The sequence below is a fragment of the Kribbella sp. NPDC058245 genome, assembly GCF_042882005.1.
Lineage (GTDB): Bacteria > Actinomycetota > Actinomycetes > Propionibacteriales > Kribbellaceae > Kribbella.
Map to the genome: position 1 here is coordinate 288,356 of NZ_JBHVWY010000008.1, position 56,474 is coordinate 344,829.

Sequence of the window (56,474 nt, forward strand, 5' to 3'; positions counted from 1 at the left end):
CTGTACTCCGGGTCAGTCAGCTGGTTGCCCGGTCGATGATCGAGACCGGCGGGGGAGCGATCGTCAACGTGTCGTCCGTCGCCGCCCTGATCGCGACCTTTCCTGAACCGACCACCGGGTATGCCGCGGCGAAGGCCGGCGTGGTCCAGCTGGCCCGCAACCTCGCGGCCGAATGGGCGCAGTACGGAATCCGGGTGAATGCGATCTCGCCCGGGCGGGTCGCCACCCAGTTGCTGTTCGACAACACCGATGAGCAGCAGCGTGAGCTGATGGTGTCGCAAGCCCCGATCCGCCGTTTCATCGCGCCGGGAGAGGTTGCCGAGAGCATTCTCTTTCTCGCCTCCGACGCTGCGTCTGCCGTCACCGGGCACAATCTGGTGGCCGACGGCGGGCTGAGCATTGTCTGACCCGCCCGGGCCGCGGCGCGGGGCGATCCTGCTGATCGTGGCGACGGCCCAGTTGATGGTGGTGCTCGACTCGACGATCGTCAATGTTGCGCTGCCGTCCGCGCAGCGCAGCCTGGGATTCCCAGACACTGCTCGTCAATGGGCGATCACGGCGTACGCGCTGGCGTTCGGCAGTCTGGTGCTGCTGGGTGGGCGGGTCGGGGACCGATTAGGACACAAACGCAGCTTCGTGACCGGGCTGCTCGGCTTCGCCGGTGCGTCGGCGCTCGGTGGCTCGGTCAACGACTTCGGGCTGTTCGTCGGAGCGCGACTGCTGCAAGGGATGTCAGCCGCTCTGCTGGCGCCGGCCGCGTTGTCGATGTTGGCCGGGGCCTTCCACGACTCACGGGCCCGAGGCCGCGCCTTTGCGGTGTACTCGGGCGTGGCCGGCTGTGGTGCCGCGGCCGGGATGCTGCTGGGCGGCGTGCTGACCGAGTACGCCTCCTGGCGGTGGTGCTTCTTCATCAATCTCCTCTTCGCTGCCGTCGCCGTGATCGGCGCGCTGATGTTCCTGCCACCTGATGTCGGCATCGTCCGTCCTCGTCTCGACCTGATCGGTTCCGGCCTGGCCGTGAGCGGTCTCTTCTTGCTGATCTACGGCTTCTCGAGCGCCGAGATCCGAGGCTGGGTGGACGCCGTCACCCTGTCCTGTCTCGGCGTCTCGCTCGGCTTGCTGGCCGTCTTCGCCGTCGTCGAGCGGACCGTCGCCAATCCCTTGCTTCCGCCGTGGATGCTCGCGGATCCGTTGCGGAGAAGTGCCTACACCGCACTCGCCATCGGCACACTGTGCCTGTTCAGCGTCTTCCTCCTGCTCTCCTACTACCTGCAATTCGTACTCGCGTTGAGTCCGGTCGCCACCGGCCTGTCGTTCCTTCCGCTGGTCGCCGCGATCTTCGTCGGGTCGGGAGGCGGCAACATCGTGCTGCTGCCGAGGTTCGGCGTACGGGCGGTGGTCTGCAGTGGGTTGGTGCTCGCGGCGCTGGGCCTTGCCTATCTCAGTTGGACGGTCGCCCACCGGTACGGCCCTGCGATGGTTCCGCGGCCCCTGGTGCTGCTAGGGGTTGGGCTGGGCCTGTGTTTCGGGCCGTCCGTCAACGCCGCAACACAACGGATCCCGGCCGCCGACGCGGGCATCGCGTCCGCCGTCGTCAACACAATGCAGCAGGTTGGCGGATCCATCGGCGCTGCGCTGTCCAGCACGATCGCCGCTGGCGCCGCCGGCTCCTACCGCCGTTCGCATCCTGACGCCTTGCTCAAGGCCGACAGTCAGGGCTATGCGACGGCCTTCCTCGTGGCCGCCGCCTTGCTGCTGGTCGCCGCGATCTCTGTTCTCGCACACCCTGTCCCGACAGAAAGGCTCGAACAATGACTCAGCGCACTGTCGATCTCGATCAGGCCCGCCGCCGGATCGGGCGCATCGGCGTCTGGTCGGCCGCACTCGGCGCGTTGCCGGCCGCCCAGGAAAGAGAGCAGCTCCAGCACATCGAGGAGCTCGGCTACACGACCATCTGGATCACCGAGATGGAGAAGGAGGCGTTCGCCCACTCCGCGCTCGCGCTGGCAGCGACCAAGAACCTCACCGTGGCGACCGGGATCGCGAACATGTGGGCGCGCGAGCCGGAGACGGCCGCTTCTGGTGCCAACGCGCTGGGGGAGGCCTTCGACGGTCGCTTCGTGCTGGGCGTCGGAATCTCTCACGCACGCTTTGTCGAGCGCTACCAGAAGCCGCTGGCCAAAGCTCGCGAGTACCTCGGCCGCATGATCGACACCCAACTCCTCGGCACACTCGCGCCGACGTCGACACCCTGGCTGATCGCCGCGCTCCGCCCCAAGATGCTCGAACTCTCCGCGAGCCACGCCCAAGGCGCCCACCCGTACTTCGTCCCCGTCGAGCACACCGCCTCGGCCCGCAAACTGATCGGCCCGGACGCGTTGCTCGCCCCGGAACTCGCCGTTGTCCTGGATTCCAACCCCGAGACCGCCCGCGCCACTGCCCGGGGGTACATGAGTCTGTACCTCGCCCTGCCCAACTACACCAACAATCTGCTCGAACTCGGCTTCACCGATGACGACTTCGCCTCGGGTGGCAGTGATCGCCTGATCGACGCCGTGATCGCCTGGGGTGATGTCGACGCGATCAAGCGCCGTGTCGACGACCACCTGGCGGCCGGTGCGGACCACGTCTGCATCCAGCCCCTGACCGACACCGACCGCTACCCGGGAGGCAGGTTCCCGACCCGCGAACTCGTCGAACTGGCCCCCGCACTGCTCGGAAGATGAGCCAGCTTGCGGAAGTCCCAGCTGGAGACCTTCTCCGGCCGCATCCGCAGCCAGCCGTGCCGCCCGTCCCGCACCACCACGCCGCCGGTGTACTTGTCGGCAAAGGCCTGATCGATTGCGTTGAGCAATGGATCGGTCGCGCTGACGTGCGGTACGTCGCCGACCATCTCGACCTTGCCGCGCAGTTCGATCCCGCGCAGTTCCTCGTACCCGTCACCGTCGTCGATCAGAACGGCGACGCGCGGGTCGCGCAGAAGGTCGGCCCAGCGCTGGCTACGCGACAACGAGGAGAACCAGAGCGCCTCACCGTCCCAGTGGAACCACAGCGCAGTGACGTGCGGACCGTGCGGCCCGGTCGTGGCGAGCCGGCACGTCCGTTGCCTGGCGAGGTAGTCGTCGCGTTCGGCATCCGTCAGGGCGATCGGCCGGCCCCGGCGCTGCTGGCGTAGTTCGTCCGGCATCGTCACTCTCCTGGGGATCTCAATTTGTTTGACGCCGCAAATTGAACGCCGCGGCACCGTCGAAGGCAAGGAGCAGCAGCATGAGCGACATCCTCGACGGCAAGACCGTCGTCGTCACCGGGGGAGCGAGTGGTCTCGGTCGCGCCACCGCGATCGGGGCGGCGCGACACGGCGCGAAGGCGGTGATCATCGGCGATCTGCTCGACAGTCCGCGCGAAGGGGGGCCGCCCGCACAGGACGAGGTAGCGGCGCTCGGCGCGGTGGCTCGATTCGTGCGCTGCGATGTCACCAAGCGCGCCGACGTCGACGCCTTGATTGCCACCGCGAGCGAGTTCGACGGAGTGGATCTGCTGGTGGCCAATGCAGGGATCACTGCGCCGTCCGACGGCCTGGAAGTGCTTGAGGCGGAGTACAAGCGGGTGCTGGCGGTGAATCTCGATGGCGTGCTGTTCAGTGCGCAAGCGGCGGCACAACAGATGAAGGCATTGGGCAAGCGCGGCAGCATCGTGCTGATCGCCAGCATGGGCGGCATCCTCGGTTCCCGGGTGACAGTGGCGTACTCGACCAGCAAAGGCGGCGTGGTGCTGATGGCCAAGGCGCTGGCCGATGCGCTCGGTCCGGACGGCATCCGGGTGAACTCGGTCAGTCCGGGAACGATCGACACGGAACTGGTCCGGTCGACCCCGGCCATCACGGCTTCGGCCGAAAGCTTCCGGATCCGTACTCCGTTGCGCCGCTATGCCCAGGCGTCGGAGATCGCCGACGCCGTTGCCTGGCTCGGATCCGATCTGTCCAGCTATGTCACCGCGACGACGCTGGTCGTCGATGGCGGACTGACCGGGGTGCTGTAGCGGTAGGAAGAAAAGTGATCTCTTCTGCTTGCGCGCAAGCAAAATGTGAGTATGGTCTGTCTCACATCTCAGCGTCCACTGGGGAAGGCGCGACCATCACGATCGAGGGAGCCAGTCATGACGACTGCCGCGTTGCCCGGAACGTCCGTTGCACCATCGCCGCCCAGCACCCTGGCCGAGAGCAGCGCCGAAGCATCCGGTGCGGTGGTCGGGGACCACCTGCTGCGCTGGCGCTCCTGGGTCACCGAACACCGGGTTGGCTCGTCGGTGCTGGCGGGCCTGGTGGCCGTCCACATCGCGACCATCACCGGATTCTTCATGCCAGGCATCGGCCTGCCGAAGCTCGACTGGAACACCGCCAACGGGCTCATCTACCGGCCGACGAGTTCGGCCAACGTCCAGTTCCTGGCCGGCGGAGTGATGCATTACATGGACGGCGTCGCGTTCGCCGTTCTGTACGCTCTCGGCCTGCATCCGTTGCTGAGCAGGTTCATCCGGTCGACCTCGGTCGGGAACCTGTTGAAGGGTGTGCTGTTCGGGTTGCTGCTGGCCACCATCTCGGCTGCGTTCATGGCGCCCCGGGTCTACTACCCGGACCTGCACATCGGCTTCTTCAGTCACCGCCTCGGCTGGCAGACCGTCTTCGCGATCTATCTGTGGCATGTGGTCTACGGCCTGCATCTGGGGCTGATCTACAACCCACGCGACGATCGTGAACGACTCCACCTGCACAAGTCCTGAACCCTGATGGTCGGCGCGCCTCCCTGAGCGCGCCGACCGTCAGCCTGACGAGAACGGCACCGCATGGATGCAGTGACGGAGACAGAGCTCGGCGACCTGCGCGCTACCGTCAACAAGTTGCTCACGGCCCCCACTGGCGACCTGTGGACCCGGTTGGCGGCGGCCGGATTCGCGACGTTGCTGGTCGAAGCCGGTGACTCTGGTCTGCGCGTGGTCGCTGCCGTCGCCGAACAACTCGGCCGAGCCTTGGCCGACGTCCCCTTCGTCACCACGTCCGGTGGAGTCGCCGCCATCGTCCGGACCCAACCGCAGTTGGCGGCAAGGCTCGACCGAGGAGCCGCACTGGCCATCCCGAGCTCGGTGGGCATCGGCTCGCACAACCAGACCCACCCCGTACTACGGAACGGAACCGTCACCGGGGTCGTCCACAACGCCCTGGCGGACCCGCGATCCGCCTTCTTCATCGTGCCCGCCACCGACGACGGCGAACTCTGCCTGCTCGTGGTGGAAAGCAGCGACGCACAGCTGATCGAGGTTGCGAGTGTGGACAGTACCCGGCCGCTGACAACCCTTCGTCTCGAGAACTGCCCGGCCCAGCTCTTGATCCGTGGAGCCACAGCCCGAGAGGCACTCGCCGACGCGATCCGGATCGAGACCGTCGTGCTGTCCGCAGAGATGATCGGCGCTGCCGAAGCTGCCTTGGAGGAGATACAGGCCTTCGTCACCCAGCGCGTCGCCTTCGGTCGCCTGCTCGCCACGCACCAGGCGATCCGGCATCGTTGCGTGGACCGTTTCGTCGAGATCGCGGCTGCCCGCGCATTGCTGGCTGACGCGAGCGATCCGCTCTCCGTCGCACTGCTCAAGCTCGCCGCCGGACGAGCGCTCACCAAGGTTGCCGAGGACTCGACGCTGCTCCAGGGCGCCATCGGATTCACCTGGGAGGGCAGCAGCCACCGATATCGTCGCCGCGCACTCGTCGATTGTGCGATCCGTGGCGACGAGGCGGATCTGTCTCGGCTCCTGGACGAGCATCTGGCCGAGCCGATCCAACCGCAGATCCCTGATGACACCTTCTCGCGCACCGCAACGGCATGGCTTGACGCCGCTGCACCAGCCTTCGGTCACGAGGTCGACGATCGTGGCTACTTCGGCGTACTCGATGAACAGCAGCTCGCGGATCGTTTGACGCGAGCCCGCGGCTGGGAGCACGCCAAATGCGAGGCCGGATGGGCTGGGCTGGCCGTTCCGACGGAGTACGGCGGGCAAGGGCGGTCGGCGTACGAGGCCGGCGTGTTCGCGTTGCTGGAGAGCGGCTATCGGCTTCCCCACGTGCAGTTCGAGATCACTCGCGCCGTTGTCCTCCCGGCGCTGCTCGCGTGGGGAAGTGAGGCACAGAAGTGCTTCCACCTGCCACGGATCCTCGATGGCACGGATCTGTGGTGTCAGCTGTCGTCGGAGCCGGAGGCCGGGTCGGATCTCGGCATGCTGGCGGTCAAGGCCGCGCGGACGGATCGCGGCTGGCGGATCAGCGGGCAGAAGATCTGGACCTCCGGCGCCCAGTGGGCCGATTTCGGCCTGTTGCTGGCGCGGAGTGATCCTGAGCAGCCGAAGCACCGGGGGATCTCGGCGTTCGTCGTTCCGATGGATGCGCCGGGCATCGAGATCAGGCCGATCCGGCAGGCGACCGGGTACGCGGGATTCTGCGAGGTCTTCTTCGACGACGTGGAGCTGGCAGCCGATTCGATCGTCGGTGTCCCGGGCAACGGCTGGGCGGTGGCGATGGCCACGCTGACGAACGAACGCCAGGCGCTGAGCGGTTCGGGCATCCCCTTCGATCGCATCTTCCGGCTGGCACGAGAAGTGGGTGCCTCCGAGGTAGCGCGCTTCCACCTGCGCGAACTTTTCGTCTCGCTGCGCGGCCTGCAAGCGATGACTCGAGCCTCCTTGGCCGCGCTGCGGATGGGAACCACACCCGGACCAGAGGCATCGATCAGCAAGCTACTCACCGGCCAGGCGGCCCATCACGGCGCTGCCGCCGTCACCGCGATGCTCGGTACGGCGTTGGCCGCCCGGCCGGAGTGGTCCGACTTCGTGCTCGGCAACGTCGGCCTCCGGATCGGCGGCGGCACCGAAGAAGTCCAGAAGAACGTCATCGCCGACCGGATCCTCCACCTCCCGCGCGAACCGCGCGGTGCGGCGGACATCCCCTGGATCCGGCTCGCGCGTACTCATCCGACAACCTCAGGGAAGGTATGAACATGACCATCGCCATCACCGGCGGTAGCGGAAAGCTCGGCAGGTTGGCCGCCGAGTTCGCGCTCGAGACAGCTCGCGCGCGGGAACTCGTCGTCACGACGAGGACACCGCAGAGCTTGGCGGACCTCGCGGACCGCGGCGCTGACGTACGGTACGCCGACTTCGACCGTCCCGAGAGCCTGCGCTCCGCCTTCGCGGGGGTCGACCGACTACTGGTGATCAGCGCGAGCAACGCGACCGGGAAGCGGCATGACGAGCACTCAGCGGCGATTGCCGCGGCGCAGGCGGCCGGAGTACGGCGCATCCTGTTCACCTCCATGCCCAATGTCGACGACCACAGCCATCCCTCGGGCCTGGTGGCCGAGGAGTACCGCGATGCCGAGCAGATGATCGCGGACAGCGGCCTGCCGTACACAATCTTGCGGATCGCGCCTTACGCCGAGCTGAATGCGGTCGAGCGCTTCGTCCTCTTCACCGACGACGGCACGCTGCGGATGAACAGCGGCGACGGACGGATCGCCTTCATCTCGCGCCGCGATGTCGCCGCGAGCGCGGCCGCTGCGCTGGTCGGTGACGATTTCGAGAACCAGATCATCGACATCACCGGCGCCGGCCTGCACACCTTTGCGGAGGTCGCCGCGATGGTCAGCTCAGTGATCGGGCAGAAGGTCGACTTCGAGTCGATCGGCGACGAGGAGTTTCGGGCCGCCCGGCTGGCGGCGGGTGACTCGACTCTGCTGGCCGAGGCGCTCACCGGTACCGGGAAGGCCTTCCGGGAGGGGTACTTCGAGGTACAGACGAGTCACGCCGCCCGCTTGCTCGGACAACAGCCGCAGGAGCTGGCCGGCATCATCGCCGGCAACGCGACCTTGCTGAAGGCCGGGCTCTCGGCCGGCTAGTGCGTCTCGCGCCGCAGGCCTCCGGTCGCGGCGATCAGAGCCGATGCGATCAGCACTGCGCCACCGGTGATGAACACCGCGCGCAGGCTGGTCGAGTCGACCAGCACGCCTCCCAGCGCCGAACCGGCCGCGATCGAGATCTGCATGGTCGAGACGGAGACCGACGCTGCTGCCTCCGGGCTGTCGGGGACTGCCTTCAGCAGCCAGACCTGAGCGGCCAGCGGGATCACGCCCCAGACCAAGCCCCAGCCGACGACGAGCGCTCCCATCACCACGGGAACGGGATGCAGGACGGGCAGTCCGAGGACGATCAGTCCGACGACTCCGGCGGCGCCGGTGAGGCTGCCGACCAGGCTACGGCTGACGATCGGGCTGCCCAGCAAGGTGCCGAGGATTCCGCCGACGCCGTACAGCAAGAACACGATACTTACGTTCCCGCTGGTCAGGTGGGCGAAGTCTTCAAGGAACGGGGTGAGGTAGGTGGAGGCGGCGAACTGACCGATGAAGGAGACTGCGGTCACCGCGACGCCGATCCGCGCTGCCCGGCTGCGGAAGACCCGCCCGAAGTCGCGAGCGTGCGTCTGAACGGCGGGTCGGATGTTCGGCAGGAAGACGAGCTGCGCAATGACGACGGCAACGCTGACGGCGGCGGCGACCGCGAAGGTGGCGCGCCAGCCGACCGCGTTGCCGAGGAACTGGCCGGCCGGCAGACCGACCACCGTGCCGGCCGAGACCCCAGCGATGATGATGGCCGTCGCGCGGGTGCCTAGGCGCTCGCCGACCAGCCTTGGCGCCAGTGCCGGAACGACGGTCCAGAAGCCCGCGATCGCGATCCCGAGCAGGATCCGGGCCAGCAGGATCTCGGTGAGGCTGGAGGCGAAGGGCGGAATGACATTCGAGATCACCACCAGCGCCCCCAACGCGGCGATCAGCCACCGGCGATTGAAGCTGCGGGCGCCAAGGTAGAGCAGCGGCGCCGAGATCGCGGCGGTCAGGGCAGGAACCAGCACCATCAGGCCACCCAGGCCGAGCGACACGTGCAGCGATCCGGTGATGTTCGGCAGCAGGCCCACCGGGATGAACTCGGTCGTGACGATCACGAACGCGGCCAGCGCGAGCGAGATCACCGCTGCCCAGGCCGCGGGGCCGGCTTCGTCCACCGGTCGGGAGCCGATCGGCACGACATTGGTGGGAAGAGTCGAGGGCATCTGAAGCTCCAGGCGTCGATTTATCTGTCGGTACAAGCAACTATAGCCTTGTAGTTGTTGATACAAACAAATACATTGAAAAGGTGATCGATCAGACAGGCAACCGTGCTGTGCCGCCGCTGACCCCCTGTGAGGAGGCGGCCTGGCAAGCGCTGGGCCGGGCGGTGGTGGTCATTCCGCGAGTCCTCGACAGCGACCTGATCGAGTCTGACGGCCTGACCATGACCGAGTACACAGTGCTGATGAACTTGTCCGAGGCGCCCGACGGCTCGCTGCGGATGAGCGGCCTCGCGAACTATGTCTCGATCACGGTCAGCGGTCTGACGAGGGTCGTGGGCCGACTCTCGAGCCACGGACTGGTGGAGCGGGCTCGAGCCCCGACTGACGGCAGGGGCCAGCTCGCGGTGCTTACTCCGGCCGGTCTGACCCGACTCGAACGGGCGTGGCCGTCACACCTCGCGAGTGTGCGGCGGCGGGTGCTGAACCACCTCGGTGGCATCGATCTCGCCGCGTTCGCCGATGCCATCTCACGCGTCGCGGATGCCGACCGGGGTCCACCGGTACGACCGGGGCGCCGACCGTTCTCGTCGGGGCGCTAGGAGCCGGCGGTGCGCCGTACCGGGGGGCCGAGCTCGACCGAAGCCACCGCCGTGAGCGCTTCGGCCAGTTTCTTGAGATCCAGGCCTTCCAGATGGTCCACCACGTTTTGGCGGACGCTGGCGAGGTGCACAGGCCAGGCCTTTTTCAGGCGGACCAAGCCGTCTGCGGTGAGAACGGCTACGTAGCCTCGCCCGTCGGAGGCGGCGCGGACCCGTTCGACCAGACCTTGACGTTCGAGCCGCTCGATCACGCGGGTCAGCCCGCTGACCGTGATGTTCACGTAGTTCGCCAGTTCGGTCATCCGGAGTGAACGCTCGGGAGCCTCGGAGAGATTCATGAGCACGTTGTACTCGGTGACGTTCAGGCCCTCTTTCTGCAACAGGTCGGCGTCGAGGACCCGCGGGATCACCAGTACAGCGCGTGCCAGTGCCCGCCACGCCGCTTCCTCGTCTGCAGAGAGCGGGGTGGGGCCTGGTGATGCTTTCGCTCGTCTGGCCACCGCGCCAGGCTACGTCTTACTTGCTTGCCGTAGCAAAGGAACTCGCTCAGGCGAGGCCGGCGATGTCGCGGAAGGCGGCAGCGGCCGGGCTCAGTGGCGACAACGGCAGCACGAGACTGACATGCAGGATCTCGTCAGTGGCGAGTTCGCGAACCGTGAGGCCTGCTGCGAGTGCCAGCGATCTCCAGGACTCGGCCACGACAGCCACACCTGCCCCGTCGAGCACCAGTGGCAGCAATGCCTCCCGCTGCTCGATCTGTACCGCGATCCGGCAGTCGGTCGCCATCAGGATGGCGTCGGCCACCCGTCGCATCCCGGTGCCCGGCTGCCCGACGACGAGGCGTTTGCCCCGCAGATCCTCGTACTGCAACGGCCTGTCGCCGTCGGGGAGGTCGTCGGGCCGGCGGGCGACAACGATGAAGGACTGGTGTTCGACCGGCTCTATCCGGAACCCGGGTTCACGCAGCGGTCCGTTCGGGAAGGCCACGAGCCCGAGCTCCGCGGTGCCGGCCCGCAGGGCGTCGCACACGTCATCGGGTCGGGTAGCGGTCATGACGCCCACCTCGACGCCGGGATACCGATCGAGGAACCGGCTGATCAGGCTGGACAGTGGACTCACCGACTGCGATGGCATCGAGACGATCAGCAGCCGACCGCCACGCAGGCCGCCGACCGCGCCGACGGTCGCCCGGGCGACGTCGAGGGAGCGCACCAGTTCACGTGCCGGCTCGACCAGCGAATGGCCCGCAGCGTTGAGGACAAGCTTGCGGCCGGCGCGCTGGAACAACTCGCAGCCCAGGTCCCGCTCCAGGCGGCGCAGCGACTGCGACACCGAGGGTTGCGCCACGAACAACTGCGCGGCGGCCCGGTTGACACTGCCGGAGTCGACCACGGCGAGGAAATATTGCAACTGGCGGATATCCATCAGGCCCCTGTCAGACGCGGAACTTTGATAGTCAAAGCCTATAAGACCAGAAGCCAACCGGTCTTGGACATGCCAGTGGCTCCAACAGTCCAATGGGTGCTGCAGGACGCCACCCGTCATCGGCTGTTGCCCGAGGAACTTTCCGGGGTCGTCACCCGACGTGGATCCATCCACCGTCGTTGCAGGTCTTGCCGCCGATCCGACGTTCCTGGTGAGCGTCGTGACAGCAGATGCGAAGGAGCACACAGATGAGGTCTCGTCACCCGGGCCGGTTGCGGCCGAGCAGAACCCGACGCCAGGCAACCCGGATCGGAGCGATCACCGTCAGCGGCGTGCTCCTGTTCGCCAGCGCGTGCAGCCTCAACGACAACGAGGCCGGTGCCGACGCCCAAAGTCACCATGTTCGCCTGGTGGTCAGTCAGACTCCCTCGAGCCTGGATGCGTGCGACTCGCACCAGGCAGCCAACGGCCCGATCCTGATCGGGAACGTGACCGAGGCACTGACGACGATCGACGGCGGTACCAGTAAGGCGTCGCCGGCGTTGGCGACAGAATGGTCCGCCACCGGCCCGGCCACCTGGCGGTTCAAGCTGCGGCAGGGTGTCAAGTTCCAGGATGGGCAGCCATTCGATGCCGCCGCTGTGGTCGCCTGGATGCAGCGCCTCATCGATCCGAAGGTCGGCTGTTACAACCGGGGGAGCGTCCTGAACAACAACGTCGTCTCGGCGACGGCTGTCGACCAGTACACGGTCGACATCGGCCTGGCCGCGCCGGACCAGATCTTCCCGGTCAGGATGGCTTTCATCGACATAGCGGCGCCGAGCAAGAATCCGAAGGCGAAGGCCAAGGAGCCGATCGGGACCGGACCCTTCAAATTCGTCAGCTGGAGCCCGGGGTCGAACCTCGAACTGACGCGCTACGACGGCTACTGGGGCAAGAAGCCCGAGGTCGACCGCGCCACCTACCTGTTCCGGGCCGAGAGTTCCGTCCGGGCCGCCATGGCCACAGCACGTGAAGTCGACATCGCAACCGCGATCGGCCCGCAGGATGCCGACATGCCGGGGGCGTTGAACTACACCGTCACGGAGACGATGTACCTGCGGTCCGACCTGACCGTGCCGCCGCTGAACGACATCCGGGTTCGCCGGGCGCTGAACTACGCGGTCGACCGGCAGAAGTTCATCGACAACATCTACCGCGGTCACGGCAAGCCCGCCAGCGACATCGTCGTACCGACGGTCATCGGGCACAACCCGGACGTCAACTGGACCTACGAGCCGGACAAGGCCAAGCAGTTGATCGCCGAGGCGGCCGCGGCTGGTACGCCGGTCAAGGCGCCGATCCAGATCTTCACCGAACGCGATACCCGGGGCTCCAACGGAACCGAGGCGGCCGACACGCTGTCTGCGATGTTCAAAGCGGTGGGGCTCACCACCCACGTCGTTACCGTCGAGGACACCCAGGCCCCGATGACCGCCCCCGAGAATCCGGCCAAGGAGCCGGGGCTCGTGCTGTACGTGCATGGCAACTCCTACGGCGACTCCTCGATCAGTATGACGAGCAAGCTCGGATGCAAGGGTCCGCAGAGCAGGCTGTGCGACAAGAAGTTCGATGCGATGCTCGCTGACGCGGCGTCCGCGACGGGCGACCAGCGTAAGCAGAAGTTGCAGGCGGCATCGAAGTACATCTACGAGAACGTGGTGCCGTTCGTGCCTATCGCGCACATGGCCGACACGATGGTCATCACCAACGCGAATCTGCACTATCAGCCGAACCCGGGCACGTCCGACAAACTCGTGCTGGCCGAGATGACGTTCGGGACCGGGTCGCGATGACCAGGTTCGTCCTCCAGCGAGCACGGCACGGTGTCCTCAGCATCATCGGCATCGTGGTGCTGGTCTTCGTCCTCTCGCGGCTCACCGGCAGCCCGGCACGCCTGTACCTGCCCGAGGACGCGACCGCCGAGATGGTCGCCCAGTTCAACGCTCAGAACGGTTTCGACAAACCCGTCGTCGTTCAGTTGCTGTCATACCTGAAAGGCACGGTGCAGCTCGACTTCGGTCACTCGCTGCTGTACGGCGAACCGGCCTTGAACGTCGTGCTCGCCCGCTACCCCGCCACCCTGTTGCTCGCGTTCTTCTCGATGCTGATCGCGACGACGCTGGGCGTGGTGTTCGGCTCGCTCGCTGCCGCGCGGAAGAACTCGTTCGCCGACAAGGTCTCCCGGGTGACGTCGCTCGGTGCGCTCAGCGTCCCGGACTTCTGGGTCGGGATCATGGGGATCGCGGTGTTCGCCGTCTACCTGGGGATTCTGCCGACCTCCGGCGCGGCAGGCCCGCAGTACTGGATCCTGCCAGTGCTCACGCTCATCCTGCGGCCGGTGGGGATTCTGGCGCAGGTCGTCCGCACTTCGATGGTCGATGCGCTGGCGGCGGACTACGTTCGCGTCGCCAAGAGCAAAGGAGTGACCGAGCGGGCCATCGTCTTCAAGCACGCGCTGCGCAACGCCGCTATCCCGATCGTCACGGTGGCAGGAGTTCTGATGGCCGGCGTCGTGAACGGCGCGCTCGTGGTCGAGACGGTGTTCGGCTGGCCGGGGATCGGCAACCTGATGGTCACCGCCATCCACGGCCGTGACTTCGCGGTCATCCAGGCGGTCGTGCTGGTGACGGGGACCGCCATCATCGTCCTGAACTTCGGCATCGATCTGGCCTACTCGTGGCTCGATCCGCAGATCAGACTGGGCAGGTGAGCGCCGTGGAAGGCGATCAGGTCCCCGTTTCCGAGACAATGACCATCAAGCGTCGTGACACTTTCACCGTGCGGCTGCGCTACATCCTGCGCCGGGACCGGCTCGGCCAGGCGGCGCTGGTGTTCGTGGTAATTGTCGTGCTGGCCGCTGTGTTCGGCCCTCTCCTGATGGGAGACGCGAGCACGCGGGCGGAGCTTGGCAAGCGTTTCGTCGCCCCGTTCCACCCCGGCCAGGGGGCCGCCTACGTCCTCGGCAGCGATGCATTGGGTCGAAGCTTTCTTGCCCGGCTGCTGGTGGCAGCCCGGACGACTCTCATCATCGCCGTCATCGCGGTGCTTGCGGCCACCATCGTCGGCTCGTTGATCGGTACCGTGGTCGGCTATATCGGCGGCCGCGTCGATGCCTATGTCATGCGCATCGCCGATGTGATGCAGGCATTCCCCTCTCTCCTGCTCGCGTTGATCATCCTGTACACGGTCGGGCCTGGGCTCGTACCGCTGATCTGCGTGCTGGCCGTGGCCAGGCTTGAGGTCTACGTCCGGGTGGCGCGGGCCCAGACGCTCGCCGTGCGGGAGCGGCTCTTCGTCACCGCGGCGCGTGCCCTCGGAGCTGGATCGGTTCGGATCGTGTTGCGACAGATCGTGCCGGTGATCGCTCCCACGCTCGTCGGACTGGCAACGCTGGAGTTCGCGCTGGTGATTCTGTCCGAGTCCGCGCTGAGCTTCCTCGGCCTCGGCGTCCAGCAACCGGATGTCACCTGGGGTGGTCTGATCGCTGAGGGCCGCAACTACTTGCGTGATGCCTGGTGGGTGGCTTTGTTGCCTGGCTTGGCGATCACCTTGACCGCGGTCGCGGTCAACGTGCTCGCCGACGTGGTCCGCCGAACGACGCAGTCCGACTGACAGGAGGTGGCAGAGATGATGGAACAGCTCGAAAAAGATGCCGTAGGCACCAGTTCTCCTCCGCCTGGTCGGCTGTTGCAGGTGAAGGATCTCCAGGTCGAGTTCAGGCTTCGGACCGGAGTGGTGAAGGCGGTCGCGGGGCTCAGCTACTCCCTCGACAAGGGCGAGACGCTGGCGATCGTGGGGGAGAGTGGCTCGGGCAAGAGCGTCGCGGCGCACGCCGTACTGGGTGTTCTCACCACTCCGCCCGCCTTCGTCACCGGCGGATCGGTTCACCTGCAGGGGCGGAACTTGCTGACGATGTCCGAGACCGAACGCCGGCGGCTGCGCGGTGACGAGCTCGCCATGGTCGCTCAGAACGCCTCGCTCAACCCGGTCTTCTCGGTCGGCTGGCAGATCGCCGAACTGTTCAGGGTCCATCGCGGGACACCACGGCGCGAGGCGATGAAGCTGGCCGCCGGCCTGATGGACCGGGTTGGCATCCCGTCGGCCGCGCAGCGGGTCGACGACTACCCACATCAGTTCTCGGGTGGGATGCGGCAGCGGGTAGGCATCGCGATGGCGATGGCCCTGGAGCCGGCGGTCCTGATCGCCGATGAACCGACGACGGCGCTGGACGTGACGGTTCAGGCCCAGATCATGGCCCTGCTCGCCGAGATGCAGGAGCAGACCGGAATGGGGCTGATCCTGATCACCCACGACCTCGGGCTCGTGTCCGAGGCCGCAGACCGGCTGGTCGTCATGTACGCCGGCCGCGAATGCGAGACCGGCTCTGTCGAGGAGGTGTTTCGCAAGCCCGGCCATCCCTATACCCGCGGGTTGATGAAGTCGATTCCCCAGCTGGATCAGAAGAAGGCCCGGCTGGAGCCGATCGCGGGATCGATGGCGGATCTGATGAGTGTCCCGCCAGGCTGCCCGTTCCATCCGCGCTGCCCGTTCGCACAGGCCCGGTGCCGCACTGATGCCCTGGAGCTTCATCAGATCGCTCCCGGCCGCGTGAGCAGCTGTCACCGGATCGACGAGATTTGGGGAGACCTCAATGACTGACGTCACGGAGCCGCTGCTGCGGGTGGACAGGCTGGTAAAGCACTATCCGATCGTGAGCGGCGCAGTACGGAAGAAGCAGGTCGGGGCCATCCGGGCCGTCGACGGGGTGAGCTTCGAGCTTCATCGTGGCGAGACGCTCGGTCTGGTCGGTGAGTCGGGGTGCGGGAAGTCGACGCTGTCGCAGACTCTGTTGCGGCTGGTCGAACCGACCGCGGGACACGCCTTCTACCGCGGCCAGGACATCTTCGCGATGTCGCGCGAGGAGCTGAAGGCCTTTCGCCGCAAGGTACAGATCGTGTTCCAGGACCCGTTCGAGTCGCTCAACCCGCGGATGACGATCGGGCAGATCATCGCGGAACCGTGGGCGATCCATCGCGGTATCGTTCCGCGGTCCGGGCAACGGAACCGCGCCGCCGAACTGCTCGAACTGGTCGGATTGAAGGCCAAGCATCTCGACCGGTACCCCGAGCAGTTCTCCGGCGGCCAGCGCCAGCGCATCGGGGTGGCGCGGGCGATCGCGCTCAACCCCGAGATCATCATCTGCGACGAACCGGTTTCGGCGCTCGACGTCTCGGTGCAGGCCCAGGTGGTGAACCTTCTGCAGGACCTGCAGAAGGAGCTCGGACTCTCGTACATCTTCATCGCCCACGACCTCGGTGTAGTACGCCACATCGCCGATCGGGTCGCGGTGATGTACCTCGGAAAGATCGTTGAATACGGCAACGAGTCCGCTCTCTTCGAGGAGCCGCGTCATCCCTACACCGAGGCGTTGCTCTCGGCCGTGCCGGTGGCGAGGTTCGAGACAGCCCGCCGGGAGCGGATCTTGCTGACCGGTGAGGTGCCAAGTCCGGCGAACCCGCCGTCCGGCTGCCGCTTCCACACCCGTTGCCGGTACGCCGAGGACATCTGCCGGCAGCAGGAGCCGGAGTTGTCGCCCCGGGGGGTTCCTGGCCACGACACCGCCTGCCATCTCGCTGACAAATTCGAAGGGACTGTGCTGCGTTATGAAGATCACCAAAGTTGAGCCGATCTACGTCGACCGGTATCTGCTTGTGCAGGTGCATACGGATGAGGGGCTGGTCGGGATCGGCGAGTCGGGAGCGCTGGGTTTCCACGAGGCGGCGTACGCGGCGGTGAAGAAATTCGGTGACTACCTGGTCGGCGAGGACCCGTTGCGGATCGAGCACCACTGGCAGTTCATGTACCGCGCCTTCCATTTCCGCGGTTCCGCGGTGATGGGTGCGATCAGTGCGATCGACATCGCGCTCTGGGATCTGGCCGGCCAGTACCGCGAGGCGCCAGTGCACGCGCTGCTCGGCGGCAAGGTCCGCGACAAGGCGCGCGTCTACCACCATGTCGTGGGGTCGACCAGGCAGGAGCTGGTCGACAACGTCAAAGGGGCCAAGGAGGAGGGATTCACCGCGGTCGGCCATCTGACCCCGTTCCTCGACGAGGACCGCTCGAAGCCGTACTTCGAGACGCATGTGGCCAAGATCCGCAACGCGATCGACGCGGTCGCAGCGTACCGCGAGGCCATTGGTGACGCGGTCGACCTGTGCATCGAGATCCACCGGCGGCTCAATCCGGCCGAGGCGGTCCAGTTAGGGCTCGGGATCGAGCAGTATCACCCGTTCTTCTACGAGGATCCGGTGACTCCCCACAACTTCGACGAGATGGAGTACGTCGCCGGCAAGGTCAATGTGCCGATCGCAACCGGCGAGCGATTCACCTCGATCTGGGACTTCGCCATGCTGCTGCGCCGGTATTCCGTGCAGTACATCCGGCCCAATGTCGGCCTGGTCGGTGGCATCTCCGGTGCGAAGAAGGTCGCCGCGATGGCCGAGGCGCAGCACGTCGGCGTCGTACCGCACAACCCACTCAGTCCGGTACTGACCGCAGCCTCGCTGCAGGTGTCGGCGGCGATCCCCAACTTCTCCCTGCTCGAGTTCCCCGGGCGTACCTGGCCGTCGCTGCTGGCCCAGCGGGTCGGTGAGGACGAGATCGTCGAGGGTAAGGCGGAGTACGACGGCCATGGCTACCTGGTGGTGAACGACCGGCCCGGAATCGGTGTGAAACTCCGTCCCGACGCCGCACAGCGACTGCCCTACATCCAGCGTGCGATCGTCACCCGGCTGGGCACGGATGGCGCGGTGATCGACCAGTAGACCGCGCATTGCCCGCCCGGGCAGCGCGAGCTACAATTGTTTGTGCAAGCAAGAACTATTGGTCAACAGAACCGGGAGCCTGTGATGGGCAACAGCACCGTCGGGGACGCGGCGATCGCCGTCGTACGCCGTAACACCGAAGAAGTCCAGGGCAAGGGCGACTGGGCCGTGTTCGACGAGCTCTGGTCGGACGAGGCGGTCGACCACACTCCGCAGCCGGGTGCCGGAGACGACAAGGCCGGTGTGAAGGGTTTGTACCAGGCGATCAGGGAGTCGTTCCCCGACTTCACTCCCGAGATCCATTTCCAGATCGCCGCCGATGACATGGTGACCACGTTCAAGACCTACCACGGCACTCATGACGGTGACTTCCTCGGCATCGCGCCGACCGGGAAGAAGGTCAGCTTCATCACGGTGGACGTGATGCGGGTGGTGGACGGCAAAATCACCGACCACTGGGGTGCCGCGACGCTGCTGGACCTGATGCAGCAGTTGGGCGCCGTTCCACGCTTTGGCGGCTGATCAGTGAGACTGCTGACAATTCGGGTCGACGGTGGAACCCGCGCGGTCCGGCAGGACGGAGAAAGTCTCGTCGAGATCGGCTTCGGGGATGTGGGCGAGCTTCTCGCCGATCCCGACTGGGCCCGGATCGCGGCAGCGGCGAGGGGGACGCGTCATCCTCTCGCGGGAACCGACCTCGCTGCTGTCGTCCCGCGACCGGGCAAGATCATCTGCGTCGGGCTGAACTACCGCGGTCATATCCTCGAGATGGGGCGCGAGCTGCCGGAGTACCCAACACTGTTCTCGAAGTACGCCGACGCCTTGATCGGACCGTACGACGATATCGAGCTGCCGCCTGAGGATCCGGCCGTCGACTGGGAGGCCGAGCTTGCCGTCGTCATCGGGAAGCCCGGTCGGCGGATTGCCGAGGCAGACGCTGCCGAGCACATCGCCGGCTTCACGATCTGCAACGACGTGTCGATGCGAACGTGGCAGTTCCGGACGAAGGAATGGCTGCAGGGCAAGAACTGGGAGCATTCGACGCCACTCGGGCCGGCACTCGTCACGCCGGACCAGTTCACACCCGGTGCGACGATCCGATCGGTCCTCGACGGCGAGACCATGCAGGAGTCGTCGACCGCGGACCTGGTGCACGGACCAGAGTTCCTGGTCAGCTACATCTCCACCATGGTCACTCTTCATCCGGGCGATGTGATTGTCACCGGAACGCCGGGAGGAGTCGGCCGGGCGCGCAAGCCACCGCGGTACTTGCAGGATGGGGAGGTACTGGAGACCAGCATCGACGGTCTCGGCGTACTGCGTAACCGCGCGGTCAGCGGTTCTGCACAAGGCTGAGGATCGCCGCCGCGAACTCTGCAGCTGCTTCTTGGGGAAGGTTGTGACCCGCGTGCGGGATGCGGCGGTGCTCTCGCCGCTGGGTGAAGTGCCGCGCGTGGGCCTCGCCGTCACTCGCGGCCACCACCGCGTCGTCGTCGCCGTCGATCGTGATGGTGGGAACGGTGATGGCCGGCAGTTCAGCCAGCCGTGACTGCACCTGGACGAGGGCAGGATCGCCGGCCGCGAGGCCGAAGCGATGCCGGTAGGAATGGGTGACCACAGCAACGAAATCCGGATTGTCGAAAGAGCTTGCCGTTCGATCGTAGGTCTGCTGGGTGAACGACCAAGTGGGCGACCAGAGGCGCCAGAGCAGGTCGCAGAGTTCGCGTCGGTGCAGATCGAGGCCCTTGCGGCCACGCTCCGAATGGAAGTAGTACTGATACCAAAGGCGGTGCTCGATCTCCGGCGCCGCCGGTACGTCGGCGGCGGCGAGATCCTGGATCAGGTAGCCGTTCGCGGAGACCAGGAAGTCCACTCGCTCCGGATGCAGGGCGGCGACGACGCAGGCCGCCCGGCCGCCCCAGTCGAAGCCGGCCAAGCCGGCGCTGTCGATGCCCAAGGCATCCATCAGCGCAAGCAGGTCCATCCCCAGCGCGGTCTGCTCGCCGGATCGCGGGGTGCTCTGGTCGAGAAACGCGGTGGGTCCATAGCCACGCAGGTACGGAACGATGACCCTGGCTCCTTGCGTCGCAAGGATCGCGGCGACCTCATCGAATGCCCTGACGTCGTAGGGGAATCCATGGGCCAGGATGACCGGCCCGCCCCGCGGATCGCCGCTCTCCTCGTAGGCGATGGCAAGCGCGCCCGCGGTGACGATCTTGTGGTTCGTCATGGCTCGGGTCCGGCGCAAGGATGGCTCAGGTCAATTCCGGTCAGATCAGGTCGAGAGTCGCTCGGTCGAGCAGCGGTGCCAGCTGCTCGCGGGCCAGTTCGGGCGTCACTACCTCGGCCGGTTCCAGCTTTCGGTAGCTGTAGCTGGCGGGGTCGTCGTACACCCGTTCGCCGATGAGCTTGGCGTCGGAGGTATAGGTGAAGTTCTGGATGATGGTGTGCTCAACCAGATAGTGAGCGTCCGGGTCGATGGCGAAGTCGACCTCTTCGGCGGCCAGCAGCGCGCCGGGCACCTGGTGGCAGAAGATCATCTCGGTCACCACCCCGAAGTCTGCGACACCGAGGTTGACCGCCCGCGCCGCCATCACGTTGGTACGGCTTTCGGCGACCTGCCGATAGAAGGCCTCGACGTCCGCGTGACCGGTGAGGACGTGGACGGCGCCTCGCTCGGCGATCCGGTACGCCGGTTCGGCGACGGTCAGCTCCGGAACGAGGATCTGGTCCCAGTAGCCGGACAGCTCGAGCAGCGCGTGCCGGAGATAGTTCTTCACGATCGCGCGATGCAGGGGCTTCTCGGTGGTCGCCAGTAGCTCCTCGATCTTCCGGGGCAGGTAGGTGACGTCAAAGGTCGGTGTGAGGTCGAGGGTGGTCAGCGCGTCGGCCGTGGTGAGTGTGGTGGTCATGGTTGCTCCGTCAGATTCGTTGGGGGACTGCTCACAGCCAGGCGGACAAAGAGGGAAGATCCGTGCGGTTTTCGCGGCCGGTCAGCCAGCCTGCCAGCCGGGCCAAGGGAGCCGAGACAAGTGTCGTGGGGCCACTGCCGTCCAGCTGCCAGGTGTCGACCGAGTCGATGGCTCGCAGGTCGAGGGCCGGGTCGGCGCCGCGGCTGCCCCGAAGTCGCAGGACATCGGTGATGAGGGTCCGGGCGAACGCCGGCTCGAGGTCGGCGAAAGTGAGGCCGGCGTCGAGATCGACGGAGTGTACGTTGACCTCCCTCGCTCGGAGCCACACCAGTTGCGAGGCGGCGATCTCGCGGCCCTGAGAGGTCATCACTGTGGCACTGAGGTGACGGGGCGAGAGTGACCCAAGGCCGGATTCCAATTCGTCGGCGGTGCGCTGGAGCCACGCTCGAAGGTAGGCGGTCGGCAGCCGGCTGCCGCGATCGATCGCAGCAATCCGGTCCTCCGCTGAGGCGTACATCAGGGTGACTTCACCGGTGCTCGCCCAGGTGACCAGGCGTCCGAGGCCTTCGGCATTGGCTGCGAGGTGCGCGATGAGGCGGCGACGTGACCAACCAGGCAACAGGGTCGGCTGGTCCAGTTCAGTGTCGGCAAGGCTGCCGACCAGCCCGAGAAACAGTGAGGTCCCACTCGCAGCCCACTGTTGCGCAAGGACGGGGTCGACCTCACCGCCATTCATCGAGTTTCGCGCCGATCAGCATGCAACCGCTCGAAGATCGGCGCGTCGGTGAAGCGGAAGAGGTCGAGCCCGCTTGCGGCCTCGAAGGACAGCCAGGTCCAGGACGGTATGGCCACCAGATCGCCCGGACCGACCTGCTGAGCCTGCCCGCCGACCTCGACCGTGCCCTCTCCGTCGAAGATCTGCCAGACCGCTGATCCGACCTCCCGTACCGGCGCGGTCCTTACTCCGGCGAGCAGACGGTGCATCTCGGCACGCATCGTCGGCATCACATCTCCGCCGTTGGTCGGATTGCTGAACCGGACCGCGGCATGGCCCGGTTCGACCACCCCGGCATGTCCCTCTTCTTCGAGAACCAACTGCTGAGTCAATGCGGCGTCGGTATGCTCCCAGCGATAGGCAGCTATCGGCGAACTCGGACGCGATTGGCTGCCGGCAACGGGGAGAAGTCCCGGATGCGCCCATAGGCGTTCCGATCGCGAGATCCGCGGCGTCGAGCGATCCGCAACGGTCTCCGGCCCGTCCTCGAAGAACCCCGAGCCCATCGCGTGGACGAAGGGGATGTCCAGGCCGTCGAGCCACGACATCGGAGTACTGCTCTGGTTGTGGTGTCCATGGAAGTGCCAGCCGGGGGTGAGCAGGAAGTCGCCACGTCGCATCGCCACGGGGTCGCCGTCGACAACGGTCCAGACACCTTCGCCCTCCAGGACGAAGCGGAAAGCGTTCTGGGTATGGCGATGCACGGGTGCGTCCTCGCCAGGGTTCAGGTACTGGATGGCTGCCCAGAGCGTCGGCGTCGCGAAGGGCGCCCCGCCGAGTCCCGGGTTGGCGAGGGCGATTGCGCGTCGTTCGCCGCCGCGGCCGACCGGCACCAGGTCGCCCGCCATCGCGGCCAACTCGCGTAAGCGGTTCCAGCGCCAGACATGCGGGATCGCTGCCGGGGTGGGGCTGAGCGGCATCAACTCGCCGATCTCTGTCCACAGCGGGACCAGCAGTTCGCGTTCGAATCCGTCGTACAGGTCGCGAAGTTCGGACGTGACCGGCGGCTGTCCCGGTGCGTCCAGGACCTCGAGAACGACAGGGGAAGGTGGCGCTGGAGTCATGTCCTTCAAGATATAACTACTTCTGGAGAGCAGGACGTACTATTCTGGTGTGAAGAACAAGCCCGCTTATGGGATCGAGTCGGTCGATCACGCGCTGAACCTGCTGACGGTCCTGCAGGAGGAGGGTTCGCTCCGCCTGACGGATGCCGCGGAGCGTCTCGGGGTCGCTCGGTCCACCGCGCATCGGCTGTTGGCCATGCTCGTCTACCACGGCTATGCGGCTCAGGATGAGCACCGCCGGTACGTCGCCGGCCCCGCGATCCAGTTCCGGCGGGGACTGCCGTCAGCTGAACAACTTCGCCGGTTGGCACTCCCGCACCTGCAGCAGCTCGTCGGGAGATGTGACGAGACGGCGAATCTCCAGGTCCTAGTGGGAGACCACATTCGCTTCGTCGCATCGGTGGAGAGCGAACACGTACTGCGGGTCGGCAACCGGGCCGGGCGAATGCTGCCCGCGCACCTGGCCTCCGGTGGGCTCGCGCTGCTGGCCTGTTTGAAGGAGACGGAGGTCGCCAGTCTCTATGCTGCCCCGGATGCGTCGCCGGTTGACCTTCCTCGGCTTCAGAGCGCATTGAGGCAAACCCGCAAACAGGGTTTCGCCCTCAATAACCAGAGCACCGAAGCGGGCGTCACGGCGATCGGCCGCGCCGTACGTGGCCCGGACGGCACCCCGCTTGCAGCGGTCTGTATCGCAGTACCCAGCGTGCGTTTCTCCCGTGAACGACTCGCAGAATGGTCGACCTCGCATGTCCAGGCTGTCGCCGCGATCGAGCGCGAACTGAAGGCCACGTCCTAATAGGCGTTGCCTATCTCTTGGGTGACAAGCTGCTCTTGGACACGACGCGACGGTGAACCGTTTACTTGCCTGTATGGCGACCACCAAGCACCGCATTGCGCTCATCCCCGGCGACGGTATCGGGCAGGAGGTGCTGCCGCCGGCGTGCGCTGTTCTCGAGGCGGTCGGGGCCCGTCATGGGATCGAGTTCGTGTATGACGTGTTCGGCTGGTCCTGCGAGCGGTACCTCGCGGAAGGCGCGATGATGCCCGCCGACGGGCTCGATCAGATCCGTGGGCACGATGCGATTCTGCTCGGGGCCGTCGGCTGGCCCGGCGTGCCGGATCACGTGTCTTTGTGGGGTCTGCTGATTCCGATCCGGCGGCAGTTTCGGCAGTACGTCAATCGCCGGCCGATCACCGTGCTCGAGGGGATGCGCAGTCCGTTGAGCGACGTTCAGGACGTCGACTTCGTGGTGGTCCGGGAGAATGTCGAGGGCGAGTACTCCGAGATCGGCGGCCGGCTGAACCGCGGCTTTCCCGATGAGATGGCCGTGCAGGAAGCGGTCTTCACCCGGCCGGGAGTCGAGCGCATTCTGGACTACGCCTTCACTCTGGCGGGCGAGCGGCAGGGCAATCTGGTGTCTGCGACGAAGTCGAACGGCATAGTTCACACAATGCCTTTCTGGGACGAGTTGGTGGTCGAGCAGGCCGAGCGGCATCCCGGCGTCACCTGGCGGCAGGAACACATCGATGCGCTCGCGGCCAAGATCGTGCTCGACCCGGCGCAGTTCGACGTGATCGTGGGTTCGAACCTGTTCGGCGACATCCTCAGCGATCTGGCCGCCGCGGTGGCCGGCAGCATCGGCGTCGCGCCGGCGGCCAACCTCAACCCGGAACGCGACTACCCGTCGATGTTCGAGCCCGTGCACGGTTCAGCGCCGGACATCGCAGGCCAGGGAATCGCCAACCCGCTCGGTGCGATCTGGAGCGCCTCGATGATGCTCGAACACCTCGGCCACCCGGAAGCGGCGATGGAGATCTTCGACTCCTTCGCGCACGTCTTGGCCTCCACCCCGGTGCGCACCCCGGATCTGGGCGGTACGTCTTCGACCAAGGAATTCACGTCCCAGATCCTCGAAGGCATCGGCAAGCGATGACACCTTCCGCCGGATTGCGAGTGCTCATCGCGCCCGACAAGTTCGCGGGCACGCTGACGGCGGTCGAAGCCGCAGCGGCCATCGGAGCGGGATGGCGTCGGTGTGATCCACAGGCAGAGATTCTCATCGCGCCGATGGCAGACGGCGGCCCAGGCTTCATCGACGTACTGTCCGGCGTTGTCGTTGGCGACCGGTTGCCGACGACCGTTCGCTCTCCGATGGGAAGGGAGGCAGCGGCGACGATCCTGCTCGCGGGCGACACGGCGTACATCGAGACAGCACAGGCATGTGGCCTCCATCTGGTGGAACCGGATCACCGCAAGCCCGAGGAGGCATCGACGTACGGCGTCGGTCAGTTGGTTGCTGCTGCGGCTGAGGCAGGTGCGAAGCGGATCATCCTTGGACTGGGCGGATCAGGAACCAACGACGCCGGCGCCGGCCTGTTGGCTGCTCTAGGAGCGACGGCGACCGGCGGTCGATTGGATGCAGGACCAGCCGGACTCGGCGACCTGACGTCGGTGGACCTTGAACCGGCCAGGCAGCGACTTGCGGGGATCGAGCTGGTCGTGGCAGCCGACGTGGAAAGCCCTCTGCTCGGCCCTCGTGGCGCGACACCGCTCTTCGGTGCTCAGAAGGGCATCTCCGACGATCGAAGGCCCGCCGTCATTCGTTGCATCACCCGGTTCGCCGACCTGGCAGACCGCGAGACCGCGGCTGTTGCAGGTGCGGGCGCCGCTGGTGGTCTCGGCTATGCGCTGTTGTTGCTGGGCGCCGAGTGCATGTCCGGTGTTGACCTGGTTGCCGACCTCGTCGGCCTGCAAGAGAAGGCGTCAGGAGTCGACCTGGTGTTGACCGGGGAGGGTGCGTTCGACCGACAATCAGGTGAAGGCAAGGTGGTCGCCGGCGTGGCCAAGATCGCCATGGCAGCGAGGCGTCCCTGCATCGTCCTGGCCGGCAGGGTTCTGATCTCCAAGGCAGAAATGCAAGCGATGGGGGTCGACACCGCTGAGGCCCTGGTCGACGTTGTCGGCGAGGATCGCGCCTTCTCCGATGCACGGGGTTCTCTAGCCCTCGTCGCCGAACGAGCCGCCCGTTCCTGGATCGGGTAGGTCGACGCGGGCGCCGGCCTCGACTATGCCCGGATGCGCTCGACACCCCATATCGTCCGTCGACGTTGTGTTGGCTGCGGCCCACGACGCTGACGTACAACGTAAGAGCGGTGGTGGCAGGCAGGGCATCGGATGGAATTCCGTGCCCGCGAAAGCGAGCCGCTGACCCTTGCGGGCAAGGACGCGACGGGATGGGGTGCGCCCGCCCGTCCCTTGAGTGAAATCGCGTGCTGGCCCAGCCTCTGTTCCACATCACTGGCTTGGCGGTGGGCGAATGAGGTATCCCCAGGCCGGGCTATGCAGTGCGATCGGTCGACGGCAGTGAGGAAGCAGCTTCTATCGACAGATCGGTGACCTCCGCGGTGCGCAATGCGTCGACGACGCGGTCGCTGGCGCGGCACCTAAAGGTCTGGAAGCCGTTGCTGAATCGCAGGTCGTAGGCGGGGTCTCCGTCGATCACGGCGAAGCCGACGAAGTCTCCCAAGGACGAGCTATCCCGGTTCAGGACATCAACTGGGAACGTCCGGTATCCAGTTGCATCAATGCTCTCGAGGACGTCGATGAACCTTCGGGAGGCGATCTTGCACATGCCGGTGGTCCACAGAAGGTCACCGACGCGTGTCCCCCGGTTGTCGCGAACGAACCGGGGGACGAAGCCGAGCCGAGCTGTGTCGCCGTTGGCGATCAGGTCGTAGATGTCGGTCCCGTCAGGCAGCTTCCACGGCCCGCGGACGAACTGGCCGTCGTGGTGATGACGGACCCAGACGTCGCGGGTCGTAGAGCGGGCCTGCAGCAGGTAGGTCATCAGGGGCATTTGTAGACGTACAGCGGGTCGTTCGAGAACGTATCGCGGGCCTTCAGAACTTGGTCGCGGGTCGGGTGCGGGTTCTTGTCGATCCAGGCCTGCCATTTGTCGTTGTAGTTCTTGGCCATGCTCGGATGGTTGCCCTTGACCCCAGCTCGCGAGCACCACCAGACGAGGTACTGCGGGTCGTCAACGGTGTAGATCCCGGGAACGCTCTCGAAATAGGTTCTCCACTTGACCGGCAGAGTGTGGTGCGCGGCTGACTCAGCCTGGGTACCGAACGTTTTCAGGTCGAGGTTCTTGACCTTGTTGCTGTAGTTGAACGTCCAGCCGATCCAGAAGTTCGACAGCTTCATCCACTCGGCCTTGCCTCCGACCGGGCCGACGTTCGCGTAGAACGCGCCGTCAGGAAAGAGCTTCGAGTGCATGCCATTCGACTGGCACGCCGCGGGCACATTGACGGGCGCCTGCTCGATCCACATAGGGTTAGTGCCCTTGGTCGGACTCGGATCACCTGGGACCGTGACGATCCTCGCGGGCAGTACGGACTCGTACTTCTTGCCCGTTTTGTCCCAGCAATAGACGCCGATTACCACCTGCGCGACGCTGGGCACAGCCGCTCGGTTGCCGAGCTGAATACCTAGCGGAACGTTGGGCTGGCTTGGTTCCGTCACCAGCGGTGACAGGACGTAGCTCGTGTTGGCTGGAGTGACCAAGATGGGCGGCGCCGCAGTTGCAGATTGACCAGTAGCGGATGCTTGCGAAGTTATGAGCGCGCCGGTAAATATTGTTGCCGCGGCTAATGCACCTAGGCGGCGGATACGTGACACCACAGATCTCCTCGGTAGGCGGGAACGTTTCGCCTACCCAACGTAGATACCGAAGTGTCCACGTGAGGAGACCTTCAGGGCAGATTGCACGTTCCTGCAAAACCGCCATCTGTGATTCTTGCGCTGGCTGACCGCGCGGCAGGTGGGCTGGTGAATAGCACACGTCACCGTGCATGTCCAGGAATCTGCAGGAAGGTGCAATGCGGGTGGTGCAACGGCATTGCAGGTGCCTAGAGTCAACCGCACATCACTTTTCGGAGGCACCCCATGCATAAGAATCTTATTGGCGTTGGCATTGCATCCGTCGCTCTGCTTGGAATCCCGCTCAGCGCATCCGCCGCCAGTTCCACGAGCCACGCTCCGACATCGCAGTGGATCGTCATCACCGGGGTTACGGGAAAATTCCTCTACCCGGGGCACGGTATTGAAGTCACCGACACTGCCTGTGATGATGACTCCGTGTATGCAAATTGGCGGACGCATGGGGGTCAGACTCAGAAAATCGCGAATACCTACGGGTGTGGTGAGTCTAAGGAGGGTGGCATTCCCCATGGGACTGGCACTTATATCGAATGGCGAGTCTGCGTCGATAAGTCCTGGCCGACGAGTGATTCCTGCTCGGGTTGGGAGACGGACCAGTTGCTCTGATCCGGACGTCCGAGGGTTCGATGCTCTCCCTCATTGAGCAGCGACCTGATGTCTGATTTTCTCGACATGCTGTCCAGTTGGCCGTACTGCAGGAGCGATGGCCCTCGGTGGTGGTGGTTATCCCGCTGTCCGCGATCGGCGTCAGTCCACTCAACCGCAGTCGGCCGGTGGCCGCGGTCACCAGGACGGTCTTGACTGCGTTTCGCCGAATCTTCACGACCTCGACCTCGGCTATCGCAGGGCCTGTCTATCTCGTTGCTTGCCGACTGTGAGAGGCAACGAGCTCCGTGTCGTGGGTCGGCTGCAGATCGGTCGCGGGCTTACCAAGTTCTGCCGAGATCTGCATGTATTGCGCACGCTGCGCGATCGAGCGCTCTGCCGGCTCGGATCCTAGGATCGACGGGCCGGCAATTGCGTATCGCTCGCGGTAAGCGACGATCCGTCGAAGGTAGGCGCTCCGTGACGAGTCAGGTCGGCTTGCGGTCAGCTTGACTAACGCCTGGTACCAACTCGGGCCTTCACGTGTCGTTGTAACGACTAGCCAGTCGATGCGTTGGGCTATCTGTGCCTCGAGTTCCCTGAGGGGTGGAAGAAGCGAGGGATCGCTGACTCGATAAGCCGGGGTCAGTAGTCCTGCGATTGTCGCAGGACTACTGCCGGTTTGCTGTAGTGATCTCTTAACGAGTCGTTCGACTCTCGTGTGGAGGATCGCGGCGGGGTCGTGGGCATTGGTCATAGTTGATTGGGCGACCGCTTCGCGTAGGACGTCGGACATGGTGAGACGGATGTGCTCGGCGCGACGCAGTTCGGCGATGAGGGCGCCGCAGGCGGGTGATGCGTGTAGAGCTGCCTGGCTGCTGGCGTCGAGACCGCTTAAGGCGACCGCCTTGCCAAAACGTGTGCGGGCGTCGAGCTGGCACAGATGTTCGTAGATCGGGACTAGACGGTCCAAACGGGTGGCGTCGTCGAGTTCTTGGCGCATGACTTCGTGTGCGGAGAGCTCGACGCCGGCGTTGGTGAGGACCGCTTCCAAGACGTCTCGCATGGTTTGCTCGAAGTGGGGCTCGTGGAGGTCTGGGGTGGGTTGGTGGGTGGCTACGTAGGCGTGATTGGCGTTGCGGCCGCGGGTTAGGCCTACGTAGAGCAGGGCTCGGGTGAGGTTGTCAGTGACTACAAGGTGGGCGGTGTCGACAGTGGCACCTTGGGCTCGGTGGGCTGTGGTGGCGTAGGCGAGTTCTACGGATTCTTGGACATAGCTGGTGGGAAGGGTGACTGTCGCCGAGGTGTCGTTTCGGACGGTTAGGGAGCCGTCGGGCCAGCGGTGGATGGCGGTCCAGCGGTCGCCGTTCTGGACGAAGCTGCTCTTTCCGTAGCGGAGGCGACGGTTGTTGAGGCGGGTGACGATGTGGTCACCTATGCCGACGTGGGTGCCGTCGTGGAGTTCGATGCCGTCGGGCTCTACTTCGCCGGTGGTGATGCGGTCGAGGCGGGCGCGGGAGTTGAGGCGGGCGACGGTGGTGTTGTCGGCGGCGATGAGGAGGCTGGTTTTGCCTGCGTGGGTGTCGGCTCGCCAGGCTTGGTAGGCGGCGTCTTCCATCTCGCCTGCTGGGCCGGCTGCGAGGCGATCGTGGTCGTCGTAGGTCTCGATGACGCTGAGGTGGCTGGCGCGGAGGGCGAGGCTTGCGTCGCGTTCCCAGGGGTTGGTGAAGCGCCAGACATCGCTGAGTTCGGCGGCGTTGGTGTCGTTGGCGATGAGGCGGAAGGCGCCGCCGGTGTCAGCTGCTCCGAGTTGGGCGTCGTCGCCGACGAGGAGGAGTTTGGCTCCGGCGCGGTCGGTGGCGCGGGCGAGGGTGGCGAGTTCCATGGTGCCGGCCATGGAGGCTTCGTCGACGATGACGAGCTGGTCCTCATGGAACGTCCAGCAGTCGTCTTCGGCGCGGAGGCCGGCCAGTTGGATGGCGAGGTTTTGGTGGCGGTGTCGACGGCGGTTGCGGTGGGCGAGTTGAGCGGCGTACTCGGTCTCTTGAATGCGTTGTCGGCGGATCTCCGCGCCCAGGCCGGCGGACTCATAGATCCATTTGGCGATGTTCTCGGTGGGCGCTCCGATAGCATCCGAGAGGATCGTGGAGGCGGCAGATGACGGTGCGAGAGCGATGATCGCGCCTTGACCGTGAGCTCTTTGCCAGGTTGAGCTCAATGCGGACAGGAGGCTCGTCTTGCCGGTTCCGGCCGGGCCGCGGAGGGCCTCGACCTTCTGCCCGCTGGTGGCGATGCGATGAAGTGCGCGGACCTTATCGGCGCTCAGGTTGTCTGTCTGGACCAGCCGGCCACTGATCTTTGGGCCGGATGGGTTGCGCGCGAGATCGAGGAGTACGGCTTCGGCGCCGAGGATGACGGGCGAGGTGTAGATCTGGCCGTTGTGGATGGTGAAGACGCTCTCGCCGCTGGCGCGAGCTGTCGGGACGGCGACTAGGTCCGGTGCGGTGAGGCTGACCGAGTGCTGTTCGGCGCGCTCGACGATCGAGTGGAGTACGTCGAAGCGGTCGCTCGACGAGATCAGCCGAAGTAGCCGGGTCTGGCGGGCCGCCTCAGCTAGTAGGTTCCAGCGGGTCCAGGTGGCGCGCTTGTTCTGGAGGGTCAGAACGGTGGCCGCGCCGTAGGCGTCGAGGGTTTCTGGGCTGAGATCTGCGGCGGCGAGTGGTCGCTCGCCTTGCTGGTTGAGGGAGTGCTGAATCGTGGCCAGGACGTCTGCGCCGATGGCTCGATTCGCACGGTTCTTCCACTCGGCCATCATCGCTGCGAGTGGTCGCGTCTGGTGCTTCGGCGGCCGGTTCAGGAGCGTTGCCTGCTGTCTGAGGGCGTACATCTCACCGCGGTTGGGCGGGCGTTGCTGGTCGCCGCGTTGTTCGAGCAGTGCGGCAAGGTTGGCCTCGATCTGCTCTGTCCTGGCCGAGAACTCGTTGATCAGTTCGTCAGGGATCACGTCGATTTCGAAGGCTGGATTCCGGTTGGAGCCGCGGTCGCGTAGCTCCCATCCGATGCCGAGGCGTCGGGTGAGGTTGTCGGCTAAGAAGACGTTGTGGATCTCGGACATCGCTACGGTCGCGCGATGGAGTACGCGGCTGTCGAGCGTCCGCCAGAGGCCGTCCTCGCGGCCTTGAACGCGGTTGGCGACGACCACATGGGTGTGAAGTTGTGGGTCGCCGCTGCGTGTGTCCCAGTGGTCGAACGATGCGGCGATGAGGCCGCGGATGTCGATTTGCGCGATGCCCTGTTCGCCGGTCCGGGTGAAGGCTGCGTGCTGTTCGATCAACGCGACCACGTCATGGACGGACTCGTGATGCGCGGCGACGATTTGCTCCTGTACGCCGACATCGGTCGTTGCCCACAGCGCTGATACCGACTTGGCGGGGGAGAACGTGAAGTCGAAGCCGGCCACGGCCTGTTTCGTCTTCTTGCGCATCTCGGTCTTGCGGATCTGTGCAATCGCGGCCTGTCGCTGCGCGTCATCCAAGCCCGGCGCGAGGCCACGGATTTGAGCTCGGATCCGATCGGACGGGGACTGATAAGTCGGATACGGGCGCCCGAGGATTCGACCGTTGAGCGGGTCCTCGCCGCGACCGAAGAGGGCCGCCATCGAGTCCTCGGTCACCTCGGATCCGGCCAGTAGCTGTCCGTCTGCGAGGCCGGCTAAGCCACTGCCAATCCATCGGCCAGGTGGGTATCCGCTGGAGGTGTAGTAGGCCGTCAGAGGGGTCGCCATCCTGCGGTCAACGTCGCCGGACGCGATGTGCTGTAGGAGGTATTTGTAGCCGTCGCCGGCCGTCAGTCGATGGATCGTCAGCATCCGGAGCCGCCCAGTGGATGGGCTGCGGGACCTTGTCGAGTTCGCGTCATGACCACTCAACGGGACAAGCGTCGTACGACTGATTCCTGCCGTGTCGGCAGAGCCTGCTCCTCAAGTGCCAGATGTGTGACGGTGCTTCCCCTTGCCGCGAAGGCCAAAAAGTTGTCCTCGGCATCCGTTGAGTCGCGATGAACCCATCGGCCAGTCCTGCGGGCGGCACTCAGGACTCCAACGGAAGGACGCAGATGAACACACAAGATGATCCGGTACGACGACGTCTCGTCGACCTGGTCACTCGCGCTGAGGCGATCGTCGAGGCGATGGAGTCGACCACGCTGGATGGCCGTTGGGCGATGACGGCGTTTAGTCGGTACCGGCTGTGCGCGCTGCTCGGCATCGCGCCGTACGGAATCTATGAGGGCAGTCTCGAGGCGGATCCAGTCGCGGTCCTCGAGGAGGCGGCGGGACTTGCAGACACGCTGGAGGTCTCCCTGGAGGAAGTCAGTTGGCGGCTGGCGCTTGGCGACGCACTCCGGACTGCGGCCACAGACATTCGGATGGTGCGCGATGCGCGCGACGTATGAGGACCTCTTGCGTGCTGCGCGTCGAACCGCGGTCGAGGCAGCGCAGAGCCGGTACAAGAATCGGTCCGAGGCTGTAGATGACTGGAGGGCTGTAGTCGCTGCGTGCGCGATCCATCTCCGCTGGTTGCGGCATCGATTCCGAGCGGCTGACCTGTATGGCGAGCCCGCCGTACAGTCTGATCGCCCACTGGGGCGCTTGGCTCAAGCGATCGGCGCCGGCAGCGATCTGCTGGCACTCCAAGACGCGGCGAACGCCAGCCTCCTCGACGATCCTTGGCGCCTTCGGGCTGCGCGAGCAGAAGTCGCGGCGATCGCGCTGATCGGCGCCGACTGTGTCATCGGGCATACCCGAAGTCGGACGCCTGAGCGACGTCTGGCGGAACTGACTAGTGGAGAGCTCGACAAAATCGCCAGCGACGGCGGGCTTAGCGGCGGACTGGGAGAGCTCGGTTTGCTCTCGGCTGGCGGACCTGTCAGCGCCGACGACGAGCTATCGATGTTGCCCCGGTACGCATCACGCTGGGAACGCGCCGACGACGACATCGCTGTGGAGACGTTGCTGACCCGCGATTTGCGATCCACGACGGCGCAGATCCGATGCGTCTGCGGATACATCTGGCATCTGGCCGGTCACCTGCACGCATCATCTCACGCCGAGCTGGGGGCCGTACGTCGGTTGGAGCTCGGCGTACTCAAGCAGACTGTGCGAGCAGCCGAAGCAGGTGCTTTGCGGACCGCGGAGTCATGGAGACGACGGCTATCGGATCTCGATGGACATACCGGTACGCCCAGTGAGGCCATGTTCGTGGAGCTGAGAGCCGCTTTGGATCAGCTCGTGCGTCCGGACGGGCAGCTACTCGGAGCCGACACATTGGTGACGGATCAGGCGACTGCCGTTCGCATTCTGGAGGCAGTTGACGAGATCGTCTGGTCTGCGGAGCAGGTCGCGCGGCGACAGCAGCGCGCGGCTGCGGTCTTGGTGAGTCATGGGCGTCTGTTCGTTCCACGACAAGACGTCAGCAACCAGGATCCGAGGTACTTGAACACACCGACCAACACCAGGTTGCTTCAGAGCCGGTGGCTGCGAACCACTCGCCCGGAGTTCTTCGCCGCATTGACCGCGGGCCTGGCTTGGACCGCCGATCATCTCTCGGTCGCGTCCGACATCGCTAGGCGGCTGGCTGGCACCTCTCAGGAGCGTCGCCCGAGTCATGGTCAGCCTCTGCGTAGACCTGCGCCTGATCTCGAGCTACCAGAACTTCCGGGCATCCATGAGCACGGGAGGTTGCTATGAGCAACGAGCCGGAGAAGGTGCGCCGCCTGTGGGTCGCGTTGCGGCATCAGGCACAGCTCAAAGGGTCCAGCGTTGTCGTGGAATCGATGGAGGCTACGGCGTCTGCCTACTGCGACTACGGCACGAAGAAGGTTGTGATCTCCGATCGCCTCAAGCCGGTGGATGCGCTCGCCCGATTGGCCCACGAGGTCGGGCACGTGCACCTCCACACGAGCCTCTCACTGCCAGATCGCGGTATTCGTGAGATTGAGGCTGAGCTCTTCGCATACGCGATGCTGGCGAACAACGGGATTAGGCCCGATGACTCGTTGCTTCACTACATTGCGAACTGGGCGATGCGCGTCGCACCGCAGGCTCCGGAGGTCCTGGTTGAGACGCTCTCCGAGCAGCTCGTTCCGGCGACAAGACAGATCAGTGTTCAGGTGCACAACTATCTGCGTGATCACATGCGGCCGGCACCGCAGCGCCTAGCCGAGCCACCATTCTTCTCGTCCGACTATGACGGCCCGGTGTTGTGACGATGGGCGCAAGCGAGAGAGCCGCCGCTCTGCGGCGTGCTCGCGATCGGCAGGCGAGGATAGAGGCCGCGACCGCCGGTGTGGTCGCGGCGCGCGGCAACGTCGTACGGGCAGGCGAAGCAAAAACTCAAGCGATGCAACGCCATGACGAGCGTATCGCCGCTGCCGAGGTGCTCTGCGAGTCAGAGACGACCCGACTGGCCAAGGCCTGCGCATCGGCCGAGGCCGCCGCCGAGATCCTTGGGATCTCGCAGAGGGAGGTACGGCGGATGGTCAAGGCCGAGCGCACTCGCCAGATGAACCGAAGCCCTCGGATGGAGCTGCGCGATGACGATGTCTGACGCCGATCCTCTGTGGGACATCGACCAGGTCGCGGCCTATCTGAAGGTTCCGAAACGCACCTTGTACCGCTGGCGAACGTACGGCTACGGCCCGCCAGGCGGGCGAGTGGGCCGCCACGTTCGTTACCGCGCGAGCGAGGTCATCGCTTGGTTCGGAAGCCTTAGCGATCATGATCGCGACGACGGCCGGAAATAGATCCCTCGTGCCACGAACGCCGTCTCATGGGCCGCCGGCCACCGTTCGCCGTCAACCGCCGGATAGCTTTCCGTTCGCTTGCCTACAACAAGGCTGGCAACCGCCTCTCAGCCGAGGTCGACGGCACCACCACCCAGACTCTGGCCAACAGCTCAGGCGGGCAGATCTCTTCGGACGGGTACAGCCACGGCGGAGGCCAGACGTCCATTGACGCACGATGCTGCGCGCTCTCGAGCGTTGCCACTTCCTGCAATCTTCACAAGATGCATACCTCCTGACTACCGAGCGTGGCATGATCTTGAGCCAGAGAGACTGGGGCTCTCGGAACAGGTGGCCTGTCTTCTGGGCAACTGGCTCGTCTGCGCCCCTGGCACCTGGGGGAAACATCGATCTTGAGATCGATCTCGCCTGAATCTCGCGCTTGAAGACTACTTGAGCGCGGCGCCTCAGGCATTCACCGACGAGGTTCCAGACCCAATGAGGTGTGGTCTGGACCGAGCTCGACGCTGCCGTCGTACTGGTTCGCAGCGAGTTCGTTGATTGAGGGGACGAAGATGCTCTTCAGGGGAAGCATCGCGCTGCTCACAGCAGGCGGACTGCTTTTGGGAATGAATACAGCCACGGCGGCTGGCACCGAACCGAACGAGGCGGCAGACCCGGAGGTCTCGGCCTTGCCCGACTCGAGTACGTTGCAAACTCCAGTTGTCAGCAAGGGTCGCGTACTGCGAAGCGATGGCACGCCGGCAGCCGGCAGCAATCTGGTACTTCTCGCCTGGCCGAGCAACGACGTGACTGACAAGCAGGTAGTCGGCGACACCGTGAAACTGCAGCCGATCGCCCGGGCCACATCCGACGCCAATGGTCAGTTCGAGGTCCGGATCGCCAGCAACTCCTCACTGGAGCCACTGGCTGGTCGCGACGGAATTGTGAACATGGAACTGACCGCTGAAAAAGGCGACGATGCCGTCCTGCCGTTCAGCTTTCCGCGCAAGCTGAATGTCACTAAGACACCAGACGGCGAACGAGAGCTGGTCCTCTCGAACGTCAATAGCGACGAGTCCGAAATAGCAGTTGCCGAGCCGGGCGACCTCGAACTGACATTGCAGGGAGCTGGCGTCGACAAGAATGCCCCCGTCGGGGAGCCCGCGCCTGAAACCGACGACGCAGACGCAGTTATCCATCAGGAGCCGCGCACTACACCACTGCAGAAAGAGTGGACGACAAAGCTCGTCGCTGACTATGGTCCGAAGTGGGACCTGGTTGGTCAGCATTGGTCGACCACCACTGGAGTGTTGACGCAATTCAGCTTCTTGGATAGCTCGACAAGCGAAATCGGCGTCGGGGCTTCAGTTAGCGGAAAATACGGCAGCTTCAAGAAAAGCGGAACGATAGCAAGGTCAGCAGACGGCGATATCACCTTTCCTCGCGTCGGGGCAAACGCGAAGCAGTTCCACGACACCGCCTACCGCTTCGGGCGATACGAGCACACGCAATGGTCAATCCAGGGGCAAATCATTCAGCGCTATTACACAGTGCGGGCGCTGAACTGGGAAGGCGGCGCACGAACCCGAAATATCAAGTTCACGCCGGATACGCCCTACTGCAGTCAACCGTGGGGCGCGGGAACGAATTGGGCCAAAACCAGAACTAAGGCTATCCTCTGGACCAACGGATACGATGTCACTAATGTGGTTGGCCTCGAACTATCCACTGTCAGCGGCTACAGCATCAAAACCAAGATCAGCTATACTTTCCAGTTAGGCCGTAAGCTTTGCGGTGAAAAGGGACCCTTCGACGGAAATGCGCTAAAACTTGTCTCACGATGAACCCCGTCGCTGGATGACGGCTGCGGTGGCGACCCTGATCATGTTCGCCACCGCAGCCTGCAGCGAACGCGTGCTACCAGGCAGGGACTCGGATGGCCCGGCTGGCGTCGGTAGCGCCGACGAGGAGAGCCACCTGTGCACCCCTGGCGTCCGGAGTTCCGATGTCATGTACACCGCAAATACCGTGTTCAACAAGGGCGATCGACCGGCTGCCATCACCTCCGTATCCTTGCTTGAGGCCGATGGATTCGAGATTGTGGACGCTCTGATCGTTCCGATCAGGCGCAGTCCTGCCGATGGCACTTGGACGCTGATGTCGGCGCCGCCCGAGTGGCCGCCGCCTGCAAAGGCGCAGGCGGGCCCAGGAGTCGGTTGGTCCGAACGCAGGAACGCGGTCGGCGCAACCATCCCGGCGCGGACCGAGTACGGCCCTGATCCGGATCCGAAGATGGTCATGCTCGACCTGGTGCTTCATCTCCGGCGAGCGAACCCCGGATCCGCGTCGCGGTTCGCTGGCCTGCGCATTGAGTACGAGATCGACAAACGCGAATTTTACAACGAAGCCCGCACAGCATTCACTGTCACCAACGGGGAATGCCCTGAATAGTTGTCGAGAAGGTGGAGGATAATGCGACCGTCGTGGTTGACGTTGGTGTCGGCGGTCGCATTGACTCTGCTTGGCGCGACAGCGTGCGGCAGCAACGACACTGCCGGGGTGCCCGACGATTCCGCAGTTCAGGAACCGGGCAGCGTGGCGCTGATCAACGCAAGCGCGCCGCTTGATGACCTCTTCGGCGCACAGTTCTGCGGCGGGACGCTCATCCGCCCTAACGTAGTTCTTACCGCGGCGCACTGCATCGAGGGCCGACCGGTGAGCCGCATAGAAGTGGTTGTAGGTGGCAACAACCTGTGCCGCACAGCGGCGATAGCGGGTGAGCGCATTGCGATCGAGTCCTTCCATATTGCGAAACCCGCCAGTCTCGACGCCGGCATTCTCATCTTAAAATCTCCCTCGACAGTTCCGCCGGTCAGACTAGGGGACATCTCCGATAGCCCCCAGGATGCCCTGACCGCAGTGGGATGGGGCCGCATCGACCAAGCCGAACCCGCGCCATGCCGCAAGCACGGTGTGCCGCTGCGGCCGGCCGACGCAGCGAAGTGTCAGCTAGCCGAAGCCGCAGCGCCCGAACTGAAGTCGGACGACCAACTCTGCGCCATCCCTGAAAAAGTTGCCACGCGGAATACGTGTAGTGGCGACTCCGGCGGCCCTGTTTTTCAGACCACCGATAAGCAGCTTCGCCTCGTGGCGATCACCAACTGGGGCGACGGCTGCAAACTGGACGGTGTTGGTTTCTACACTCGTACATCAGCCCTTTCCACATGGATTGATGCCCTGGTTTCAGCAACCGGCCGTTGAAGGTCGCTGCACTGCTTCGTCGCGGCAGTCGTCCCTATCGCATGGAGTGGGCGTGCCCCCAGAGCCAGCGGTGGAAGGACCGGATCTGGCGGCGTAGGCGTTTGTAGGTGAGGGTTCGCGTTGCAGAGTCGTCCGAACTGTGCGATTTGGCATGGGCAGGGTTCCTGCCACCGACAGGGGAGACGGCGGCAGGAACCCTGGTTCCCCGTGTTCTCCACCGCGCGGTGAGGCGCGAGGTGGAGTTGGAAGGCGTGACCGACGCGGAGACCGCCGCTCGACACGTCAGCCACGCCGGCTCAGGTTCGCAGGGGCGAAGTGCAGGAAGCGGCGGGCTCGCTGTCTACGTCGAAGGGGTCAGGGTCGAGCCAGCGAATTTCTGATGCGCCCAGGTGCCCATGTACTTCGAGGAGATCGCCGACGCTCGTCCAGAACGTGGCGCAGGGGTGCTTGCCGAGCCACTTCACTGCGACCCATTGCTGGCCGTCATCGTTTGGCGGGAACTCTACGAGTAGGGCCACCACCCCTGTGCCGCTGACGCCAGAAGGGTCGCGGAACCGGTACAGCTCGCCACGACGCATCATCGCCGACCCCACCACAGGTCGTAGACGACGTCGCAGACCATCCCGAGTCCGAGAACCGCACTGGCGATCAGGATCATCCACCACTCGGTGCTCATCGTGTGGCCTGTCCGTGGCCATCGACAGTGTCCGAGGCGTAGCTGTCGGCCTTGTCGACGGTGACCGGCAGACTCGCGAACCTACGCTTCATCGCATCGGCGAACGGCTGGGCGAGTTCTGGCGTTGTGGTCCGGTCAACGAAGGCGACCTTCCCGAACCAGACGCGTACACGTTGCCGTTCAGATGCGGTTGTCTCGTGCATCCTCGGCACCCCTCCATCAGTTTGGTGGTCGCTCGACGGCACTGCCGAGCGTGCCCTAAGCCTGTCGGCGACAGGCGGGACAGCAGAAGCCCGTTCTCAGACATTTACGGACATTTCGTGCTACTGTCGGATCAGACATTTACCGACATCTACCCATGGGTAAGGGTGCGATTCGAGTGAACGAGGTGCTCCGGCGGGCGATGTACGACGCGGGCTTCACTGAGGTGGACCTGTCGGTCGAACTCTCCGTCGATCCGAAGACGGTCCGGAACTGGATGCGGGGTCAGGTACCTCACCCCGGTAGCCGTGCCGCGCTTGCTGCTGCTTTGGGTGTTGACGCCGACGTGTTGTGGCCGAGGCTTGATGCAACGCTGCCAGGATCCAGCAAGCCGTCGGATCTGGCTGCGGTGTACCCGAGGCGCTCCGGTATCACTCGATCCGACTGGCTTGCATTCTTCGGCTCGGCTCGCACGGAGGTCGCGTTGCTCGCTAACGCCTCGGACCTGCTGCTGCAGGATGCTGAGTTCGTCCAGCTACTCGCGGCTAAGGGTGAGGCTGGGGCTCGGGTGCGATTCGCGCTTGCGACGGTGCAAACGGGATCCACAGCGTCCGTGAGGCTTCTGCATCCCTTGATGCAGGCTGGCGCAGTCGAGTTGCGGGTGCACGACGATGCGGGGATGTACAACTCGATCTACATCTCTGATGAGCAGTTGCTCGTCAACCAGCGTGCGTACGGGTTGTCCGACTCGGAGTCGCCGGTGTTTCACTACCGCCGCTCTGAGCACGGAGAGATGTTCGGTACCTACGTGAGCAGCTTCGAGCTGATCTGGTCAGCGTCTCGGGAGTGCGTGAGTCCGGGCGGCTGATCGTGCGGACATCTCCGGGCAACTGACTACCTGAAGATTTCGCCAGATGTGGTTCTGATGTCCAGGCCGTCCGTCGTACTGTCGAATGATGATCGATGTCGAGGAAGCCATGGCCTTGGCCGGGCGATTGCTCCGGGAACAGTTGCCGCGGCGCTGGGCACACACGCAAGGAGTCGGGTTGCGGGCCCAGGGGCTGCGAGAGACCTTGGGGGAGCGAGCTCGAGTAGTCGAGGTGGCTGCCTGGCTCCACGACATTGGGTATTCACCCGTGTTGCGTTCGACTGGCTTTCACCCGCTGGACGGCGCGCGGTATCTGCGGGATGTCGTGGTGGCCGAGGACATGGTGTGCCGACTGGTCGCGCATCACACCGGGGCTCTCGTTGAAGCCGATGAGCGCGGCATTCCCGAGTTGGTTGATGAGTTCCCACTGCCGGATGTCGAGTTGCTTGAGGCATTGACGTACTGCGATCTGACGACGGACCCGGACGGCTGCCGGGTCGAGGTCGAGGAGCGGTTGAGCGAGATTCTGATGAGGTACTCGAGCGGACATGTCGTGCACCGGTCGGTGGTTCGCTCCGCGCCATCACTGCGGAGGGCTGCCCTCAATACCCAAAGGCGACTACACCGTTAGTCGAAATAGATGGTCTCGCCAGGTGTGAGGTAGTGCTCGATGCGGCGACGCATCGAGCGGTCCATCTGGAGGCCGGCGAGCTTGGAACGCGGAACCCAATGGACCTGGGAGCTCTCGCTGCTCGTGGTCAGATCGCCGCCGGTGGCACGAGCACGAAGGAGGATGGAGAACTCCTGGCGGGCCTCGCCGTTGCTGGTGTAGAGGATGACGTGTTTCGGGTCGGTGTAGATGCCGATTACGTCGACGATCTCGCAGTCGACGCCGGTCTCCTCCTTGGTCTCGCGGACCCCTGCTTGCGACATCGACTCGCCGAGGTCGATGCCTCCGCCTGGCACAGCCCAGTTGCCGTTGTCCGTGCGCTCGATGAGCAGGATGTCGCCTTCGTCGTTCTCGATGACCACGTTGACCGAAGGGACCATGCTGTTGATCGTTGGTGCGTTCGGATCATCGTAGTAGTCGACACGCTTCGGCATCAGGCCTCCGTCATCGGCGTCGCGTCGGTCCAGACTCGTTCAAAGCTTTCGACGTAATGGCCCGCGAGTTCGCCCCCAGGAATCTTCCGGAGGTGCCACACCGGCGCCTGAGCAGCAGGCAGCCCGTACACATGGGTGTTGACGAACAAGCGGTCGTCGGCACGGTAGATCGAGTTGTACAAAACGGTCCGGTGGATCCTGAACTCGACGCCGGCGGTGCGCGAGAGATCGCCGTACAGGGCTATGGCATTCCGGATCTTGGCGGCCAACGCATCGCCGATCCCCTCTTCCCGCGCGCGGTCCGAGACACTCGCGTCGTTCGGGTCGCCGAGCAGGATCCGTATCCGGGCGCCGGCCTTCGCCTGCTTCCGAAGGATGCGCTGGAAGCCGGCATCCTCAGCCAGGAACAGGCCAGCGTAGACAAGAATGCCGATCTCCTCGGTGCCCGATCGGAAGAGATGGCGCCAGTCGTCGCTCGGTACGTCGGATCGCCGGGGGTAGACCTTGACGATCTCACTCTCGGAGATGGCGGCGGCTTTGTCGCGGGGGAGTGCGTCCGGCCAGAGGTAGGATTCGTCGCGGCCGAGGCGGGCCGCTACCGCGTGCCTGTTCCGTGCGAACGGGAGGTAGTCGCCGACAACCCACCGTTCGATGGTCTTGACGTTGACACCAAGCTCCTCCGCGAGGGCATGATGGGTCAGGCCTTGCTCCACCATCGCTGCTCGCAGTCTTTCGTTAGGCACAAGACCTAACCTAAGACATTTCGGGACATTTTGAGGCCAACTGAGACATCCCGGAGATGTCGGCCGATGTCGTGTCGCTGTCCGACGGTCCTGGTGCATCCTGCCTGCACGAACCCGAGGAGGGGGACATGCGAGGCAGGAAGATGTACGCGTTCGAGATTGCCACGCGCGGTAACGCCAGCGAGTGGGTGACCGCGGCGTCCGGGGTGGGTGTGTTCAGTCGGGCGCCGAAGCCGACTGTGCGAAGCATCGCTGAGCGGTGGATCCACGAGCAGACTGGCCGGCTCCGCGGTGGTCGGCTGGTTGTCGTTGGGCGACGGCGGGGAGCTCCCCGTGGCTTCGTGCCCAGCGTGCGGATCAGGCTCTTGGACCGCGCCGGTCACCGCCCGCTGGCTTCGGCGTACATCGGAGTCGATCGGCGGGACGTCGTACGGCGAGATGGTTACGAGCTACCCACCCCGATGGGTGTCGATCGTGGGTGACCGTGGTCGGAAACCCAACAAGGCGCTTCGCAATGCTCGCGGTCCGTTGTCGCAAGAAGTCCTGGCCGAGAGGCTCAACGCATCGATCTACCGGGCGACCGGCCAGGTCGCGGAGATCTCGTCGAAGGTGATCTCAGACTACGAGCGAGGCTGGTACCAGTGGCCTCGGGAACCCTTGCGAAGCGCGTTCTGCGAGGTACTCGGGGTACAGACGCCAGAGGAGCTCGGATTCCAGAATCCTCGGTCAGGGCCGCGGCCGTTAACGCCTGCGTCCGTTGACCTGCTCGCGCTAGCCGAGGCGAGGAGCGCATCGGGTCCAATCGAGTGCGTCAGGGTGCCGGCTGGTCGGTCGTACTTCGGCGCTGACCTCTCAGCTCACTACACCAGCGCGAGTCGACAAGGCGGCGAACTCCTTCTGGTTGATCCCAGCGAAGAGATGCTGGCAGGACTTGTTCGGCCCGATCGGCGGTCGCTGGTGGTGGCGGTAGATCGTGATCAACGGAGTTACGTCGCCGATGGCCGTCGATTCATGGACCGAGCTGGACGTGGTGCACCTTCGCAGGCGGTGCCCGCCGCGAACATCGTTGATGATCTGACCGTCGGGATCATTTGGGCGACGACCAACGCCGATTCGTCGCTGCTTGCTGATGACGCCCACCTTGAGCGGAGCCAGGCGTATGTCACGGATCAGGAGGGACGGTCAGTCTCGTGTGGGGATCTCGAGGAGGTGCCCCTTCTCAACCCGGTGGCCGCCCAGTGGCTGGGATCCCAATTCTGCTCCCGGCACATTCTGCGCAACCTGGACCAACTCGGGGAACAGCCGTTCTTCTGGACTCGTGAGCAACGGGGTGAGGAGGCCGCGGCCTGGTTGCTGTGGTCACACAAGTTCGACTACCTGCGGCGTACGTCGCGAAGGTTCACGAGTCTGCGTCGCGGCTTCTGTATCCCGGAGAGCGAGGTCCAGGCTTCGCCTGGCTATGAGCGGGTGTTGCTCTTGCTCGCGGTGGCGCTGATGGAAGGCTTCGGTATCAAGGTGGAACTCAGCGTGGAGCCCGAGCATGCTGAGGTGGAAGGCTTTGTGCTGGCGGGCCAGGCTGTCGTTGCCAACTGGCTAGGCAGCCCGGGCCTGTGGTGCGTCGAGGCCAGCGCCTCACCCTCCCGCCTGGTCACCTACCGGGACCTTGCCGGCCAGGTGAGCGGCGAATCATCGCTGCCTCAGATGACGCCAGCTGGACGCTTGGAGGCGCTAGCTGACCACCTGCAGGTGCCGTGGAGTTGGTTCCGGCGAAGGTGCACAGAGCTTGCAACGGCGGGTGTCGACGACATTTGTCACCCGCGCAGCCGCCTACTGTCGACCCGCGGGCTGAACACCGCCATCAGCTTCGTGTCCTACATCGACGTCCTCGAAGGAGAAGACTTTGCGCGCCGCTGAACTCACTATGGGTCGGACCTTCGCGGTCCACTTCGACCATGGCGACGACTTCTACAGAGCTCTGGCCGAGTTCTGCGCCGAGCACGACGTACGCCAGGGCTTCATCCCGATGTTCATCGCCGGCATGCGCGAGGTCCAGCTCGTCGGCACCTGCGAGAAGCTCGAGAACCCCGACGCCCCCGTCTGGAGCTCCGTGCACCTCGAGAACGTCGAGGCCGTCGGCGGCGGCACGCTGGCGTACGACGAGGAGTCCTCGACCGTCCTCCCGCACATCCACGTATCCGTTGGACTTAAAGCCCACTCTGCCGCTGCCCACACCAGCCATCTGCTCGGCGCCAAGATTCAGTTCCTCACCGAGATGTACGTCGTCGAGGTATCGGGACCGCAGTTCACTCGCCAGCGCAACCCAGACCTCTACGACGTTCCCTTGCTGCAGTTCGGACCTCGCATCGACCAGTAAGGCAGCTTTTCCAGGAGTCCTGGACTGACAAATCCAGGTTCTGAAGGAAAGCCCCGGCCTCGAGCGTCGAGGCTGTGGATCACTTGGAACCATGGAGAAAGGCCTCAGAGTCCAGCTCAGTAAGGGAAACTGCCCGGCTGGAGGAATCGAGGCGCGCACGACTGGTCGAGGTCAACGGTGTCGCTGCGCAGTTCTACCGACGAGAGCTATTGCGAGACAAACGAGCCCCGGCGCGGCAGTACATAGAGTCCGCCGGCGTCGCGGAGCTTCTCGATCCCGGCTCGCACTGGTCCGTGGGGTACGCCCCCGATAGCCGATCGCGCCTCACGAACCACCTCAGATCTCGCGGGTTCGATCTGGCAACCGTTCGCGATGCCGGCCTGGGATCCTTGGACGCAGACGGCCGCACCGTCGATCGATTCCGTGATCAATTGATGCTGCCAGCAAGGAACTACCGCCTGCAGATCACTGGATTCGTTGGAGTCCGCCAGGGCGACAAGTCGCCGTACTACACAGCGACCCCGACCACTCTCATCCATAGGCGCTCATCCAGCCTGATCGGCTTGGCCGAGCAACTCGACCTCCTAGACTGCGAAGCCACGCCGATCCTGGTGAACGACCCACTGGACGCTCTGGCCATCGAGTGCCTCAGTAGATTGAGTGGCGGTCGATGGGCAGGCATCCCACTTTGCGACATGGTGCCATCAAGTCATCAGGCGAGAATGCTCGGCCTCCGAACGGTAACCGACACCGTTGTCGTCCTGGTCAAAGACAAGAGGCAGGCACGACGCATCCTGTCCGAGTGCCTCCCGGACCTGTCCAGATCGTTCCGCCGGGTCCAGGCGGTGGAGCTTCCTAGCGCAGAAACCCCTGCAGTCTTGGCGCAGGCGCCTAATGGCTTGCAGCGTTTACACGACGCTCTCCTCCTCACACGGCCACTCAGTGACTACCAATCGCACCGTCGAGAGCGTTCACGAGCGGCCTCGCCGACCGCGGTCAGTATCGAGGACCATTCGGGACCCTGTTTATGACGGCAAGGCAGTAGGGCAGCATGAACGCCGAGTGCCTGGCGTCCGGCTTCCGCATCGCCGTCTGTGGCCGAGCGGGAGATATTCAGAAACTCTGGCTCAGGAATACCGAGTAAAGAGAGTGCCCCTGAGCGGAACCCTTTGTAAGTTGACGGGCTCCTGGCCACCGGCGGGTGTAGCCGCCCCGCGCATGGTGTCGAGGCGCGGGGTCCTGTCGCGAGGCAGACTCGGAGCTGGCAACCGGCCCAAGCTCAGTCTGCGATGTCTGGCTTGCGTAGGTCGTCCACGGAGATGTTGACCGGCTGGATCTTGCCTTGCTTGCTGGCACTCGGGGTCGGCCGGGCACGGACGCTGATGAGGTTGATCCGGACGCCAGACTCGATGAGGAAAGGCGGCCACGCATTGCTCTCATCCTCGGTCGGCAAGTTCAGAGGTCGACCGGACAGGTTGACGATCACCAGGTAGCCGACGGACTTGCCGTAGTCCCTGGTGTATTGGAACGTCTGGTGATAGCCCGTGGCCAGCTCTCGCTTGCCGCGGTCGGCTGCGTCGAACACCTTGATCTCGCATACCAACGGGTCGTCGGTGTGCAAGCCTGCGAGCACATCCGACTCGCCTGATGCGGACCGTGCCTGCGTAAACGGCATATCGATGCCCTCGCTGAAGAGGAACCGCCGCAGGTGCTCATCGTAGACCGCCTCGGTCTGCCTGGTGTCTTCTAGCGCGCAGGCATAGAGAGCGTCGAGGTCGAACCACTCAACCAAGCGCACATACCTCGCGAGGATGTACAGCATGTTGCTCTCATCGGCGAGGTGCTCGGCGAGGTAATCGAACAGCGGAGCGATGGCCTGCTCGACAAAGGCGTACCACGCGGCGTCGAGGCTGTCAGACGGGAAGATAGCCGGGGAGTAGTGGTGGCCGAAGTCGTTCGTATCGATGGCGCCCCGCTCGATGTCCGCAACGGACCTCTGGATCAACTTCCATATCAGAGTGGCCCGGCCGGCCTCGGATGTAGTGGGCCACCGAAGCTCGTAATTGTCGAACATCGACTTGATGAACTTGGTGAGGTCGACGTTGGCCTCTACGGTCGCTGCCTCTCCCAGCACACCTCGGAGGGCTGGTTGATCCTGTATCCACTGAGCGACAAGGATCAGCTCATGGCCACCTTGTGAGGGCCTGGAGGCGAGTAGTCGGCGTAGCCGGTCGCGCAGCTTCAGTTCTAAATCCCGGGTGTACCTCATATGCGTCCTTTCGGTCCCTGCCGTAGGGCGAGGTCTATGCACCCATCGGGAGCTCGTTGCCAAGGCCAGGTCGTCGCTAGTCGCAGATTTCGGGACGAGCCTCGTGCGCTGATCAGGTGGGCGAGAAGCTCAGTCGCGGCCCGACACGCACAGCCTTCCATGGTGTGATCAGTGTCACAACAAAGGAGTTTTTGGTACCGAGTGTCGGTGTGCGCTCCGCGACCAGAGCGCCCGGATTTGGGTCCTTGGTTGGTGTCCAATTGGCATGTGTGACGCAGCCGGAGCTGGCGTGCAGTGAGCAATCCCCTTTGGTGTTACAAGTACGCCTTCCGTCCTGACCTGGGGTTTAGCTTCTGGTCAATGGTCCGCCGTGTCGTGATGTGTACACATGCTTAGCGACATCGTCGTAGGGTCCAAACGGGTGTTCGAGCCTACGACGAGAAGGGCCCTCTGACCTGCGGATAAGCGTTAGTCCAACGACCTAACGCTCCGTTTTTAGGTGGGTGGTTGCGTAAGTGAAGGGCGATTCACGACGGGGTGAGGAAGTAGAGTCCTCTCACCTTGGTCCGGACGGATCAAGACAGCGAAAAGGGCCGGAACTCGGTTACTGGTGTTGGAGCACCAATGCGAGTTTGGACCCGGCCCCTTCGCAACCCTAGTCAAGAGTTAGGTCTCATCATGCCTCAAAGTCAGCCTCCTGTACCTACATGGTGGTCGTCCCCCCGCCAGGCGCAGTTCGTTCTCATCTTGATTGCTACGGCGTCGGCCTGGGGGGTCATCGTCGCCCTGTGTGTCCTGGGTCAGCCCGATGCGGCGAAGGTCGTCGGCGTGGTGTGGACGGCCACGTGCGGCTTGCTTGCGCTCTGGAAGCCGGGGCGCGGGTCGTGATGCAAGCCGCGGGCGGGTGGCAGCCGTAATGGGTCACTTCCACCTTCTCGGGTACGCCAGAATGTCTCGCATGGGAAGACCGATTCTTGTCGAGCCGCCACCGCACCTCGAAGGGTTGCCGAGAGACGGACGCGGATACCTGGTGCCGGCTGAAACGCCGTGGACAGATGACGGGCCCCGACTCGCCGGCCTCGATCCTCATCGCAGCGTAGGACTCGCCATTCGGCGGGCCTGCTGCGTGTGCGGGTTCAGCCTGGCCAAAGGTTCCCTGGTGTGGCGAACGTTGGCTCAGAAGGACGCCGCCCGGACTCGCGTGCACGATCCGTACTTCAGTGTTGACACCGGGTTCGGAGGACATCTGTCGTGCATGCTGTATTCGGCGTTCGCCTGCCCGTACTGGGCGTCTAGCGCAGGAAAGCTAGGCAAGAAGAGCGCCATCAACCCTGGCGCTCCACGCGGAACCCGCCCAGCCGTCCTCGGGCATCGAGACATTGTCATTCTGGTGCACGAAGATTCTTCGCGGCCATTCCTTGGCCCTCCTGGCTCGAACGCTACGGAGCCTCTCTTTGGCTACATCGAGCTGGTCGGCGACGTGCCTTTCCGCGAGCCGCAAGATCTCATCGAACGTTATGAAGCGGCCGTCGCCGAAGACCTGCAGACGATCGACCTCACCGCCGAGCGCCGGTACTGGACGAAGCCCGACGAAGACAAACTTGACCTCTTGATCGGCGAAGGCCTCCGCGCGCTGGAAGACAAACCGTTCGTTCGACAAGTTCTCTACAACGCCGAGCCAAGAACCGCGTACCAGCTGCCACTACTCGACTGATGTGGGTTGTGCCGCGGCCGACGGACAGCCGTTGGAAGCTAGCCTTGCGGCATGTCAGAGACAGACAACTCCGCAGGTCGACTGTTCACGATCTTCAGCAGGTATCGAGCGAATTACAGTCCTACAGGCGGTCTTGTTCAGCTGTGGCTCAAGACTCTTGGTGCGGGGGACGAGACGGAGACTCGGAGGCGGGCTGCTTCGGTCATCGATCTCATCCGGCAGGTTCGGTGGCAATTGGAGGATCTCGAAGAAGCAGCGTATGTCGAGATGTACGACGTCATCGCACCGGATCTGCTGCGAACGCTTGTGCTTACCAGGGACAGCAACACCCAGATGGGAAGTGGCGAGAGCGTTGAGTTGCCCGTAGAGCACCTGACCAGCCTGAAGGTCTTGTCGACTGTGCTCCGGGGGAGTGGGGTCGTTAATGTCCGTGTCATCGATGGGGTGCGGGCCGACCTGCGGAGCCGAGTCTTGGAATCGCTCGATGCCGCTCGAAATGATCAGGATCTGCCTCCGCGCGTCCGCGCCGCGGTTGTTGCCAGGCTGCATGACATTCTGCGTGCGCTCGATATGATCGACACCATTGGGCCCGAGGATGCGCTGGCCGCAGCCGAACGTCTGGGTTTCGTCTACCATGCGGTTGAAGAGAAGTCGTCGGGGCTGGTCAAGGCTTGGAAAGCGGCGACTTTGACGTTCCGGGTTTTCCGTGTCGGCGGCGAGTCACTGCAGGCGATCGAAGCCATCAAGGACCTGCCAGAGATCCTGTCATGAGCCCTGAACTGTAGTGGAGCCCTTGCTTACGAAGCGGAGTCTGGCGGTCTCGCGCAGATTGCTCCGGCCGAAGGCTGAGTGCCTAGCTGGAGTCCGATGGGTGGGAACTCGGGCATCTCCCCACAGCGTGTGAAGCGCGCGTAGTAACCATCAGAGGTTCACCCGCCTGGTCACCATGAGGTACTCGACCGCTCGAACACAGCCGGTTGTGCACAGTCGGCTCACATGCGCACGACCCCCGTTCACCTCTGCACCGGGCGTTCAGTGACCGCGAGATACGAACTGGCTAGCGGCAACACGACCGACTCCGCCATAGTGTAATCACGGCCGTCCAGACCTCAGCCTGGCCACGGTTGGTCACTGAATGGGATCTATTCGAGCCTTTCTCTGTCGAAGTGTTGCGGAGCGTGGCCAAATGGCTGACTATCGCGACATCACACGAGGGGGAGACTCAGTGACAGTTCCGGCCGACAACACCGGGTCCGATGAATTCCGGACCTACTTGGACGACGACGACGTGCTCGAAGAAGAGTTGCCTGATCCGTTCGCGACCCCGCCACCAGATCCACAACTGCGTAAGTAGGAACGGGTGCCGCCCAGTACGGTCGCCGGCTTGATCTTCCTGGTGGCCGCACTTTCTCCTGGGCTCGTCTACCACCGGGCGCTGGCACGGTTCGTCCAGCGGGACAAGCGCAGCACAGTGATCGAGGTCGTCGAGCTAGCCACCGTTGGGGCGCTGGTCTCGCTGGTCGCGGTGATCGTCGTGGCAGGGCTGGCCAAACTGGTGCCGGCCTTCGTGACGCTGTCCGAGCTCACCGGGGATCTGTCGGCCGTACGCCGCCAGCCGTGGCACGTGGTGGCGTCGTGCGGAATGACACTCGTGCTGAGTTATGCCTTGGCGCTAGCAGGCGGAATCGCGGCTGCTCGTACGTCGGCCGACCGATCCAGCCGTATCAAGGATGGGTCGGCGTGGTCCGGCGTACTGGCGAAGCGGCGCGACGGCCGACCGGCTTTCCTCGCGATCGAGGTGGACGACGGAAGGCTGATCGAGGGATTCCTCCGCGGTGTCTCGGTGGCCGAGGATCCCGCCCGCGACATGATCGCGCTGAAGAAGCCGATCGCGATCTCAGGTCCGGGTAAAGCCACCCGCAAGGCCGTCGAGGACGACTTCGTCGTCATTCCCCGAAGCATCATCAGAGTGATCCGCGGCAAGTACGTTCCGCCGAAGACACAAGCCGCACCGCCGAGCGGGAAATGAGCACGGCGTGTCGAACAGTGGGTGGCTCTGGGGCGTCTGCGTGCTGGCGGTGGTTTGCTACGCCGGCTGGCTGATGAGTCGAATGTACGGCGTCACGGCCACCCCGAGAGTGATCATCACCTCGGCACGGCTGATGAAGGCGATGGTGCGGATCGACCAGTTGATCCGCGCCGGCGAGACCGGCCAAGCAATGCACCTGCTGGACGAGGTGCTCACCGATCCAGGGATCAATCGAGTACCGGCGGTTGCGGCTGGCGCCCTCGCGCATCGAGCCCGGCTTGCCAACGCGGTCGGCCGGTTCGACGTCGCTCTGCAGAGTGTTCAGAGCGCTGTCGATATCTATCGCCAGATGTATGCCCGGCACCGAACGACGGACAACGCCTCCGCATGTGGTGAGCATCTCGTCTTGCTGGGTCGGGTCCACGGGTACCTGAACAACAACAGCGAGGCAAAGCGGGCTTACGAAGAGGCGGTCGAGGTCAGCAAGCACGGTGCCTTCCGGCAGACGCTGATCCGGGCTCAGATCGAGCTCGCTCGGGTATGTCTGGAAGTCGAGGAGGTCGACAAGGCGCACGAGCACGTGGTCGAGGCGCAGCGATTGTGCGATCAGTGGAACATGGTGCCGCATCGGATCGAGGCGCTCAGCGTTGAAGCCGAGGTCGCGATGGCCCGAGGTGATCGCGGTGAGATCCGGCGGCTCCTCGACGTCGCGGACGTAATGATGCCGCCGGACTCCGGCCCAGGGCTCCGAATCCCGCTGCTGGCGATCAGGGCCGACCTGGAACACGACGAGGGCAATCAAGACGCCGAGCTGCTGACCTTGTTCGAGCTGCTGCGGAACTTCTGCGATCTCAAGGTCGGACATGGTTGGCGTCAGCACCAGGCCGATCTCGTTGGGCGAACACGGCTGGCCGAGTCCAGGCTCCTCCAGCTTGGCTTCGATCGAGCCATGGCCGGCGACAAGGAAGCCACGTATCTGTACGTCAATGCCCTCGGCATGCTCCGGGAGAGCCATATCGCCCAGGCGCTGAGATCGGGCATTCTGCAGAGCGACGAGGAGAACACAGGGCTGGCCTCGGTGATCAAGACTCTCCTGGCCGAGCTGACCGACCTGGAGGGACCGGAGGGCACCGTGCGCGGTGCGTCGGCGTACGAGAAGCTCGAGGTGGCTACTTCGGCCCGCTTTCGGCAGCTTGTCCAGCTTCCGTCCCGGCGTACAGCGAACGCCGTCAGTCCCGGGAATCACCTCGTTCAGATCAGGTTGATCGCGGACGACGACCAGATGACGTTGTACGGGAGCTGGCAGGCGCCTGGTCTCGAGACATCGACGTTCTGCCATCGGATGACGGTCGACGAAATAGAAGCGCTCAGGACGCTTACGGGCGCAACGGATGAGAGGTCACCTGCCGGCCGGGAGATCGAGCTCCGGGCCTCGAGCGATAGGTGGGCGACAAGCCGTCAGTATGCGGCACTGAACGGAACCGTCGGCGATTGGCGAAATCTGGTGGACTGTTTGCTTCCACCGGAGCTCCTGGACGAGCTTCGTGTCGTCGACCCCGCCGGGCCGGACGAGACGATCCCGCTCCTGTTGATCGCCGCGGACGGACAGCTGTGGACCTTCCCCTGGGTCGCGCTGCCGATCACCGCACACACCACGCTGTCCGATCATGCGGCCGTGGCGATGGTGCCGTCGTGTTCGTTGCTGGACGAGACCAGTCCGCCAACGTCTGTGGGCGGAGGCGTACTGGCCTACTTCCATGGGGTGAACGCGGACGGGCTGTCGATCGAGCGGGCTGGCCTGCGGAGGAGCTGGGAGCTTAACGTCCGTGAGGTAGCCACACCGGCTGAGCTCGCCGAGTCTCTGGCGGACGCCGATTCGTATGCAGTGCTGACAATGTCGGTACATGGCAACAACATGGCCGGTCTTGCGCACTCGCTGATCCTCGATCCAGTGACTGGTACGCGCTTGTCGGCGGCCCGGATGATGTCCTGCCGCTTTCCACGGACCGTCGTCGTCGGAGCTTGCTTCTCCAGCGATCTGGACAAGCGCGCCGGCACTGACCCGACCGGCATCCCGACCGTCATGCTTTGTCGAGGGGCCGCCGCTGTTGTCGGTGGACTGTTCCCGCTTGCGGATGGCCCAGGCTCTGGGCACGCGACGGCGCATATTCTGAGCAACCTCTACTCGCAACTCGCAGACGGGATCGAGGCTCCGTGGGCGCTTCGACGAGCAACGCGCTGGTGGCGTTCCGGACGGGAGCCGACGCCTGTGTCCTGGGCGGGGTTGGCCGTGCTGACCAACGGAGCATTCCGGCGTACCGGCGAGGATCCGCCAGCGAGACTCGGACGGTAGCTGTGGCGCCGCGGGCGCGCTAGGTCAACCTCGTTCGGCGTCGCACCGACCAGGGCTGGCGTTGCCGGGAACCCGGGCTGACTTGCCTCGTGGGGCCGAGCTGTAAGGCTTGCTGCCCCAGCCGCACGGGGTTTCCAGTGGTGGCGGGCGGGGGGTCGACGTTCAGCTCGTTTGAGCGCGTGCGCAGCCGCCTCACTCAGACCTGACTGTCCCGTCGTCGACGGCATGTTGCTGACCGTTTTGTCGCGCTAGGAACCGGCTCGGGGATGGGCATCGAGCGGGCGGAGGTTGGCGGCGGCGAACCAGGCCTCGGTTGATTCGGAGCGTTGTAGGTCGCGGACGTAGACGACGCGGGCTTGCCAGTCGCGGGATGAAGTGCGGCGCCACTCCAGGATGAGGCCTGGCCAGGGGCCTTGCTCATGGGTGGTCCTCAGGACCCAGCAGTGCCGGCGTCCGGCCTCGGGTGCTGGCTGTCTGGGGTAGCGCCTGTTCGTGCCCACCGCAGCAGGATAGAACAGATGATCGAGTATAGATCCGGTGGGCTTGGTGGACTCGGTGTCGATGACCGGGCCAGCTTGGGGCGGCGGGCTCCCGAGGTTTCTTCGGCGAGTGCCGAGCAGCTGTGGTTAGTGGTGGTCGGTGGTGCGCACTGGTGAGCAGTCCGGGTGCTGGGCGCAAGAAAAAGTGCTGTCGGAGTGGCCGTTGATCTCTATGTGGGTGACAACGGAGACGCGGTACAGGGTGCGGAGTCGGAGCGCGGTGCCGCGGTGCAGGTCACGCTGCCGGAGGGGGTGCCGGTGGTTTATCCACAGGCTGCTCGCCTGCTTCGTCGGATTGTTGTAGGACTTGCCGAGGCGAAGCGGAGGGCCGAGGAGGCTTCCCGTGAGGAGGAGGCATCGTGAGTGGTGACGATGAGTGGGCGACTCTCGACGAGATTTTGGGCATGGAGGCGCTGGCTACAGGCCCGGCGGCCGGCGCGGGTGTCGGGCGGCTGGCGTTCTACGGGCGGTGTTCGACGGAAGACAATCAGGATCCGGCGACATCGAAGGCGTGGCAGTTGGGGGAGGCGACGCGGTTTGTAGAGCCGCTAGGTGGCGAAGTGGTTGCCGAGTACTTCGATATCGGGCAGTCGCGATCGTTGCCGTGGGAGCGTCGTGATGAGGCGAGCCGAATCCTGCGGGCTCTTAAGGATCCGGGCCGTGGCTGGGATGGGCTGGTTGTGGGGGAGGCGACTCGGTGCTGGTTCAGCAATCAGTTCAGCCTGACGTGGCCGAAGTTCGATCGGTATGGCGTGTCCCTGTGGATACCTAGCCTCGGGGGTCGGTTTGATCCGGAGAACACGGTGCACGACATGGCGATGACGATTACGGGTGGGTTGTCGAAGTCTGAGCGGCAGCATGTGCAGAAGCGGGTTCGGGCGGCGATGGCTGCGCAGGTGTTGATCGACGGGCGGTATCAGGGCGGGCGCCCGCCGTACGGCTACCTAGTCGTGGACGGCGGGCCGCATCCGCATCCTCGGAAGGCTCTCGAGGGACAGCGGCAGCGGGTCATGGTGATTGATGAGGCTGCGGCTGCGGTCGTGCGGCGGATCTTCGACATGTACTTGTCGGGTTGGGGTCTGAAGTCGATTGTTGAGCAACTCAATCGCGATGGTGTGCCGTGTCCGTCGGCTCACGCGCCACAACAGAACCGCCATCGGCGGATGGATGGTTGGCAGCACAGTGCGGTGGTAGCGATTCTCGACAACCCGCGGTACACGGGCTACGCCGTGTACGGGCGTTGGCAGAAGGTTGAGGAGCTGCTCGATCCGGATGATGTTGCCGCGGGCTACGTCGTGAAGTTCAGGAGATCACCACAGGCGAAGATCGTGCGATCGAGAGAACCCGCTCATCCGGAGATCGTTCCCGTCGAGGTCTTCACTGAAGCCCAGCTGATGCGGCGCAAGCGGAGGTCGGGTGGAGTCCGGACCTGGTCGGGAGCGGTGCGGCAACGGAGCTCGACGACGCGGGTCTATGCACTTCGGGGTCTGGTCAGGTGTGGGCTGTGCGCTCGGAGGATGGAGGGTGCTGCGCGGCGCCAGGCGGTCCTGTACTACCGGTGCAATGCCAGGACGCTCGTGCCGGGTACGGCGACGGCGTTGGCGCATCCGTTGCAGATTTATCTGCGTGAGGATGTCGTGACGCCGGCGGTCAATAGGTGGATCGGATCTCTGTTCGATCCGATGCATCGCGCGGCGACGATTGAGGCGCTATTCGTCGAGGATGAGAGTGAGGACCGCCGGAGCCAGTATGTCGAGGAACTGCGTGGGCGTGTCCGTGCGGCAAAGATCACTATGGATCGGGCCCGGAAAGCGCTCGATGCAGGCTGGGATCCGGCCGAACTGCGGGAGCAGTACAACGCGGCGGCCGCCGAGAAGCAGGCGGCCGAGGCGATCCTGGCTTCGTTGCCGAACGAAGAGGTTCTCAGCCGGGCGCAGCTAGAGGCCTACGTCGACGAGTTGGGCAACGTAGGCGCCGCGCTCAGCGCAGCGAATCCGGAGGATTTGAGTCAGCTTTACCGCGCTTTGCGACTTTCGCTGACGTATCACCATGCCGACCAGATGGTCGAGGTGGAGGTCGACCCATTGGGGGACCGTGTGGATAAGTTGCGTGTCCGAGGGGGGACTTGAACCCCCACGCCCCGTAAAGGGCACTAGCACCTCAAGCTAGCGCGTCTGCCTATTCCGCCACCCGGACAGGTGATCTGCGCCTTAGTGGCGCCGACCGGAGAACAGTAGCAAAGAACCTGGGTGGAATTCACATCGGGTGGGTGGGGGTGTCTGATGGGGGTAGTTGGAAGTTCAAGGAGAGGGGTTGGGTGCTGTGGGGACCGTTGATGTGGCAGGGATTGAGGCGGAGCGGGAGCGGTTGCGGGCGGAGTACCTGAGCCAGGAGCGACCGGCCAGTACGGCGCGGGGGCTGCATCATGTGGCGGTGTTGTGTGCGGATGTGGAGACGACCATCCGGTTCTATCAGGGGGTGCTGGGGTTTCCGTTGACGGAGATTGTGGGAAACCGGGACTACGAGGGGTCGAGTCACTTCTTCTTCGACATCGGGAACGGGAACCTGCTGGCGTTCTTCGACTTTCCGGGGCTGGAAGTGGGGCCGTACGCCGAGGTGCTGGGCGGGTTGCACCACATGGCGATCTCGATGGAGGCGGAGCGGTGGGCGGAGGTCAAGCAGCGGCTGGATGACTCCAACATCGAGTACTTGGAAGAGAGCGGTACGTCGATCTACCTCAGGGACCCGGATGGGACGCGGGTGGAGCTGATCTCGGATCCGCTGGGGGAGATGTACGGGCTGAGCGTCCTCTGATCAACCCGATGGGAGAGGATGGGTCGCATGACTAATCCGTCGTACAGCGCCGATGCCGAAGTGGTGGAGTTGTGTAGCGAGCTGATCCGGTTCGACACCACGAACTACGGAAACGGCAAGAGCAACGGCGAGCGCGGGGCGGCGGAGTATGTCGCGGCGAAGCTCGACGAGGTCGGGATCGAGTCGACGATCTACGAGTCGGAGCCGGGGCGGGCGACGCTGGTGGCGCACTGGGAGGGTGAGGACCAGAGCGCTGATCCATTGCTCGTCCACGGGCACCTGGACGTCGTACCGGCGGATCCGAAGGACTGGAAGGTCGACCCGTTCGCGGGGGAGATCTTCGACGGGTGCGTGTGGGGGCGCGGCGCGGTCGACATGAAGGACTTCGACGCGATGGTTCTCTCCGTCGTACGGGCGCGCCAGCGGGCCGGGGTGAAGCCGCGGCGGCCGGTGCGGTTGGTGTTCACGGCTGATGAAGAGGCCGGCGGCGTGTACGGCGCGCAGTGGTTGATCGACAACCATCCGGACACGGTGGCGGATTGCACCGAGGGGATCGGTGAGGTCGGCGGGTTCTCGGTGACGGTCAAGGACGACCTGCGGTTGTATCTGATCGAGACGGCCGAGAAGGGCATGGACTGGATGCGCCTGAAGGCCCGCG

At 64.6% G+C, this 56,474-nt stretch carries 56 protein-coding genes and 1 tRNA gene (2 of these 57 running past the window's edge); 41 read left to right on the forward strand and 16 right to left on the reverse strand.

Annotated elements, in window-relative coordinates; all coding sequences use genetic code 11:
* The 3 genes in view from ACFVWG_RS20955 to ACFVWG_RS20965 are tightly spaced (at most 37 nt apart) and all read left to right on the forward strand, a layout consistent with a single transcriptional unit that may run on beyond the window.
* Positions 1-407 carry the 3' portion of an SDR family NAD(P)-dependent oxidoreductase gene (locus ACFVWG_RS20955; RefSeq protein ID WP_391545004.1) on the forward strand. It extends 328 nt beyond the left edge of the window, so only the last 407 of its 735 coding nucleotides appear in the window; the start codon falls outside the window, past its left edge; it ends in the stop codon at positions 405-407.
* 37 nt (positions 408-444) lie between these two features.
* Positions 445-1,815, forward strand: a complete 1,371-nt coding sequence (locus ACFVWG_RS20960; protein ID WP_391545005.1) for an MFS transporter — start codon at positions 445-447, stop codon at positions 1,813-1,815.
* Positions 1,812-2,726, forward strand: a complete 915-nt coding sequence (locus ACFVWG_RS20965) for an LLM class F420-dependent oxidoreductase (protein WP_391545006.1) — start codon at positions 1,812-1,814, stop codon at positions 2,724-2,726. The genes ACFVWG_RS20960 and ACFVWG_RS20965 overlap by 4 nt, the downstream gene beginning before the upstream one ends.
* On the opposite strand, the gene ACFVWG_RS20970 is transcribed toward ACFVWG_RS20965, so the two are convergent.
* A complete protein-coding gene (locus ACFVWG_RS20970) occupies positions 2,660-3,187 on the reverse strand; it encodes a pyridoxamine 5'-phosphate oxidase family protein (protein WP_391545007.1) in 528 nt (175 codons plus the stop codon). The two genes, ACFVWG_RS20965 and ACFVWG_RS20970, sit on opposite strands and share 67 nt — an antisense overlap.
* Before the next feature lie 80 nt (positions 3,188-3,267).
* Here ACFVWG_RS20970 and ACFVWG_RS20975 point away from each other — a divergent pair, with 80 nt between their 5' ends.
* The 4 genes from ACFVWG_RS20975 to ACFVWG_RS20990 all read left to right on the forward strand — a co-directional run bounded on the left by ACFVWG_RS20975 (position 3,268) and on the right by ACFVWG_RS20990 (position 7,934).
* Positions 3,268-4,038 (forward strand): SDR family NAD(P)-dependent oxidoreductase, encoded by a 771-nt coding sequence (locus tag ACFVWG_RS20975; RefSeq protein ID WP_391545008.1) that lies wholly within the window; start codon positions 3,268-3,270, stop codon positions 4,036-4,038.
* Between the two features lie 117 nt (positions 4,039-4,155).
* A complete protein-coding gene (locus ACFVWG_RS20980) occupies positions 4,156-4,779 on the forward strand; it encodes a hypothetical protein (RefSeq protein WP_391545009.1) in 624 nt (207 codons plus the stop codon).
* Between the two features lie 63 nt (positions 4,780-4,842).
* Complete coding sequence (locus tag ACFVWG_RS20985) at positions 4,843-7,035, forward strand: acyl-CoA dehydrogenase family protein (RefSeq protein WP_391545010.1); 2,193 nt, start codon at positions 4,843-4,845, stop codon at positions 7,033-7,035.
* A 2-nt stretch (positions 7,036-7,037) separates the two neighbouring features.
* The gene (locus ACFVWG_RS20990) at positions 7,038-7,934 is read left to right on the forward strand and encodes an NAD(P)H-binding protein (RefSeq protein WP_391545011.1); all 897 of its coding nucleotides are present in this window, start codon (positions 7,038-7,040) and stop codon (positions 7,932-7,934) included.
* Here ACFVWG_RS20990 and ACFVWG_RS20995 read toward each other — a convergent pair.
* Positions 7,931-9,142: an MFS transporter gene (locus ACFVWG_RS20995; RefSeq protein WP_391545012.1), complete on the reverse strand. Its 1,212-nt coding sequence runs from the start codon at positions 9,140-9,142 to the stop codon at positions 7,931-7,933. The genes ACFVWG_RS20990 and ACFVWG_RS20995 overlap by 4 nt on opposite strands.
* An 83-nt stretch (positions 9,143-9,225) precedes the next feature.
* On the opposite strand from ACFVWG_RS20995, the gene ACFVWG_RS21000 reads away from it, so the two are divergent.
* A complete protein-coding gene (locus ACFVWG_RS21000) occupies positions 9,226-9,741 on the forward strand; it encodes a MarR family winged helix-turn-helix transcriptional regulator (RefSeq protein WP_391545013.1) in 516 nt (171 codons plus the stop codon).
* Here ACFVWG_RS21000 and ACFVWG_RS21005 read toward each other — a convergent pair.
* A complete protein-coding gene (locus ACFVWG_RS21005; RefSeq protein WP_391545014.1) occupies positions 9,738-10,151 on the reverse strand; it encodes a MarR family winged helix-turn-helix transcriptional regulator in 414 nt (137 codons plus the stop codon). The two genes, ACFVWG_RS21000 and ACFVWG_RS21005, sit on opposite strands and share 4 nt — an antisense overlap.
* 136 nt (positions 10,152-10,287) lie before the next feature.
* Positions 10,288-11,166, reverse strand: a complete 879-nt coding sequence (locus tag ACFVWG_RS21010) for a LysR family transcriptional regulator (protein ID WP_391545015.1) — start codon at positions 11,164-11,166, stop codon at positions 10,288-10,290.
* A gap of 248 nt (positions 11,167-11,414) precedes the next feature.
* Here ACFVWG_RS21010 and ACFVWG_RS21015 point away from each other — a divergent pair, with 248 nt between their 5' ends.
* From ACFVWG_RS21015 to ACFVWG_RS21050, 8 genes are all read left to right on the forward strand, one after another.
* Complete coding sequence (locus tag ACFVWG_RS21015; RefSeq protein WP_391545016.1) at positions 11,415-13,001, forward strand: ABC transporter substrate-binding protein; 1,587 nt, start codon at positions 11,415-11,417, stop codon at positions 12,999-13,001.
* The gene (locus tag ACFVWG_RS21020) at positions 12,998-13,918 is read left to right on the forward strand and encodes an ABC transporter permease (RefSeq protein ID WP_391545017.1); all 921 of its coding nucleotides are present in this window, start codon (positions 12,998-13,000) and stop codon (positions 13,916-13,918) included. Before ACFVWG_RS21015 ends, ACFVWG_RS21020 begins: the two co-directional genes overlap by 4 nt.
* The gene (locus ACFVWG_RS21025) at positions 13,915-14,820 is read left to right on the forward strand and encodes an ABC transporter permease (protein ID WP_391545018.1); all 906 of its coding nucleotides are present in this window, start codon (positions 13,915-13,917) and stop codon (positions 14,818-14,820) included. The genes ACFVWG_RS21020 and ACFVWG_RS21025 overlap by 4 nt, the downstream gene beginning before the upstream one ends.
* 15 nt (positions 14,821-14,835) lie before the next feature.
* Positions 14,836-15,867 carry an ABC transporter ATP-binding protein gene (locus ACFVWG_RS21030; RefSeq protein ID WP_391545019.1) on the forward strand — a complete coding sequence of 344 codons (1,032 nt, stop codon included), beginning with the start codon at positions 14,836-14,838 and terminating at the stop codon, positions 15,865-15,867.
* A complete protein-coding gene (locus ACFVWG_RS21035) occupies positions 15,860-16,891 on the forward strand; it encodes an ABC transporter ATP-binding protein (protein WP_391545020.1) in 1,032 nt (343 codons plus the stop codon). Before ACFVWG_RS21030 ends, ACFVWG_RS21035 begins: the two co-directional genes overlap by 8 nt.
* Positions 16,872-18,032, forward strand: a complete 1,161-nt coding sequence (locus ACFVWG_RS21040) for a mandelate racemase/muconate lactonizing enzyme family protein (RefSeq protein ID WP_391545021.1) — start codon at positions 16,872-16,874, stop codon at positions 18,030-18,032. Before ACFVWG_RS21035 ends, ACFVWG_RS21040 begins: the two co-directional genes overlap by 20 nt.
* Positions 18,033-18,116: 84 nt before the next feature.
* Positions 18,117-18,554 carry an ester cyclase gene (locus ACFVWG_RS21045; protein ID WP_391545022.1) on the forward strand — a complete coding sequence of 146 codons (438 nt, stop codon included), beginning with the start codon at positions 18,117-18,119 and terminating at the stop codon, positions 18,552-18,554.
* 3 nt (positions 18,555-18,557) lie between these two features.
* Positions 18,558-19,388 (forward strand): fumarylacetoacetate hydrolase family protein, encoded by an 831-nt coding sequence (locus tag ACFVWG_RS21050; protein ID WP_391545023.1) that lies wholly within the window; start codon positions 18,558-18,560, stop codon positions 19,386-19,388.
* Here ACFVWG_RS21050 and ACFVWG_RS21055 read toward each other — a convergent pair.
* Genes ACFVWG_RS21055 through ACFVWG_RS21070 form a run of 4 tightly spaced genes read right to left on the reverse strand, consistent with a single transcriptional unit; the run spans position 19,366 to position 22,783 of the window.
* Complete coding sequence (locus ACFVWG_RS21055) at positions 19,366-20,262, reverse strand: alpha/beta fold hydrolase (protein WP_391545024.1); 897 nt, start codon at positions 20,260-20,262, stop codon at positions 19,366-19,368. The two genes, ACFVWG_RS21050 and ACFVWG_RS21055, sit on opposite strands and share 23 nt — an antisense overlap.
* A 40-nt stretch (positions 20,263-20,302) precedes the next feature.
* Positions 20,303-20,944, reverse strand: coding sequence for a hypothetical protein (locus tag ACFVWG_RS21060; protein WP_391545025.1), 642 nt, complete (start codon positions 20,942-20,944; stop codon positions 20,303-20,305).
* A 31-nt stretch (positions 20,945-20,975) separates the two neighbouring features.
* The gene (locus ACFVWG_RS21065; RefSeq protein WP_391545026.1) at positions 20,976-21,680 is read right to left on the reverse strand and encodes a maleylpyruvate isomerase family mycothiol-dependent enzyme; all 705 of its coding nucleotides are present in this window, start codon (positions 21,678-21,680) and stop codon (positions 20,976-20,978) included.
* The gene (locus ACFVWG_RS21070; RefSeq protein ID WP_391545027.1) at positions 21,677-22,783 is read right to left on the reverse strand and encodes a cupin domain-containing protein; all 1,107 of its coding nucleotides are present in this window, start codon (positions 22,781-22,783) and stop codon (positions 21,677-21,679) included. The genes ACFVWG_RS21065 and ACFVWG_RS21070 overlap by 4 nt, the downstream gene beginning before the upstream one ends.
* A gap of 49 nt (positions 22,784-22,832) precedes the next feature.
* Between ACFVWG_RS21070 and ACFVWG_RS21075 the strand changes: the two genes are divergently transcribed.
* The 3 genes from ACFVWG_RS21075 to ACFVWG_RS21085 all read left to right on the forward strand — a co-directional run bounded on the left by ACFVWG_RS21075 (position 22,833) and on the right by ACFVWG_RS21085 (position 25,826).
* Positions 22,833-23,579 carry an IclR family transcriptional regulator gene (locus tag ACFVWG_RS21075; protein ID WP_391545028.1) on the forward strand — a complete coding sequence of 249 codons (747 nt, stop codon included), beginning with the start codon at positions 22,833-22,835 and terminating at the stop codon, positions 23,577-23,579.
* A 73-nt stretch (positions 23,580-23,652) separates the two neighbouring features.
* Positions 23,653-24,717 (forward strand): tartrate dehydrogenase, encoded by a 1,065-nt coding sequence (locus ACFVWG_RS21080; protein WP_391545029.1) that lies wholly within the window; start codon positions 23,653-23,655, stop codon positions 24,715-24,717.
* A complete protein-coding gene (locus ACFVWG_RS21085; protein ID WP_391545030.1) occupies positions 24,714-25,826 on the forward strand; it encodes a glycerate kinase in 1,113 nt (370 codons plus the stop codon). The genes ACFVWG_RS21080 and ACFVWG_RS21085 overlap by 4 nt, the downstream gene beginning before the upstream one ends.
* 295 nt (positions 25,827-26,121) lie before the next feature.
* Here the strand turns inward: ACFVWG_RS21085 and ACFVWG_RS21090 are convergent, their stop codons facing one another.
* The 3 genes from ACFVWG_RS21090 to mobF form a co-directional block, all read right to left on the reverse strand.
* Positions 26,122-26,631 (reverse strand): hypothetical protein, encoded by a 510-nt coding sequence (locus ACFVWG_RS21090; RefSeq protein ID WP_391545031.1) that lies wholly within the window; start codon positions 26,629-26,631, stop codon positions 26,122-26,124.
* Positions 26,631-27,461, reverse strand: coding sequence for a hypothetical protein (locus tag ACFVWG_RS21095; RefSeq protein WP_391545032.1), 831 nt, complete (start codon positions 27,459-27,461; stop codon positions 26,631-26,633). The genes ACFVWG_RS21090 and ACFVWG_RS21095 overlap by 1 nt, the downstream gene beginning before the upstream one ends.
* Before the next feature lie 895 nt (positions 27,462-28,356).
* Positions 28,357-31,956: a MobF family relaxase gene (mobF, locus tag ACFVWG_RS21100; RefSeq protein WP_391545033.1), complete on the reverse strand. Its 3,600-nt coding sequence runs from the start codon at positions 31,954-31,956 to the stop codon at positions 28,357-28,359.
* Positions 31,957-32,201: 245 nt separating this feature from the next.
* Between mobF and ACFVWG_RS21105 the strand changes: the two genes are divergently transcribed.
* From ACFVWG_RS21105 to ACFVWG_RS21140, 8 genes are all read left to right on the forward strand, one after another.
* A complete protein-coding gene (locus tag ACFVWG_RS21105) occupies positions 32,202-32,540 on the forward strand; it encodes a hypothetical protein (RefSeq protein ID WP_391545034.1) in 339 nt (112 codons plus the stop codon).
* A gap of 196 nt (positions 32,541-32,736) precedes the next feature.
* Positions 32,737-33,834, forward strand: coding sequence for a hypothetical protein (locus ACFVWG_RS21110; protein WP_391545035.1), 1,098 nt, complete (start codon positions 32,737-32,739; stop codon positions 33,832-33,834).
* Entirely contained in the window at positions 33,831-34,352 is a 522-nt protein-coding gene (locus ACFVWG_RS21115) for an ImmA/IrrE family metallo-endopeptidase (RefSeq protein ID WP_391545036.1), read from the forward strand. Before ACFVWG_RS21110 ends, ACFVWG_RS21115 begins: the two co-directional genes overlap by 4 nt.
* Positions 34,353-34,354: 2 nt before the next feature.
* The gene (locus ACFVWG_RS21120) at positions 34,355-34,693 is read left to right on the forward strand and encodes a hypothetical protein (protein ID WP_391545037.1); all 339 of its coding nucleotides are present in this window, start codon (positions 34,355-34,357) and stop codon (positions 34,691-34,693) included.
* Positions 34,680-34,889, forward strand: a complete 210-nt coding sequence (locus ACFVWG_RS21125; protein ID WP_391545038.1) for a helix-turn-helix transcriptional regulator — start codon at positions 34,680-34,682, stop codon at positions 34,887-34,889. Before ACFVWG_RS21120 ends, ACFVWG_RS21125 begins: the two co-directional genes overlap by 14 nt.
* Before the next feature lie 554 nt (positions 34,890-35,443).
* The gene (locus ACFVWG_RS21130; protein ID WP_391545039.1) at positions 35,444-36,715 is read left to right on the forward strand and encodes a hypothetical protein; all 1,272 of its coding nucleotides are present in this window, start codon (positions 35,444-35,446) and stop codon (positions 36,713-36,715) included.
* Between the two features lie 13 nt (positions 36,716-36,728).
* Positions 36,729-37,322 (forward strand): hypothetical protein, encoded by a 594-nt coding sequence (locus ACFVWG_RS21135; RefSeq protein ID WP_391545040.1) that lies wholly within the window; start codon positions 36,729-36,731, stop codon positions 37,320-37,322.
* Positions 37,323-37,430: 108 nt separating this feature from the next.
* Positions 37,431-38,132 (forward strand): S1 family peptidase, encoded by a 702-nt coding sequence (locus ACFVWG_RS21140; RefSeq protein ID WP_391545041.1) that lies wholly within the window; start codon positions 37,431-37,433, stop codon positions 38,130-38,132.
* 672 nt (positions 38,133-38,804) lie between these two features.
* On the opposite strand, the gene ACFVWG_RS21145 is transcribed toward ACFVWG_RS21140, so the two are convergent.
* Positions 38,805-39,011, reverse strand: a complete 207-nt coding sequence (locus tag ACFVWG_RS21145; RefSeq protein ID WP_391545042.1) for a hypothetical protein — start codon at positions 39,009-39,011, stop codon at positions 38,805-38,807.
* Between the two features lie 176 nt (positions 39,012-39,187).
* On the opposite strand from ACFVWG_RS21145, the gene ACFVWG_RS21150 reads away from it, so the two are divergent.
* Complete coding sequence (locus ACFVWG_RS21150) at positions 39,188-39,877, forward strand: multiprotein-bridging factor 1 family protein (RefSeq protein WP_391545043.1); 690 nt, start codon at positions 39,188-39,190, stop codon at positions 39,875-39,877.
* Positions 39,878-39,965: 88 nt separating this feature from the next.
* Entirely contained in the window at positions 39,966-40,508 is a 543-nt protein-coding gene (locus tag ACFVWG_RS21155) for an HD domain-containing protein (RefSeq protein WP_391545044.1), read from the forward strand.
* On the opposite strand, the gene ACFVWG_RS21160 is transcribed toward ACFVWG_RS21155, so the two are convergent.
* Together ACFVWG_RS21160 and ACFVWG_RS21165 are read right to left on the reverse strand one after the other, a co-directional pair.
* The gene (locus tag ACFVWG_RS21160) at positions 40,505-40,981 is read right to left on the reverse strand and encodes an NUDIX hydrolase (RefSeq protein WP_391545045.1); all 477 of its coding nucleotides are present in this window, start codon (positions 40,979-40,981) and stop codon (positions 40,505-40,507) included. The genes ACFVWG_RS21155 and ACFVWG_RS21160 overlap by 4 nt on opposite strands.
* Positions 40,981-41,724, reverse strand: coding sequence for a helix-turn-helix domain-containing protein (locus ACFVWG_RS21165; protein ID WP_391545046.1), 744 nt, complete (start codon positions 41,722-41,724; stop codon positions 40,981-40,983). Before ACFVWG_RS21165 ends, ACFVWG_RS21160 begins: the two co-directional genes overlap by 1 nt.
* Before the next feature lie 128 nt (positions 41,725-41,852).
* Between ACFVWG_RS21165 and ACFVWG_RS21170 the strand changes: the two genes are divergently transcribed.
* The 4 genes from ACFVWG_RS21170 (at position 41,853) to ACFVWG_RS21185 (ending at position 45,129) form a co-directional block, all read left to right on the forward strand.
* Entirely contained in the window at positions 41,853-42,206 is a 354-nt protein-coding gene (locus tag ACFVWG_RS21170) for a hypothetical protein (RefSeq protein WP_391545047.1), read from the forward strand.
* Positions 42,207-42,771: 565 nt separating this feature from the next.
* On the forward strand, positions 42,772-43,638 hold the full coding sequence (locus ACFVWG_RS21175) for a hypothetical protein (RefSeq protein ID WP_391545048.1): 867 nt from the start codon (positions 42,772-42,774) through the stop codon (positions 43,636-43,638).
* Positions 43,625-44,098, forward strand: a complete 474-nt coding sequence (locus tag ACFVWG_RS21180) for a PPC domain-containing DNA-binding protein (protein ID WP_391545049.1) — start codon at positions 43,625-43,627, stop codon at positions 44,096-44,098. Before ACFVWG_RS21175 ends, ACFVWG_RS21180 begins: the two co-directional genes overlap by 14 nt.
* Positions 44,099-44,172: 74 nt before the next feature.
* Positions 44,173-45,129: a hypothetical protein gene (locus ACFVWG_RS21185; RefSeq protein WP_391545050.1), complete on the forward strand. Its 957-nt coding sequence runs from the start codon at positions 44,173-44,175 to the stop codon at positions 45,127-45,129.
* A gap of 248 nt (positions 45,130-45,377) precedes the next feature.
* On the opposite strand, the gene ACFVWG_RS21190 is transcribed toward ACFVWG_RS21185, so the two are convergent.
* On the reverse strand, positions 45,378-46,367 hold the full coding sequence (locus ACFVWG_RS21190) for a hypothetical protein (protein WP_391545051.1): 990 nt from the start codon (positions 46,365-46,367) through the stop codon (positions 45,378-45,380).
* 958 nt (positions 46,368-47,325) lie between these two features.
* Here ACFVWG_RS21190 and ACFVWG_RS21195 point away from each other — a divergent pair.
* The 6 genes from ACFVWG_RS21195 (at position 47,326) to ACFVWG_RS21220 (ending at position 55,131) form a co-directional block, all read left to right on the forward strand.
* A complete protein-coding gene (locus ACFVWG_RS21195) occupies positions 47,326-48,081 on the forward strand; it encodes a hypothetical protein (protein WP_391545052.1) in 756 nt (251 codons plus the stop codon).
* Between the two features lie 51 nt (positions 48,082-48,132).
* The gene (locus ACFVWG_RS21200) at positions 48,133-48,852 is read left to right on the forward strand and encodes a hypothetical protein (protein WP_391545053.1); all 720 of its coding nucleotides are present in this window, start codon (positions 48,133-48,135) and stop codon (positions 48,850-48,852) included.
* A 454-nt stretch (positions 48,853-49,306) separates the two neighbouring features.
* Positions 49,307-49,435 (forward strand): hypothetical protein, encoded by a 129-nt coding sequence (locus tag ACFVWG_RS21205; protein WP_391545054.1) that lies wholly within the window; start codon positions 49,307-49,309, stop codon positions 49,433-49,435.
* 6 nt (positions 49,436-49,441) lie between these two features.
* Positions 49,442-50,110 carry a DUF6338 family protein gene (locus ACFVWG_RS21210; protein WP_391545055.1) on the forward strand — a complete coding sequence of 223 codons (669 nt, stop codon included), beginning with the start codon at positions 49,442-49,444 and terminating at the stop codon, positions 50,108-50,110.
* Between the two features lie 7 nt (positions 50,111-50,117).
* Positions 50,118-52,463 carry a CHAT domain-containing protein gene (locus ACFVWG_RS21215; protein ID WP_391545056.1) on the forward strand — a complete coding sequence of 782 codons (2,346 nt, stop codon included), beginning with the start codon at positions 50,118-50,120 and terminating at the stop codon, positions 52,461-52,463.
* Between the two features lie 898 nt (positions 52,464-53,361).
* The gene (locus ACFVWG_RS21220; protein ID WP_391545057.1) at positions 53,362-55,131 is read left to right on the forward strand and encodes a recombinase family protein; all 1,770 of its coding nucleotides are present in this window, start codon (positions 53,362-53,364) and stop codon (positions 55,129-55,131) included.
* On the opposite strand, the gene ACFVWG_RS21225 is transcribed toward ACFVWG_RS21220, so the two are convergent.
* Positions 55,113-55,198, reverse strand: a tRNA-Leu gene (locus ACFVWG_RS21225). The genes ACFVWG_RS21220 and ACFVWG_RS21225 overlap by 19 nt on opposite strands.
* Positions 55,199-55,339: 141 nt before the next feature.
* On the opposite strand from ACFVWG_RS21225, the gene ACFVWG_RS21230 reads away from it, so the two are divergent.
* Both ACFVWG_RS21230 and ACFVWG_RS21235 read left to right on the forward strand, forming a co-directional pair.
* Positions 55,340-55,816, forward strand: a complete 477-nt coding sequence (locus tag ACFVWG_RS21230) for a VOC family protein (protein WP_391545058.1) — start codon at positions 55,340-55,342, stop codon at positions 55,814-55,816.
* A 27-nt stretch (positions 55,817-55,843) separates the two neighbouring features.
* Positions 55,844-56,474, forward strand: the start of a protein-coding gene (locus tag ACFVWG_RS21235) for a M20/M25/M40 family metallo-hydrolase (protein WP_391545059.1). Its footprint extends 683 nt past the window's final position; only the first 631 of its 1,314 coding nucleotides appear in the window; it begins with the start codon at positions 55,844-55,846; the stop codon falls past the right edge of the window.

Coding starts and splice junctions, on each gene's coding strand:
- ACFVWG_RS21085 (WP_391545030.1), top strand. CDS start 24,714: ATGACACCTTCCGCCGGATTGCGAGTGCTCATCGCGCCCGACAAGTTC.
- mobF (WP_391545033.1), bottom strand. CDS start 31,956: ATGCTGACGATCCATCGACTGACGGCCGGCGACGGCTACAAATACCTC.
- ACFVWG_RS21035 (WP_391545020.1), top strand. CDS start 15,860: ATGACTGACGTCACGGAGCCGCTGCTGCGGGTGGACAGGCTGGTAAAG.
- ACFVWG_RS21045 (WP_391545022.1), top strand. CDS start 18,117: ATGGGCAACAGCACCGTCGGGGACGCGGCGATCGCCGTCGTACGCCGT.
- ACFVWG_RS21070 (WP_391545027.1), bottom strand. CDS start 22,783: ATGACTCCAGCGCCACCTTCCCCTGTCGTTCTCGAGGTCCTGGACGCA.
- ACFVWG_RS21115 (WP_391545036.1), top strand. CDS start 33,831: ATGAGCAACGAGCCGGAGAAGGTGCGCCGCCTGTGGGTCGCGTTGCGG.
- ACFVWG_RS20975 (WP_391545008.1), top strand. CDS start 3,268: ATGAGCGACATCCTCGACGGCAAGACCGTCGTCGTCACCGGGGGAGCG.
- ACFVWG_RS21195 (WP_391545052.1), top strand. CDS start 47,326: ATGGGAAGACCGATTCTTGTCGAGCCGCCACCGCACCTCGAAGGGTTG.
- ACFVWG_RS20980 (WP_391545009.1), top strand. CDS start 4,156: ATGACGACTGCCGCGTTGCCCGGAACGTCCGTTGCACCATCGCCGCCC.
- ACFVWG_RS21155 (WP_391545044.1), top strand. CDS start 39,966: ATGATCGATGTCGAGGAAGCCATGGCCTTGGCCGGGCGATTGCTCCGG.
- ACFVWG_RS21020 (WP_391545017.1), top strand. CDS start 12,998: ATGACCAGGTTCGTCCTCCAGCGAGCACGGCACGGTGTCCTCAGCATC.
- ACFVWG_RS20970 (WP_391545007.1), bottom strand. CDS start 3,187: ATGCCGGACGAACTACGCCAGCAGCGCCGGGGCCGGCCGATCGCCCTG.
- ACFVWG_RS21010 (WP_391545015.1), bottom strand. CDS start 11,166: ATGGATATCCGCCAGTTGCAATATTTCCTCGCCGTGGTCGACTCCGGC.
- ACFVWG_RS20985 (WP_391545010.1), top strand. CDS start 4,843: ATGGATGCAGTGACGGAGACAGAGCTCGGCGACCTGCGCGCTACCGTC.
- ACFVWG_RS20995 (WP_391545012.1), bottom strand. CDS start 9,142: ATGCCCTCGACTCTTCCCACCAATGTCGTGCCGATCGGCTCCCGACCG.
- ACFVWG_RS21170 (WP_391545047.1), top strand. CDS start 41,853: ATGCGAGGCAGGAAGATGTACGCGTTCGAGATTGCCACGCGCGGTAAC.
- ACFVWG_RS21160 (WP_391545045.1), bottom strand. CDS start 40,981: ATGCCGAAGCGTGTCGACTACTACGATGATCCGAACGCACCAACGATC.
- ACFVWG_RS20965 (WP_391545006.1), top strand. CDS start 1,812: ATGACTCAGCGCACTGTCGATCTCGATCAGGCCCGCCGCCGGATCGGG.
- ACFVWG_RS21060 (WP_391545025.1), bottom strand. CDS start 20,944: ATGACCACCACACTCACCACGGCCGACGCGCTGACCACCCTCGACCTC.
- ACFVWG_RS20990 (WP_391545011.1), top strand. CDS start 7,038: ATGACCATCGCCATCACCGGCGGTAGCGGAAAGCTCGGCAGGTTGGCC.
- ACFVWG_RS21200 (WP_391545053.1), top strand. CDS start 48,133: ATGTCAGAGACAGACAACTCCGCAGGTCGACTGTTCACGATCTTCAGC.
- ACFVWG_RS21120 (WP_391545037.1), top strand. CDS start 34,355: ATGGGCGCAAGCGAGAGAGCCGCCGCTCTGCGGCGTGCTCGCGATCGG.
- ACFVWG_RS21040 (WP_391545021.1), top strand. CDS start 16,872: ATGAAGATCACCAAAGTTGAGCCGATCTACGTCGACCGGTATCTGCTT.
- ACFVWG_RS21130 (WP_391545039.1), top strand. CDS start 35,444: ATGCTCTTCAGGGGAAGCATCGCGCTGCTCACAGCAGGCGGACTGCTT.
- ACFVWG_RS21090 (WP_391545031.1), bottom strand. CDS start 26,631: ATGACCTACCTGCTGCAGGCCCGCTCTACGACCCGCGACGTCTGGGTC.
- ACFVWG_RS21065 (WP_391545026.1), bottom strand. CDS start 21,680: ATGAATGGCGGTGAGGTCGACCCCGTCCTTGCGCAACAGTGGGCTGCG.
- ACFVWG_RS21030 (WP_391545019.1), top strand. CDS start 14,836: ATGATGGAACAGCTCGAAAAAGATGCCGTAGGCACCAGTTCTCCTCCG.
- ACFVWG_RS21105 (WP_391545034.1), top strand. CDS start 32,202: ATGAACACACAAGATGATCCGGTACGACGACGTCTCGTCGACCTGGTC.
- ACFVWG_RS21190 (WP_391545051.1), bottom strand. CDS start 46,367: ATGAGGTACACCCGGGATTTAGAACTGAAGCTGCGCGACCGGCTACGC.
- ACFVWG_RS21135 (WP_391545040.1), top strand. CDS start 36,729: ATGACGGCTGCGGTGGCGACCCTGATCATGTTCGCCACCGCAGCCTGC.
- ACFVWG_RS21015 (WP_391545016.1), top strand. CDS start 11,415: ATGAGGTCTCGTCACCCGGGCCGGTTGCGGCCGAGCAGAACCCGACGC.
- ACFVWG_RS21145 (WP_391545042.1), bottom strand. CDS start 39,011: ATGCACGAGACAACCGCATCTGAACGGCAACGTGTACGCGTCTGGTTC.
- ACFVWG_RS21125 (WP_391545038.1), top strand. CDS start 34,680: ATGACGATGTCTGACGCCGATCCTCTGTGGGACATCGACCAGGTCGCG.
- ACFVWG_RS21055 (WP_391545024.1), bottom strand. CDS start 20,262: ATGACGAACCACAAGATCGTCACCGCGGGCGCGCTTGCCATCGCCTAC.
- ACFVWG_RS21080 (WP_391545029.1), top strand. CDS start 23,653: ATGGCGACCACCAAGCACCGCATTGCGCTCATCCCCGGCGACGGTATC.